General features: G+C 64.5%; 36 protein-coding genes and 2 pseudogenes. 25 read left to right on the top strand and 13 right to left on the bottom strand.

All coding sequences use genetic code 11. The features are described 5' to 3' along the window. From RBR29_RS01260 to RBR29_RS01235, 6 genes are all read left to right on the top strand, one after another. Window positions 1-2086, top strand: a 2086-nt coding sequence (locus RBR29_RS01260) for an efflux RND transporter permease subunit (protein ID WP_320346434.1), incomplete at its 5' end; no start/stop codon positions are given. Then, window positions 2083-3519 (top strand): efflux transporter outer membrane subunit, encoded by a 1437-nt coding sequence (locus tag RBR29_RS01255; protein WP_320346433.1) that lies wholly within the window; start codon window positions 2083-2085, stop codon window positions 3517-3519. The genes RBR29_RS01260 and RBR29_RS01255, both read left to right, overlap by 4 nt. Next, window positions 3516-3641 carry a hypothetical protein gene (locus tag RBR29_RS01250; protein ID WP_320346432.1) on the top strand — a complete coding sequence of 42 codons (126 nt, stop codon included), beginning with the start codon at window positions 3516-3518 and terminating at the stop codon, window positions 3639-3641. Before RBR29_RS01255 ends, RBR29_RS01250 begins: the two co-directional genes overlap by 4 nt. A gap of 45 nt (window positions 3642-3686) precedes the next feature. After that, a complete protein-coding gene (locus RBR29_RS01245; RefSeq protein WP_320346430.1) occupies window positions 3687-4112 on the top strand; it encodes a VOC family protein in 426 nt (141 codons plus the stop codon). A gap of 108 nt (window positions 4113-4220) precedes the next feature. Further along, a complete protein-coding gene (locus RBR29_RS01240; RefSeq protein ID WP_320346428.1) occupies window positions 4221-5348 on the top strand; it encodes a DNA repair exonuclease in 1128 nt (375 codons plus the stop codon). Next, entirely contained in the window at window positions 5345-7993 is a 2649-nt protein-coding gene (locus tag RBR29_RS01235; RefSeq protein ID WP_320346426.1) for an AAA family ATPase, read from the top strand. Before RBR29_RS01240 ends, RBR29_RS01235 begins: the two co-directional genes overlap by 4 nt. A 31-nt stretch (window positions 7994-8024) precedes the next feature. Here RBR29_RS01235 and RBR29_RS01230 read toward each other — a convergent pair whose 3' ends face one another. The 5 genes from RBR29_RS01230 to RBR29_RS01210 form a co-directional block, all read right to left on the bottom strand. Then, on the bottom strand, window positions 8025-8816 hold the full coding sequence (locus RBR29_RS01230; protein ID WP_320346424.1) for an RES family NAD+ phosphorylase: 792 nt from the start codon (window positions 8814-8816) through the stop codon (window positions 8025-8027). A 2-nt stretch (window positions 8817-8818) separates the two neighbouring features. Next, entirely contained in the window at window positions 8819-9190 is a 372-nt protein-coding gene (locus RBR29_RS01225; RefSeq protein WP_320346422.1) for an MbcA/ParS/Xre antitoxin family protein, read from the bottom strand. 100 nt (window positions 9191-9290) lie between these two features. Next, window positions 9291-9773, bottom strand: coding sequence for a YajQ family cyclic di-GMP-binding protein (locus tag RBR29_RS01220; protein ID WP_320346420.1), 483 nt, complete (start codon window positions 9771-9773; stop codon window positions 9291-9293). A gap of 47 nt (window positions 9774-9820) precedes the next feature. Then, a complete protein-coding gene (locus RBR29_RS01215) occupies window positions 9821-10141 on the bottom strand; it encodes an AzlD domain-containing protein (RefSeq protein ID WP_320346417.1) in 321 nt (106 codons plus the stop codon). Further along, window positions 10134-10829 (bottom strand): AzlC family ABC transporter permease, encoded by a 696-nt coding sequence (locus RBR29_RS01210; RefSeq protein ID WP_320346414.1) that lies wholly within the window; start codon window positions 10827-10829, stop codon window positions 10134-10136. Before RBR29_RS01210 ends, RBR29_RS01215 begins: the two co-directional genes overlap by 8 nt. Before the next feature lie 101 nt (window positions 10830-10930). On the opposite strand from RBR29_RS01210, the gene RBR29_RS01205 reads away from it, so the two are divergent. Then, entirely contained in the window at window positions 10931-11863 is a 933-nt protein-coding gene (locus RBR29_RS01205) for a DUF2520 domain-containing protein (RefSeq protein ID WP_320346413.1), read from the top strand. Window positions 11864-11879: 16 nt separating this feature from the next. On the opposite strand, the pseudogene RBR29_RS01200 reads toward RBR29_RS01205, so the two are convergent. Next, window positions 11880-12357: pseudogene (locus RBR29_RS01200) on the bottom strand (YbaK/EbsC family protein). A 105-nt stretch (window positions 12358-12462) separates the two neighbouring features. Here RBR29_RS01200 and RBR29_RS01195 point away from each other — a divergent pair. Continuing rightward, window positions 12463-13677, top strand: a complete 1215-nt coding sequence (locus tag RBR29_RS01195) for a diguanylate cyclase (RefSeq protein WP_320346412.1) — start codon at window positions 12463-12465, stop codon at window positions 13675-13677. On the opposite strand, the gene RBR29_RS01190 is transcribed toward RBR29_RS01195, so the two are convergent. Both RBR29_RS01190 and RBR29_RS01185 read right to left on the bottom strand, forming a co-directional pair. Next, entirely contained in the window at window positions 13618-14400 is a 783-nt protein-coding gene (locus tag RBR29_RS01190) for a uracil-DNA glycosylase (RefSeq protein WP_320346411.1), read from the bottom strand. The two genes, RBR29_RS01195 and RBR29_RS01190, sit on opposite strands and share 60 nt — an antisense overlap. A gap of 29 nt (window positions 14401-14429) precedes the next feature. Continuing rightward, window positions 14430-15833, bottom strand: a complete 1404-nt coding sequence (locus tag RBR29_RS01185) for a PLP-dependent aminotransferase family protein (RefSeq protein ID WP_320346410.1) — start codon at window positions 15831-15833, stop codon at window positions 14430-14432. A 121-nt stretch (window positions 15834-15954) separates the two neighbouring features. Here RBR29_RS01185 and RBR29_RS01180 point away from each other — a divergent pair, with 121 nt between their 5' ends. The 3 genes from RBR29_RS01180 to RBR29_RS01170 all read left to right on the top strand — a co-directional run bounded on the left by RBR29_RS01180 (window position 15955) and on the right by RBR29_RS01170 (window position 19611). Next, window positions 15955-16851 carry a DMT family transporter gene (locus RBR29_RS01180; RefSeq protein ID WP_320346409.1) on the top strand — a complete coding sequence of 299 codons (897 nt, stop codon included), beginning with the start codon at window positions 15955-15957 and terminating at the stop codon, window positions 16849-16851. 108 nt (window positions 16852-16959) lie between these two features. After that, window positions 16960-17373 (top strand): DUF2946 family protein, encoded by a 414-nt coding sequence (locus RBR29_RS01175; RefSeq protein ID WP_320346408.1) that lies wholly within the window; start codon window positions 16960-16962, stop codon window positions 17371-17373. A 216-nt stretch (window positions 17374-17589) separates the two neighbouring features. Then, a complete protein-coding gene (locus RBR29_RS01170; RefSeq protein WP_320346407.1) occupies window positions 17590-19611 on the top strand; it encodes a TonB-dependent copper receptor in 2022 nt (673 codons plus the stop codon). Between the two features lie 39 nt (window positions 19612-19650). Here RBR29_RS01170 and ovoA read toward each other — a convergent pair whose 3' ends face one another. Next, entirely contained in the window at window positions 19651-21816 is a 2166-nt protein-coding gene (gene ovoA / locus RBR29_RS01165; protein WP_320346406.1) for a 5-histidylcysteine sulfoxide synthase, read from the bottom strand. A 277-nt stretch (window positions 21817-22093) separates the two neighbouring features. Between ovoA and RBR29_RS01160 the strand changes: the two genes are divergently transcribed. The 8 genes from RBR29_RS01160 (at window position 22094) to RBR29_RS01125 (ending at window position 34470) form a co-directional block, all read left to right on the top strand. After that, the gene (locus tag RBR29_RS01160) at window positions 22094-23974 is read left to right on the top strand and encodes a diguanylate cyclase (protein WP_320346405.1); all 1881 of its coding nucleotides are present in this window, start codon (window positions 22094-22096) and stop codon (window positions 23972-23974) included. Window positions 23975-24056: 82 nt separating this feature from the next. Next, window positions 24057-25256 (top strand): phosphoglycerate dehydrogenase, encoded by a 1200-nt coding sequence (gene serA, locus RBR29_RS01155; protein ID WP_320346404.1) that lies wholly within the window; start codon window positions 24057-24059, stop codon window positions 25254-25256. A 243-nt stretch (window positions 25257-25499) separates the two neighbouring features. Beyond that, complete coding sequence (locus RBR29_RS01150; RefSeq protein WP_320346403.1) at window positions 25500-26930, top strand: NarK family nitrate/nitrite MFS transporter; 1431 nt, start codon at window positions 25500-25502, stop codon at window positions 26928-26930. Between the two features lie 54 nt (window positions 26931-26984). Further along, the gene (locus tag RBR29_RS01145) at window positions 26985-30740 is read left to right on the top strand and encodes a nitrate reductase subunit alpha (protein WP_320346402.1); all 3756 of its coding nucleotides are present in this window, start codon (window positions 26985-26987) and stop codon (window positions 30738-30740) included. Window positions 30741-30752: 12 nt separating this feature from the next. Beyond that, on the top strand, window positions 30753-32294 hold the full coding sequence (gene narH, locus RBR29_RS01140) for a nitrate reductase subunit beta (RefSeq protein ID WP_320346400.1): 1542 nt from the start codon (window positions 30753-30755) through the stop codon (window positions 32292-32294). 13 nt (window positions 32295-32307) lie between these two features. After that, window positions 32308-33006, top strand: a complete 699-nt coding sequence (gene narJ, locus RBR29_RS01135) for a nitrate reductase molybdenum cofactor assembly chaperone (RefSeq protein WP_320346399.1) — start codon at window positions 32308-32310, stop codon at window positions 33004-33006. A 10-nt stretch (window positions 33007-33016) separates the two neighbouring features. Beyond that, window positions 33017-33703: a respiratory nitrate reductase subunit gamma gene (narI, locus tag RBR29_RS01130; RefSeq protein WP_320346397.1), complete on the top strand. Its 687-nt coding sequence runs from the start codon at window positions 33017-33019 to the stop codon at window positions 33701-33703. 20 nt (window positions 33704-33723) lie between these two features. After that, window positions 33724-34470, top strand: a complete 747-nt coding sequence (locus tag RBR29_RS01125) for a peptidylprolyl isomerase (protein ID WP_320346395.1) — start codon at window positions 33724-33726, stop codon at window positions 34468-34470. A 43-nt stretch (window positions 34471-34513) separates the two neighbouring features. Here RBR29_RS01125 and RBR29_RS01120 read toward each other — a convergent pair whose 3' ends face one another. From RBR29_RS01120 to RBR29_RS01110, 3 genes and pseudogenes are all read right to left on the bottom strand, one after another. Then, complete coding sequence (locus RBR29_RS01120) at window positions 34514-34978, bottom strand: Rrf2 family transcriptional regulator (protein WP_320346393.1); 465 nt, start codon at window positions 34976-34978, stop codon at window positions 34514-34516. A gap of 21 nt (window positions 34979-34999) precedes the next feature. Further along, window positions 35000-36304, bottom strand: a complete 1305-nt coding sequence (locus RBR29_RS01115; RefSeq protein ID WP_320346391.1) for an NnrS family protein — start codon at window positions 36302-36304, stop codon at window positions 35000-35002. Beyond that, window positions 36282-36705 (bottom strand): annotated as a pseudogene (locus RBR29_RS01110) (group III truncated hemoglobin). The gene RBR29_RS01115 and the pseudogene RBR29_RS01110 overlap by 23 nt, the downstream one beginning before the upstream one ends. Before the next feature lie 176 nt (window positions 36706-36881). On the opposite strand from RBR29_RS01110, the gene RBR29_RS01105 reads away from it, so the two are divergent. Both RBR29_RS01105 and RBR29_RS01100 read left to right on the top strand, forming a co-directional pair. After that, entirely contained in the window at window positions 36882-37961 is a 1080-nt protein-coding gene (locus RBR29_RS01105; protein WP_320346389.1) for a glycosyltransferase family 2 protein, read from the top strand. Beyond that, a complete protein-coding gene (locus RBR29_RS01100; protein WP_320346387.1) occupies window positions 37958-39604 on the top strand; it encodes a glycosyltransferase family 39 protein in 1647 nt (548 codons plus the stop codon). The genes RBR29_RS01105 and RBR29_RS01100 overlap by 4 nt, the downstream gene beginning before the upstream one ends. Here RBR29_RS01100 and RBR29_RS01095 read toward each other — a convergent pair. Further along, window positions 39564-39956, bottom strand: coding sequence for a GtrA family protein (locus RBR29_RS01095; RefSeq protein WP_320346385.1), 393 nt, complete (start codon window positions 39954-39956; stop codon window positions 39564-39566). The genes RBR29_RS01100 and RBR29_RS01095 overlap by 41 nt on opposite strands. On the opposite strand from RBR29_RS01095, the gene RBR29_RS01090 reads away from it, so the two are divergent. The 4 genes from RBR29_RS01090 to moaA all read left to right on the top strand — a co-directional run bounded on the left by RBR29_RS01090 (window position 39916) and on the right by moaA (window position 42883). Continuing rightward, entirely contained in the window at window positions 39916-40809 is an 894-nt protein-coding gene (locus RBR29_RS01090; protein ID WP_320346384.1) for a ChbG/HpnK family deacetylase, read from the top strand. The two genes, RBR29_RS01095 and RBR29_RS01090, sit on opposite strands and share 41 nt — an antisense overlap. Before the next feature lie 75 nt (window positions 40810-40884). Then, the gene (locus RBR29_RS01085; RefSeq protein WP_320346383.1) at window positions 40885-41262 is read left to right on the top strand and encodes a TIGR01244 family sulfur transferase; all 378 of its coding nucleotides are present in this window, start codon (window positions 40885-40887) and stop codon (window positions 41260-41262) included. 69 nt (window positions 41263-41331) lie between these two features. Then, window positions 41332-41793, top strand: coding sequence for a universal stress protein (locus tag RBR29_RS01080; protein WP_320346382.1), 462 nt, complete (start codon window positions 41332-41334; stop codon window positions 41791-41793). Between the two features lie 4 nt (window positions 41794-41797). After that, window positions 41798-42883: a GTP 3',8-cyclase MoaA gene (gene moaA / locus RBR29_RS01075; RefSeq protein WP_320346380.1), complete on the top strand. Its 1086-nt coding sequence runs from the start codon at window positions 41798-41800 to the stop codon at window positions 42881-42883. Window positions 42884-43184 lie beyond the last annotated feature (301 nt).

Below are 43184 nucleotides of genomic sequence, written 5' to 3'. Positions count from 1 at the left end.
GGTCGAGGCGGTACTGATCGTGGTGCTGGTGATCTGGCTGTGCCTGGGTTCGCTGCGCAGCGTGGTGATTCCGGTGGTCGCCATTCCGCTGTCGATGCTGGGTGCGGCGGCGCTGATGCTGGCATTCGGCTTCAGCATCAATCTGCTGACGCTGCTGGCGATGGTGCTGGCCATCGGCCTGGTGGTGGATGATGCCATCGTCGTGGTCGAGAACGTGCATCGCCACATCGAGGAAGGCCGGTCGCCGGTGGCGGCGGCGCTGATCGGCGCGCGCGAGATTGCCGGGCCGGTGATTGCCATGACGCTGACTCTGGCGGCAGTGTATGCGCCCATCGGCTTGATGGGCGGGTTGACCGGGGCCTTGTTCCGCGAGTTTGCGTTGACCCTGGCGGGGGCGGTGATCGTTTCGGGGGTGGTGGCTCTGACGCTGTCGCCGGTGATGAGTTCTTTGCTGCTGCAGTCCAGCCAGCAGGGCGGCGGGCATGGCCGCATGGCCCGCCTGGCCGAAGCGGTCTTTGGTGGCCTGGCAGATCGTTATGGCCGGGTGCTGGCCTGGTCGCTGCAGCATCGCTGGCTCAGCGGTGGCTTCGCCCTGCTGGTGGTCCTGAGTCTGCCGTTGCTGTACCAGATGCCGCAGCGCGAGCTGGCACCGCCAGAGGATCAGGCGGCGATCCTGGCGGCGGTGAAATCACCCCAGCACGCCAGCCTGGACTATGCGGAACGTTTCGCCGACGAACTGCACCGCGTCATGTCCAGCCTGCCCGAGACGACGGGCACGTGGATCATTAACGGCACGGACGGCCCGGCGCACAGTTTTGGCGGCCTGATACTGTCCGACTGGGGTGAGCGCGCGCGCAAGGAACCAGAGATCGTGGCTGATTTGCAGGGTGCGGTCGGCGAGATCGCTGGCAGCGATATCTTCGTGTTCCAGGTGGCGCCCTTGCCGGGCGGCAGCGGTGGCCTGCCGGTGCAACTGGTGCTGCGCAGCGCGCAGGACTACCCGGTACTGTACGACGCCATGGAAGAGCTCAAGCAACGTGCCCGCGACAGCGGCCTGTTCGTGGTGGTGGACAGTGACCTGGAATACGACAGCCCGGTGGTGCAGGTGACGATTGATCGTTCCAAGGCCGCCAGCCTGGGCATTGCGCTGCAGGACATCGGTGATTCGTTGGGTGTGCTGGTGGGCGAGAACTACGTCAACCGTTTTGCGCTGTTCGGCCGTTCCTACGACGTGATCCCGCAAAGTGTGGGCGAGCAGCGCCTGACGCCCCAGGCGCTGGCGCGGCAGTACGTCCGTACCGGCGACGGCACCCTGGTGCCGCTGTCCACGGTTGCTCGGCTGGACATGGGTGTGGAGCCCAACCGGCTGAATCAGTTCGACCAGCAGAACGCGGCCACGCTGCAGGCCATCCCGGCACCGGGCGTTTCGCTGGGCCAGGCCGTGGGTTTTCTGGAACAGGCCGTGGCCGAACTGCCACCGGGTTTCAGCCACGACTGGCAGTCCGAATCGCGCCAGTACGTGCAGGAAGGCAATGCGCTGGTGTTTGCCTTTCTGGCCGCCCTGGTCGTGATCTACCTGGTGCTGGCCGCACAGTACGAAAGTCTGGTCGATCCGCTGATCATCCTGATCACCGTGCCCTTGTCCATCTGCGGTGCGCTGCTGCCGCTGGCGCTGGGCTGGGCCACTCTGAACATCTATACCCAGATCGGGCTGGTGACGCTGATCGGGCTGATCAGCAAGCACGGCATTCTGATGGTCGAATTCGCCAACGAACTGCAAGTGCATGAACAGCTGAATCGCCGTGCCGCCATCATCCGCGCCGCGCAGATCCGTCTGCGTCCGGTGTTGATGACCACCGGGGCGATGGCCTTTGGCGTGGTGCCGCTGCTGTTTGCCAGCGGGGCGGGCGCCAACAGCCGTTTCGGTCTGGGCGCCGTGATCGTTTGCGGCATGCTGGTGGGCACGCTGTTCACCCTGTTCGTGCTGCCGACGATCTATACCTGGCTGGCGCGCGACCACCGCAAGCAGAGTGCCCGCAGCCGGCAGCTGGCCGATATCGCACAGGCCGAGGGAGCAGCGACATGAGAATGAATACCAGCGGTTTTCACATTGGGGCGGCCTTGGCGCTGGCGACGGTACTGGCCGGCTGCGCGGTCGGGCCACAGTACCGGCAGCCGCAGGCGCCGGCCATCGTGCTGGCCAGTCCGCAGGCGGCGGAATGGGTTGCGAATGACGCCGCGCCACTGCCTGATGCGTGGTGGCATGTGTTTGGGGATGCCGGCCTGAACCAGTGGATCGAGGCGGCGCTGGCGCACAACCACGATATTCGTCAGGCCCAGGCCAGCCTGCGGGCGGCGCGGGCCGTGTTCGACGAGCGTCGGCTCGACCGCCTGCCAGGTGTGACCAGCAGCGCGGGCTACACCCGGGGCATTCAGCAGCAGGCCAGCAATGGCGGCGCGCGCACCCTGTCCGAATCCTGGCAGGCCGGTTTCGACGTGCACTGGGAGATCGACTTGTTCGGTCGCCTGGACCGGTTGCAGCAGGCGGCGCAGGCACGGACCGAGGCCAGTCAGGCGGAACTGGAGATGGTGCGTCTGAGCATCGCGGCAGAGGTTGCGCGCACTTGGTTCCAGGCCCAGGGCGACCGCCGTCAACTGCAATGGGTCCAGCGCGAAGCCGACAGCTGGCGGGACACCGTGCAGCTGGCCCAGGCGCGCCTGCGTGCCGGCGCCGGTCTGCCTGAAGACGTGGAAAACGCCCAGACCAACCGCTTGCGCAGCGAGGCGGCGATTCCTGGGTTGACGGCATCCTTGCAGCAGGCCCGCCATCGGCTCGCTGTGCTGGCCGGTCAGCGACCCGGCCAGGGCGGCCTACCCGATCCGGGCGCCGTGCAAGCCATGCCGCTGGTGGCGCGGCTGCCGCTGGGTGATGTCAACCAGCGGATTCTGGCACGGCCCGACGTGGTGCGGGCCGAGCGCTTGCTGGCCGCCAGCGTCGAGGACGTAGGCGCGGCCACGGCCGAACTGTACCCGCGCATCGACCTGGGGGGATTCCTGGGTTTCTTTGCGCTGCGGGACGGTGATTTCGGCAGTGCGGCTTCGCGTGCCTTCCAGGTCGCGCCCGCCGTGTCCTGGCCTGCACTGCGTCTGGGTAATGCGCGCGCGCGCCTGCGCGGTGCCGAGGCCTTGTCGGACGGTGCGCTGGCGCGCTACGAACAGGTGCTGCTCACGGCACAGGAAGAAGTCGAGAACGCAGTGACCCGGCTGGCCGAGCAGCAACGCCAATTGGCGGTGCTGCTGCAGGCGGGGCAGCACGCCCAGACTGCCTTTGACATTGCCGATCGGCGCTACCGCGCCGGGGCCGGCAGCTATCAGGCAGTGCTGGAAAACCAGCGCGCCCTGTTCCAGTTGCGCCGGCAGGTGGCGCTGGAGGATACGGTGGCACAGATGCAGATCGTGGCGCTGTGCAAGGCGCTGGGCCTGGATGTGCCGTCGCCGCCTCGTACCGGGGCTTCATGACGCAGCAGGCCCTGCCTGCCGAATTCCCGCATGATGGCCAGCCCGCCGCCGAACATGCCCAGGGCAGTGTCCAGGCGGGGTGGTGGATGGTGCATTCCCCGATCCGCTCCTACAATTATTGAAGCTGCGATCTTTCAAATGGCATTTTTCATCCCCTGGAGCCTTTCATGAGCCTGTCCCCGTTCCACCTGGCCATCCCTGTCTACGATCTGCCGGCTGCCCGCCGTTTCTACGGCGAGGTCTTCGGCCTGGAGGAAGGTCGTTCCAGCACGCAGTGGGTGGACTTCAATTTCTACGGGCATCAGCTGGTGATTCACGAGCATCCCCGGACGGCATCCCAGGAAAGCGCGCACACCAATCCGGTCGATGGGCACGACGTGCCGGTGCCGCACTTCGGTATCGTCCTGGAATGGGATCAATGGGAAGCACTGGCAGAACGCCTGAGGTCCTTTGGCACACAGTTCGTCATCGAGCCCTACGTCCGCTTCAAGGGTCAGGTGGGCGAGCAGGCCACCATGTTCCTGCTCGACCCCTGTGGCAATGCCCTGGAATTCAAGGCGTTCAAGGACCTGGGACAGTTGTTTGCCAAATAGGGGGGGTGGCCTGAACGGTCGTTGCGCCTGCGCGGTCCGGGCAAGCCGGGCGCGTGCGGGCCGTTGGCACTTTGACTCGGGGCCGGAGTCGGTGTCAATATCCCGTCCATGCCCAGATTTCTGCATACTGCCGATTGGCAGATCGGCCGCCAGTACGGTCGTTTCGCTCCCGAGGATGCCACGGTCCTGGCCGAGGCGCGGTACGCTGCGGTCGAGCGCATTGCCGCGCTGGCGGCGCGTGAATCGATCGACGCCGTGCTGGTGGCGGGCGATGTGTTCGATGCCCAGGCCGTGTCGGATCGCACCATCCGGCGCTTGTTCAATGCGCTGCAGGGCTACCAAGGCCCCTGGATCCTGATTCCCGGCAATCACGATGCCGCCCTGGCCGAAAGCGTCTGGACCCGTGCGCAGCGGCTGGGTGCCGTGCCGCCCCACGCGCATCTGCTGTTGGAGCCGGGCGTGCGCACCTTTCCCGATCTGGGCTTCGCGGTGCTGGCGGCGCCCCTGACCCAGCGGCAGACACATGATGATCTGACGGCGTGGTTCGATGCTGCAGAGACCCCCGGGAATCTGGCACGCATTGGTCTGGCGCACGGCAGTGTTCAAGGCCTCCTGGCCGAGGACATCGATTCCCCCAATCCGATTGCCGCTGACCGGGCGGCGCGTGCGCGGCTGGACTACCTGGCATTGGGCGATTGGCACGGTTTCAAGCAGATCGATGAGCGCACCGTGTACAGCGGCACGCCGGAGCCGGAACGTTTCCGGGACAACGCCTCGGGCCGGGTGGTGCGCGTGGACGTACCAGGCCCGGGCCGGGTGCCTGCAGTCGAACCCCTGGAAATCGGCCAATACTGCTGGCTGGCCTGGGATGAGCGCCTGTCGGTTGCATCCGACCTGGACCAGCTCATCGGGCGCCTGGACTGCCTGCCGCCCGAAACCGTGCTGGATCTGACGCTGTCCGGGGCCATCGACCTGGCGGGCGATCGGCGTCTGGATCAGGCCTTGTCCGTGGTGCAGGGCCGTTGCCGCAGCCTTGGAATTCATCGGGCCGGTTTACGGCTGGAACCGACCGACGAGGACATCGCCGCCCTGCGGGCCGATGGCTACGTGGGCGAGGTGCTCGTGCAACTGCGTCAGCGCCAGGGTGCTGACAATGAGGATGCGGAAACCGCGCGCGCGGCGCTGGCGATTCTGGCCGGTTTGCTGGGTGATCTGGCGGCGGGAGATGCGCCATGAGGCTGTTGCGCCTGCGGGTGGACCAGTTGCGGCAATTCCGTGAGCCACTGGAAGTGCGTGATCTGGAGCCTGGGCTGAACCTGTTCGCGGGCCCCAACGAATCCGGCAAGAGTACGCTGGTGCGGGCGATCCGGGCGGCGTTCTTCGAACGGTTCAAATCCAGCGGGGTCGAAGACCTGCAGCCCTGGGGGGATACCTCGGCTGCGCCCAGTGTGGAACTGGAATTCGAATGGCAGGGGGAACGCTGGAAACTCAGCAAGCGATTCCTGAAGAAAAAACGCTGTGATCTGGAGATCGGCGGCCAGCGTTTCAATGGCGACGAGGCCGAGGAAAAACTGGCGGAACTGCTGGGCTACCAGTTCGCCGGCAAGGGCGCCAGCAAGGCCCAGCATTGGGGCGTGCCCGGCCTGCTGTGGATCGAGCAGGGTGAAGGCCAGGAATTGCGTGTGCCGGTGACGCATGCGGGCCGCTATCTGAAATCTGCCCTGGGCGAAAACCTGGGAGATGTTGCCAGCAGCGCGGGGGATGCGCTGATCGTCCGGGTCGAGACCGAGCGCGCGCAGCTGCTGACGGCCACGGGGCGTCCCACTGGTGAATATGCCAAGGTCCTGCAGCTGCACGAAGACGTTCTGAGCCGCCTGGAGGCGCTCGATCGGGATATTGCCGCCTATCGCCAGCAGGTGGATCGATTGGCCGAATTGCGTCGTTTGCAGGCCGAGGACGCGGACCGGCCTTGGGAAGCCTACCGCCGCCAGGCGGCCGAGGCCGAGGCGCGGCTGACCGAGGTCGAGACCTGGCGCCAGGAACGGGGCCGCCTGTCACAGGATCTGGAACATGGCGCCGCCAGCCAACAGCACGTGCGTGACCAGATGGCGATGCATGAGCGCCAGCAGCAGGAACTGGCGCAACGTGCTGGCGAGGTGCGGGAAACCGGGCTGCGCCTGGCCGAACTGCAGGCGGATCAGCCCAGGGTTGATGGGCAGGTAGCGCAGGCCCAAGCGGCCTATCGCAGCGCCGAGACGCGCCTGTCGGCTGCGCGTCGTCGGGCCCGGCGGGCAATCCTGGCAGCGGATCTGGATCGGCTGGAGGCCGAACAGGCGCGGCTGGAGGCCGATCTGGCGCAGGCGCGGGCCCTGCTGGCAGATGTGCAGGCACTGCGCGCCCGGCGCCAGGGCATCCGGCTGGACGAATCTGCGTTGAAGCAGCTGCGGTCCCTGGACCGGGCATTGGCGGAACTCGATGCAGTGCGCCAGGCCGCCGCCACCCGCCTGGCCTACGATCTGCTGCCGCAACAGCAGATCCGTGCGGGCGACGAGACGCTGACCGGCCAGGGCGAACGCTTGCTGTTGGAGCCCATGGATCTGGATGTGCCCGGCATTGGCCGGTTGCGCATCCGGCCCGGGGGCGAGGATGTGGCGGATCTGGCCCGCCGCTGCCAGACAAACCGTCGCCAGATCGATGCCTTGCTGGCCGACCTGGGGGCAGCCGACTTGCGACAGGCCGAAGACCAGGCCGATCAGGCGCGGGCCTTGCAACAGGAGATCGATCTGCACGCGACTCGCCTGGGCGGCCTGGCGCCACAGGGGGTGGAGGCCCTGGAAAGCCGTCTGGCCCTGACCGGGCAAAGGCGTCGGGAGGTATCCGAGGCGCTGTCGGCGCTGGCGTCCGATGCGCCGGATTCAACGCCCGAGATGCCCGACGAGGCAGCGGCGGAACGCGAACTGGAGTCTGCGCGGGCCAGTCTGCAGGCTCAGGAGCGGCACGCGGCGCAGCAGGCCCAGGCACTCGTGCTGGCCGAGCAGGCCAGCCGCACGGCCCAGGCCGAATGGCAGCGTTTGCAACAGGCGCTTCAGGCGCCGGATCGGCAGCGGCAGGCGCAGGATCTGGCGATCCGGCTGCAGCAGTTGCAGGCCCAGGAAGCGGCGTTGCGGCAGGCGCTGGACGCCCTGGATGCGCGGATCGCAGCCGCCCGTCCAGAAGTGCTCAAGCAGGATGCGCAGCGCTTTGCGCTGACGGCTGCGCGACTCGAACAGGACGCCAACGCACGCCGCGAAGAATCCATCCGGATCCAGAGCGGACTCGAAGCCCTGGGTGCCCATGGCCTGGAAGAGCAGCGCGCCGATCTGGCACGAGAGGCTGCATTCGTCGGTCGCCGGCGCGACGAACTGGAACGCCGGGCCGCAGCCCTGGATCTGCTGCTGGATCTGCTGCGTACAGGCCGTCAGGCACTGACTCGCCGCATTCTGGCGCCTTTGCAGCGGTATCTGAATCATTATCTGGAATTGCTGTTCCCTCAGGCGCGATTGGATGTGGACGAGGAACTGCTGCCTGAACGCCTGGTCCGGCAGGGGCCGGGTGGGCTGTTGCATGAATCGGTGGATGCCCTGAGCTTTGGCGCGCGCGAACAAATGGGTCTGATCAGCCGTCTGGCCTATGCCGACTTGCTGCGTGAAGCGGGCCGGCCCACCTTGATCATCCTGGACGACGCGCTGGTGCACAGTGACCGCGATCGCCTGGACGGCATGAAGCGCGTCCTGTTCGATGCCGCGCAGCGTCATCAGGTCCTGCTGTTCACCTGCCATCCCGATCGTTGGCTTGACCTGGGAGCGCGAGTCGTGGAAATGGATGCGCTGCGGATCGCATAAGACGCTTGGGGCTGCGTTGGCTGTTGCGCGGCTATGCGGGCATCGGCAGCCGGCCCTGCACCAGGAATGCGTCAAGTGGGTAGGATTGGACGGCACGGTCGCCGACCGGCTTGAACGCGACTTCCCGGGCGCTCAGCTGGCACAGCCAGGGTCGCATGTCCCGGGGGGATCGGCTCGCCAGGGCTTGTGGTATGAACAGACCGACGCACAAACCCTGCGCGGGATCGCGCGCCGAACGGTATTCAAATGCCTCGACGCCTGCTGTGCGCATGTCGGTTCCCAGCGCTTGTGTGGCTTGGTAGTGCGCGGGATCGGTCAGCGCAGCTCGGTGGGCATCAAAGGGTTGTGCCTGCAGCCGCAGTCCATGTTCCGTGCGATAGCCGATCGAAAACAGGGTGTGCTGGCTCTGGATGCTGTCCCCGGCCGCAGGCGCAGCCATGGAATGCCAGAACACGAAGCGGTAATACGCGGATTCGGCCAGCGTGGCGCCCAGGTCCCGGCCGCCATACAGCAGACTGGGCTCATGAGGCCGTCCGAAACGCGATCCCCAGGGTAGTGGCGGATAGCGGAAGGGGGTGCGCAGCAGGTAATGCAGGCGCTTGCTTTCGACAGGCCAGGGCGGTTTGGCCTGGTCGAGCAGGGCCTCCAGGACCGCCTGTTCCTCCAGCGTGTCCACGTATCCCAGGGTGGCGATGTGCTCCTGGCTTTCGACCAGGCGGTACAGCAGACCCTGGATCGGGCCGATGTGCTGTTCACCCCGGCAGTCCTGCCACAGGTTCCCGGTTCCGGGACAGGTCTGCGGCGCGGTGTCGTGCTGGCGCATGGTCAGATTTTGCCCCGCATGGCGTCCACAAAGCGCAGGACGGTCACCAACCCCTGGATCGTGGTGATCTGTTCGGCCGGAATGCCGCCGGTGACGCGGTTCGGGGCGTGCATGAAGTGCCGGATCCATTCGACATCGCCGCCCGTGAGCGCATAGAGGGCGCGCGCCAGGCGTACCAGCAGCAGGGCCAGTTCGCCTTGTTTGGATGCGGGGTCCAGCGATTGCGCGGTTTTCATCCGGCTGATGGCGGTGCGATGCATGCCCAGGACGTCCGCCAGCCCCGCCTGGCGCAGGCCGAGCTGTTCGGCGGCCCGCAGGACGGCCTTGGCCAGCACGGCGTCCGGCGCAGGCGTGGTATTCGGCAGGGCAGTCATGGCACAGTCCATAAAATGTTCATTCAGCACATATTATGGATTTCATGTGCGAATTGCACAATCTGTGCAGTGCCCTGATCCCGACCGCAAGGCCGTTCGTTCAGTCGCGGAAGTTCTGGAATTGCAGCGGCAGATCGACGTCCGTCTTGCGCAGCAGGGCGATCACCTGCTGCAGATCGTCGCGCTTTTTGCCGGATACGCGCAGCTTGTCGCCGTTGATCTGGGTTTCGACCTTGATTTTGGCCTGTTTCACGGCGGCGATGAGTTTTTTCGCCACGGCCTGCTCGATGCCCTGGCGGATGGTGATTTTCTGGCGCGCGCCGCCCAGGTTTTCCAGGGGTTCGGCCGCGTCCATGCAGCGCACATCGATGCCGCGTGCCGACAGGCGGCCCCGCAGGATGTCGATCATCTGTTTCAGTTGAAAGGCGCTGGGTGCAACCTGGGTGACGACGTAGCCTTCCAGCTCGAAGCTGGCATTCGTGCCCTTGAAATCGAAACGGGTGGCGAGTTCGCGGTTGGCCTGGTCGACGGCGTTGGTCAGTTCGTGCTTGTCGACTTCGGAGACGACGTCAAAGCTGGGCATGGAGCGGACTCCTGAAAGAAGATGGAAACGATCCCCTGATTGTAGGCTTACAGCGCCCGCAGACCCACGTACAGCGCGGTCCCCGCCGCAATGCTCAGCAGTGGCTGGCGCGTGCGCCATTGCAGCAGGATCACCAGGATGACGGCGGCCAGTTCCTGCCAGGGCAGGCCGCCATGGGCGCGCGCCTGGCCGGCGGCGGCATCGATCAGCAGCAGGACCATGATCGACAGGGGCAAGGAAGCCCCCAGCTTGTGGACCATGGGATGACGGCGCAGCCAGTGGCCGGCGATGAAGGGCAGGGCGCGCAGCAGGACTGTCACGAGCGCCATCAGCGCGATGACGGCCAGTACATAGCCGGTGTCAGTCATGTGCGGTCTCCGCGGCTGGCGCGGGCCGGGCCGGCCGCAGGGCGGTGGCCAGCAGGCAGAGCGCAATGGCGATGGCCAGCGCCTGGGATGGCATCAGGGCGTTGCCTGCCGCATAGGCGGCGGCTGCGACCCAGACCGGCACGGCGTCGCGCCGCGCGCGCCACTGCTCGACCGCCAGGACGGCGAACAGGGCCGCCAGCACGAAATCCAGTCCGGTCAGGCCGACCTGGGCCTGGGCGCCCAGCACGGCTCCCAGTGCGGTACCCAGGACCCACCAGCCTTGGTTCAGGGCGCTGAGCAGGGCCATGCGCGGCGCCCGTTCCCGGGCCGGCAATGCGGTCAGGACGGAATAGGTCTCGTCGGTCAGGGCGAAGATGCTGTACCAGCGCAGCCAGCGGTTGGCCGGCAGCGTGTTCAGCAGTGACAGGCCGTAGAACACATGGCGCAGGTTGAGCACCAGGGTGGCCAGGGCGATGGCGCCGATCGGCAGACCGGCAGCCAGCATCGGGACCATCATGAATTGGGCCGCACCGGCATAGATCAGCAGGCTGGATACCAGGGCCAGCCAGCCGGGCCCCCCCGCCTGCACGAACAGGAACCCGAACACTGCGCCCAGCGGGATGTAGCCCATGGCGACCGGTGCGGTCAGGCTGGGGATGGACAGGGTATTCGAGGTGGGCCGGGGCATGGGTAGAAAATGGGTTCGGTGCACCGGGGCTTCACGGCGCAAAAGCCTACAATTGTAAGGATTGTTATAAGGACTGGGCAAGACGGGATCATGGGGGCCGGATGGACGAACCACACGAGTTGCGGGCTGCGGCCCGGACGTTGCCTGAGCCGCAGGATCTGCGGGTCGGCTTTATCGGTGCGGGCCGGTTGGCGCGGGCATTGTCCCTGGCGTTGCAGGTCGCTGGGGTTCCGGTCGTGCGGGTGGCCAGCCGTTCCCAGGCCAGCGCCAGGGCACTGGCGGATGCGCTGCCGGACTGCCGGGTTGGTACGCTGCAGGCCGTGGCGCGGGATTGCGATCTGGTGTTCCTGACTTCGCCTGACGCCCTGATTGCAGAAATCGCGTGTGCCGTGCCCTGGCGGATGGGCCAGTCGGTCGTGCACTGCAGTGGCGCCACGCCGGTCGCTGCATTGCAGCCGGCCGCAGCTGCGGGTGCCTGGATCGGTGGCTTTCATCCTCTGCAGGCCTTTGGCGCGGATCCCAGAGCAGCGTTGGCCAGTCTTCCCGGCTGTACTGTGGCCATCGAGGCGGAGCCGCCGCTGGATGATTTGCTGCATGCATTGACCCGCCGCCTGGGGTGTGTGGGCCTGACCCTGCCACCGGGCGCGCGTGCGCGCTATCACGCCTCGGGGGGCTACGCGTCCCAGCATATCCACGTCTTGCTGGCCGAAGCCGTGCGCCTGTGGCAGTCCTGGGGGGCGACCGAGCAGCAGGCCCTGGATGCGCTGCTGCCGCTCTTGCGGGGCACGCTGGAATCCCTGGCGCACAGCGGGGTGGCAGCCGGCATGCCGGGCCCCGTGTCACGCGGGGATGCAGGGACGGTGCGTCTGCATCGGCAGGCCCTGCAGGCCGTCGATCCGGACATGCGGGATCTGTATGATCGCCTGTGCCGTCGGGGCGTGGACCTGGCGCGCCAGGCGGGGCGTCTGGACGCGGCGGGCGCCGTAGGGGTCGAGCAGGTGCTGGATGCGTCTCCAGAACCTGGGGCGCCTTGATCGGGTGGGGCGGCGTTCAACTGTCCACAGGATTCACGGCCTGGCATACATCCACCCAGGACGCGCCGGTCAAGTGGGCCAGGCGTTCGGGGGTGATGCGCACTGCGCTGCGGATGGAACCCGCTGCCGGCATGACGATGTCGAAATCGCGCAGGCTGATGTCGCAGTAGACCGGTAGGGGCCGAGTCAGGCCAAAGGGACACACCACCGACCGGGTGGCCCGTCAGATCGGCGACTTCGTCGGCAGGCAGCATTTTCGTGCGGCCACCGAAGGCTTGCCGAAGCTTGCGGTTGTCCAGCCGCGCATCGCCGCGCGCCACGACCAGAACGACGGTTCCGCCGGCACGCAGAGACAGAGTCTTGGCGATCTGGCCAGGGGCAACGCCATGGGCCTCGGCGGCCAGCGCGACAGTGGCCGTGCTTTGTTCCAGTTCGATGATATCCAGGTCAGGTGCATGTTCGGCGAAAAAGCGCCGGACGGATTCGATCGTCATGTCAGCCCCCAGGGTTTTTCCTGGCTATCATCATAGGCATTTCAGGTATGAAATGCTTTGACACATTCCGGACTGTCCGGACTGCAACGAGAAGGCACTGCTCCAATGCTGAATCTGGACGCGCGCACGCTGCTGATTGCTGAGATCCCGGTTTTGCTGTTGGTCGGGGGGCTGATCCTGACGGCGACCCTGCTGGGCCGCCGTGACCGGGCCCTGTGCTGGGTCGCTGGCGCGCTGTTGCTGATCGGTGTGGGCTTTCTGGTCAGTGTGATCGATCCGATCGATACCTGGGCGCGGTCGGTGACCAGCTTCGGCGCCTTGCTGATCCTGGCGCATGCCTGCATCTGGACCGGCTTGCGCGCGTTTTCGGGGAAGCCTGCACGATGGTTGTGGATTCTGGTGGGTACGCTGCTCTGGGGGCTGGCATGCCTGTGGCCCGGATTCGTGTCTTCCCCGGTGTGGCGTGGGGCGGCGTACAGTGTGCTGACCTTGGCCTATGTCGGGTTGGCGGTGCGGGAAATCTGGCCTGAATGGCGCAGCAAGACCAGCCTGGCGGTCTTGCCGTTCTGCATCCTGGCTGTGCATGGCATGTTGACCGCCGTGCGCATGGTGACGGTCTTTCTGACCGCACCCGGGCCGGGGCTGCTGCGAGCGGATTTTCCGCTTGCCGTGTTCGAAGGCATGCTGTTTTTCATCGGCATGGCCTTTGCCGTCCTGATGATGGTGGGGGCGCGTTCGGAACGCCGGTACCGGCATGCGGCCTTGCATGATGCCTTGACCGATCTGGCTAATCGGCGCGCGTTGTACGAACAGGGGGGCGAACAGTTGCAGAACGCGCTGTCCCGGGGCCTGGGCGTTGCCTTGCTGATGTGCGATCTGGATCATTTCAAGCGGATCAACGACGGTTGCGGGCATGAGACCGGTGACCGGGTACTGGCGGCGTTTGCGGGTGTGCTTCGGCAGGCTGTGCGCAAGGAGGATCTGTGTGCGCGTATCGGTGGCGAGGAATTCGTCGTTCTGGCGCCCGATATCGATGTTCCGGGGGCTCTGGCTCTGGCTGAACGGATCCGGGACGGCCTGCAGCATTGCCGTTGTGATCTGTGCGCGCCTTTGAGCGTCAGCATCGGCATCGCCTGCGCGCCGCTCGATGGCCGCGAATTGGGGCAGTTGCTGGCCTGCGCGGATCAGGCCCTGTATCGGGCCAAGAACGCAGGCCGTGACTGCGCCCGCCTGTGGACGGAAGAACCGGAAGACGGCGACTCAGCCGCCGTAGCCGGGGGCGGCGAGGGGCGTGCGCGCCAGCATCCAGTCAATGCCTGATTCGCCGTGGGCCTGCAGCCAGTCGTTGGCCTGGCGAAAATGGCCACAGCCGATGAAAGGGCGTGGCGGGCGCAAGGCGGACAGGGGCGAAGGATGATTGGCCGTCAGGACTTCGATCGGGCCGGCCGGGGGCTGCATGTCCAGCAACGTGCGCCGTGCCTGGGCATGCGATCCCCAGAGCAGCAGGACTTTGGGCCGGGGTTCGCGCAGGACCCGCATGATCAGGGCGTCCGTGATGTGTTCCCAGCCCTTGCGGGCATGCGAGGCTGGCTGGTGGGCTTCCACCGTCAGCGAGGTGTTCAGCAGCAGCACACCCTGGCGCGCCCAGCGCACCAGACTGTTGCGTGGTGGCTGGTCGGGGTTGCCGTATTCCCGGGCGAGTTCCTTGAACATATTGCGCAGGCTGGGTGGCGTGGGGCAGAAGTCGGGCACTGAAAATGCCAGGCCCTGGGCCTGGTTGGGGCCATGGTAGGGGTCCTGCCCGACGATCACGACCTGGACTGCGTCGGGCGGGGTCTCGATCAAGGCCCGGAAGGGCCGCAGGGGAAAGATGCATGCTCCGGCGGCCAGCCGTTCGGTCAGCATCGCGTCGAGCCGTTCCAGGATGCCCTGCAGATGGGGGGCCTGGAGCGTGGACTTCCAGGCGGCTGGCAGGGTGTCGATCTGGGAATTCAGGGATCCCTGGAACGCGTTGAGCACTTCGGTGTCGGATGGTTGCGGCATGGTCGTGTATTGGGATGAGGGAGAGGGGATCAGTGCAGGCAGGTCCGGATCAGGCCCGCCAGTCGATCCAGCAGGCGGGGATCATCCATTTGCGAGACATTGAAACGCATCATGTCGCCCGCAGTCTGCGCATGGCTGAAGACGTTGCCGGGCGCCAGCACCAGGCCCTGCTGCAATCCTGCCTGGGCCAGGCGGGCGCTGTCGATGCCGTCTGGCAGGCGACACCACAGGAACATGCCGTCTTCAGGGTCATGCCAGGGCTGCAGGCCCAGCGAGCGCAATTGGTGGCTGACGCGAGGCAATGCCTGTGCCAGCCGCTGGCGCAGCCGCCGCGTATGCTGCTGCCAGGCCTCGTCGCCCAGCAACCGGGCAATGACGGCCTGGGTCAGGCCGGCGCCGGAAAACGTCGTCGCCGTGCGCAGGTCGGCCAGTGCGTCCAGCCAGTCTTCGCGCGCGATCAGGTAGCCGCAGCGCAAGCTGGCGGACAGGGTCTTGGAAAAACTGCCGACCAGGGCAACCCGGTCACGGCTGTCCTCGACCGCCAGCCGGGCCGCAGGCCGGGATTCCAGATCGCCAAAGATGTCATCCTCGATCAGGATCAGATCGTGCGCATGCGCCAGGGCCCGGATATGCCGTGCCTTGTCGTCCGACAATCGGGCGCCCGTGGGATTGTGTGGCCCCGCGTTGCTGAGGTAGAGGCGAGGGCGGTGGGTCCGCACGGCGGTCTCGAAACAGTCCATGTCGGGGCCATCCGGGGTGTAGGACACACTGACGATGCGGGCGCGGTGCGCGCGCAGCAGCGCCAGAAAGTTGAAATAGCAGGGGTCGTCGACCAGGACCGTGTCACCGGGTTCGATCAGGAAACGGCACAACAGGTCCACGGCCTGGGTCCCGGAATCCGTCAGCAGGATCTGTTGTGGATCGATTGCCAGGCCACGTGCGCGCAGGTGCTGGGCGATCTGGCTGCGCAGCGCCGGCAGGCCCAGGGCGGGGGCGTAGTCCGTCAGCGGGGCGCCGGGATCACGGGCGACCTGGCGCAGGGCGCGACGGATGGCGTCTTGTGGCATCCAGCTGTACGGAAGCCAGCCGCAGCCGGGCTTCATGGCCTGGGCGCCCAGGTCCAGTGATTGGCGCGATACCCACAAAGGATCGATCTGGCGGTCCAGGCGCGGGCCGATTTCAGCCAGTGCCAGCGGGGCCAGGGGCCCGGCGACGTAGAAGCCGGCGCCCGCGCGAGCGCGGATGAGGCCTTCGGCCGCCAGCCGGTCGTAGGCTTCGACGATGGTGGATTTGGATACGCCCTGTTGCTGCGCCATGCCCCGCAGGGAGGGCAGACGCGTTCCGGGCGGCCATTCACGGGCGGCGATGCGTTGGCGCACGACCTGCATGATGCCGGCAGTACGGCCCAATGGTGAAACGGTTGGCGTATCCATGAGGAGACAGAAAACCAGTACAGTTTATTGATACTGTACTGCACTGTATCTGGATTCGGCCCGGAGGGCAAGGCATGCTGGTGCCCCTGTCATCTTCCGTACGGGACTAAAGAATATGCGGATGAGTACCTCCACGCGCGGCTGGATCAACGGCCTGATCGGGGTCGTGATCTTCAGCGGGTCGCTGCCAGCCACGCGGCTGGCCGTCCTGGGCCTTGATCCGCTGTTCGTCACGACGGCGCGCGCCGCCTTGGCCGGCCTGCTGGCCCTGGCGGCGCTGGCCTGTACGCGCAGCCCCCGACCCGCACGGGCCGATTTGCGCACTCTGCTGCTGGTGGCCTTTGGGGTGGTGGTTGGCTTTCCTCTGTTTTCCGCCCTGGCCCTGCGGACCATCACCTCGGCGCATTCTCTGGTGTTTGTGGGCCTGCTGCCATTGGCGACCGCGATCTTTGGCACTTGGCTGGGCGGTGAACGGCCTGCGCGCGCGTTCTGGGGCTTTGCCGTGCTGGGCGCGGCTTCGGTGGTCGGATTCGCGCTCAGCCAGGATGGTTCAGGTTCACTGGGCGCCGATGCGCTGATGATGCTGGCCATCATCACCTGCGGCTATGGCTATGCCGAAGGCGCACGCCTGTCGCGCCGGTTGGGCGGCTGGCAGGTCATTTGCTGGGTGCTGGTGCTGTCGCTGCCGGTTGGCCTGCCACTGGCGGTGCTTCTGTGCCCGACAGCCTGGTCGGATGTGGCGGCATCTGCCTGGGGCGGTCTGGCCTATGTGGCGGTCTTCAGCATGTTGGTGGGCTTTGTGTTCTGGTATCGGGGGCTGGCCCAGGGTGGCATCGCCGCAGTCGGCCAGTTGCAGCTGCTGCAGCCTTTCCTGGGCTTGCTGCTGGCCGCCTGGCTGCTGGAAGAACCCGTGACACGCATGATGCTGGCGGTCACGGCCTTTGTCCTGGCATGTGTGGCCGGCGCGAAATATACGGCAGGGCATTCAGTGACACGGCAGTGTCGGCCCGCAGCGTGACCACGAAACGCTGGGTGCGCGCATCCTGGGAATGATGAAACAGGGCGGCAGACGGCTTGATCAACAGCCATCCAAAGAGTTGATTTTATTGTTATAGAATGTTTCCCCATGCACAATGCGGGCAAACGGACACGCGGATGGTTCCTCATCCACTGGCTACTGGTCCTGGGGCTGTGGCTCCAGGTCGTGGGGCCCGTGTTCGCCGGCTCGGGGTCGTCCGACCCCTTGCGGGGCCTGCAGATCGTGGCCTGCACGCCAGCCGGCATGGTATTCATGGATCTGTCGTCCGACCCGGACGATCCGGATGGCCCGCCAGGTTCGTCGCGCACGTTCCGGACCGGCCATTGTCCGCTGTGCGCCACCACACCCGTTCCTCCGATGGCTGCCACGGCCGGCACGGCCGTGCCGGTCGCGCCTTGGGTCCAGCCTGTGGCAGGGTTCGACGAAACTCCCTGTGCTGTCCGGCTCTCGGACTCCTGGGCATGGCCGCCTGTGCGTTGTCCTCCGTCTCGTTCGTGCTGAAACGCTGATTTTTTGTCGCCGGGCCGTCCCAAGACAAAAAGCGCCCCTTCTGGGGGCAGCAAGCAGGCAAAGCCTGCGCAGCGTGGGGGCCATGTATTGGCGCCGGGCCGCTCCACAAGACACACACCAAGACAAAAAGCGCCCCTGAAGGGGTCGCTGCTGTCGCCTGTGGGCAGGACCTGGCCGTCTTCCAGCTTTTTTCCTGACGAGATTTCAATGAAAAAGGAAACCTTTTGGGTGGCCGCAATCCCGGCTGCTCTGATGGCATACGGCCTGCCGCAGGCTGTGCTGTCCCAGCCCGTGCGGGCCCTGTCTCCCGTCGTCGTGACCGCGCCGGCAGCGGACGAGCCCCTGGTCGTGCGCACGGATCCGAAAGCCCCGCGCCAGCCTGTGCCTGCGCACGATGGCGCGGATTTTCTCAAGAGCATTCCCGGGTTTTCCGTGATCCGCAAGGGCGGCACGGATGGCGATCCGGTGCTGCGCGGTTTTTCCGGTTCGCGGCTGGGCATTTTGCTGGATGGCCAGGAAATCTACGGGGGCTGTGGCGGGCGCATGGACCCGCCCACGGCCTACGTGTACCCTGAATCCTATGATCGCGTCACGGTGCTCAAGGGGCCGCAGAGCGTGCGCTACGGGGCCGGGCAGTCGGCCGGCGTGGCGCTGTTCGAACGCGATGTCAAGCGCATGGAATCCTTTGGCTGGAAGGCCAATGGCAGCCTGACGGTGGGCAGTTTTGGGCGCAATGACCAGATGGCTGATGTGCTGATCGGCGGTCCGCTCGGGTACGTGCGTGCCGGTGGCACGCGGGCCCAGGCCGATGATTACGAGGATGGCGATGGCAACAGCGTTCATTCCGAATATCTGCGCTGGAGCAGCCATGCGGCCATTGGCTGGACGCCCGATGACAAGACGCGCGTCGAACTGTCCGGCGGGGTCAGCGATGGCGAAGCCGCCTATGCCGATCGTGGCATGGACGGGAAGAAGTTCAAGCGGGAACACGTCTCCCTGATGTTCGAGCGCAAGCGCATGGGCGGACTGGTCGACGAGATCGAAGGACGGGTCTACTACAACTATATTGACCACGTCATGGACAACTACTCGCTGCGGGATGTGCCGGCGGGCAAGAAATACATGGTCAGCAACCCCGATCGCTACACCATGGGCGCGCGGCTCAGCGCCACGCTGCGCCTGGCCCCGGACTGGAAGCTGGTCTTCGGCGGCGATGCCAAGGACGACCGGCATCGTTCGCGCATGAGCGGACCCCGCAACAGTGCCGGTGAAGCCAGCGCGGCCTATCGCTCGATGGATCGGTCGGACAATATGCACTTCGAGCAGCGTGGCCTGTTCGCCGAGAGCACCTGGTCGCCCACCGAGGTGGACCGTGTGGTCGGCGGCTTGCGGGTCGATTGGCACGAGGTCAAGGACAAGCGCGCCGCGAGCAAATCTTCCACGGCGGGCCAGACTGACCGGCGCACGTTGACCAGCGGTTTCCTGCGCTATGAGCGTGATTTCGGCACCGGCAGCACGTGGTATGCGGGACTCGGACATTCCGAGCGCTTCCCCGATTTCTGGGAACGGATGAAGGGCAGCCCCAGCGGGGGCAACAGCGCTTTCCTCAGCACCAAACCCGAAAAACTCAATCAGCTGGATATCGGCACGTCCTGGCGCAGCGGGGATTTTGCGCTGTCGGCCTCGGCTTTCTACAGCCGGGTGGATGACTACATCCTGATCGACTGGAACCGCAATCGCACCCGGAATGTCGATGCCGCAGTCATGGGTGGCGAACTGGACGCTTCCTGGCAGTTCCATCCTGCCTGGCAGGGTGTGGCCAGCCTGGCCTACGTGTATGGCAAGAACCGCACGGATGGCACGCCGCTGGCGCAGCAGCCGCCTCTGGAAGCCCGCCTGGGTCTCAACTACGCCCAGGGACCGTATTCCGCCGGCGTCCTCTGGCGCCTGGTGGCTTCCCAGAATCGCTATGACGAAGGCATGGGCGGCATCGCGGGCAAGGATCTCGGCTCCACAGGCGGTTTCGGCGTGCTGTCGCTCAATGCCGGCTGGCGGCCGAACAAGACCGTGCTGCTGACTGCCGGCGTGGACAACGTCCTGAACAAGACCTACGCCGAACACCTGTCGAAGGCGGGCGTGGATATCCCGGGCAATGTGTCTTTCGTGAATCAGCGGATCAACGAACCGGGCCGGGTCTTCTGGCTGAAGGCGCAGATCGCGCTGGATTGATAGACGGACGGCATCCGGCGTCGCGGCGCGGGCCGGGCCTCAGGCCTGGTCTGCGCGCCGTTCCCAGATCGTCAGTTCGGACAGGGTGTGTTGGAACTTGCGCCGTGTTTCGCGGATGACGAAAGGCACGTCCACCGGATCGCCCAGCAGCCGGAAATGCGGCTCAAGGTGTTCTTTCAGGCCATCCAGCGTGGTGTAGTTCTCGGCATCCCGCTTGAAACCGCCCAGCCACGAAGCGCGTGGCGTGTGTTCTTCCAGCCAGGTGTAGGGCGATGCGATCAGCAGCAGGCCGCCCGGGACGATGCGTTCGTGGATCTGGTCCAGGAACCGCGCAGGATCGTACAGGCGGTCGATCAGATTGGCGGCCAGCACCAGATCGTAGCCGGTGAACTGGGGTTTCAGGTTGCAGGCGTCGCCCTGGAAGAACTCGACCCGTTCCATGGTGTCGTCCAGACCCAGTTCGGCCAGCGTGCGGGTCTTGTATGACACCAGTTCACCCTCGTCGGCCAGGGTGTAGCGCAGCTGGCCCGCCTGGATCAGCTGCACGCCCTGGTTGATGAAGCGGGCCGAGAAATCCACCCCAGTGACTTGCTCAAAGACCCAGGCCAGTTCGAAGGTGGCTCGCCCGGAAGCACAACCCAGGTCCAGCGCGCGGCGGCGCGGACGGTTGCCCAGGGCCTCGATGGCCCGCTGTGCCAGGGCCTGCGGGAAGTTGGGGACGCCGAAATACGAATCGCCGTAGTGGAATTCGGCGTATTCGGACATCAGCTTGTCGGTTTCATAGTAGGCGGCAGGTGCCTCGGCGGGCGCATGGGACACGACGTAGCGGAACCCTGCGTGTTGAAAAAAGTGTCGCCGGAAAGCGTAACGCGAGGCGCGCACGGCCTCGTTGCCGCAGGAAATCCAGGATCCGCCCTTGATCAGATTGTGCCGCCCGTCGAAAGTCGGCGTCGTGAAATCGTCGTAGATCGGATGGACGTCGAAACCGTCGAAGGGGTAGGTCGGCGTCTCGGTCCATTGCCAGACGTTGCCCACGACATCGTGCCAGTCGCCATGGCGCCAGGTGTCCACAGGGCATGATGAGGCGCCGTGGTCCAGATGCAGGTTGGCGGCGCAAGGCGAGTCGTCGGGATCATGCAGGCCGGCGGCATCGTACAGCCGGTACCACTCGTCTTCGGTGGGCAGGCGTACGGGCTGGCCGGTCTCGGCGGCTTTCCAGTTGCAGAAGGCCTTGGCTTCCAGGTAGTTGACCTCGACTGGCCAGGACCAGGGCATGGGGATTTCCTCGGTCATCAGGCGCAGGGACCAGCCCTGGGTCTTCTTTACCCAGAAAGTGGGATGTTCCGCCTGGCTGTAGGCCAGCCACTGGCGGCCTTCTTCGGTCCAGTCGCGGTGGTTGCGATAGCCTCCCGCCTCGACGAAGGCCAGGAATTCCCGATTGCTCACCAGATAGCGGCTGGCCTCGAAGGGTTCGATCGCGGCAGTGTGGGTGCCGTATTCGTTGTCCCAGCCGTATTGCGGGTCATCGAAGGATTTGCCCACGTGCACCGTGCCGGCCGGCACGCGCGCCAGACTGTTTTCCGGTGGTTCGCTGCCGCTGTCGGAGATCGGTGCCCAGTCCGGCACGGCGCGCACGTATTTCAGCGCGTGCTGGCGGATCAGGACCGAAGACGTTTCCAGGTGGATGCGTTCGTGCTCGATGCCCATGACGATGGCCCACCAGGGATTCTGCCAATCGATCGGAGATTGCAGCGGGGCATGGTCGATCAGGTCCAGGACCAGGGCGCGCACGCGCTTGCGGTAGGCGCGGACCTCGGCCACGGAGGGCCAGTCATAATGGGCATCGTCCAGATCGTCCCAGCTCATCTCGTCCACGCCGACGGCAAAGATCGATTCCAGCCGCTGATCCAGCCGTTGGTCGATCAGGCGCGTGAGCAGCAGTTTGTTCACGAAGAACGTCGCGGTGTGGCCGAAGTAGAAGATCAGCGGGTGGCGCAGGGGGATCGGCTTGACCACATAGGCCTCGTCGCTGGCCAGGCACTGGAACAGGGATTCGTAGCGCTCGAAGGTGTCCAGGAAATAGCGCCGGATCGAGGCGCGCAGGCGATCAATGTCCGGTTCGGCGAGCTGGGGCGTGCGCGCGAACAAGGAATCGGGTGCGGTCCGGAGTGCAGAAGACAGTGGCGTGGCGGAGGAAGACATCATCGGATTCCTGCGGATTCGGCCTTGCGGCAGATGCGCGAGGCGGTGGATCAATCAAGGCGGTGGATCAATCATTCAGACTACCACGGCCCCCAGTACGCTCGACCAGCAGTGTCCTGGACCAAGTGGCCATCTGATTCTCCCGGAATTGCCCCTTGATGACATATTTTGATTCATAATTCTCTTGGATGCATAAAAACGATAAACCGTTTCACATTGGTCTGTCACAGGGGAGGACGATCTGTCGGCTCGCGACTGGATTGCTGGGACATGGTGCGGCATGACGACGCCTGAGGGCGATCATGCCCGGTGGTGGGGGTGGGTCGTCGTGGCGATCGGCCTGGCGCTGTGCCTGCCTGCTGCGGCATGGGCCGCTGCGGGGACGGCTCAAACCGCTTGCCCGGTGTTCGAATTGTCCTCTGACCAGGAAGAAGTCCCTTCCTTGCCGCAAGTGTGTTTCCTGCGGGACGAGATGCATGCCTTCGGTCCGGGCGACATACTCGGTGGCGGGCTGCCGATGGAACGCCTGGATGCGGATCAGCTGGTGTTCCAGCACAATCGGTCCGCTTATTGGGTCTACGTGCCATTGCGCAACCAGGAACGCCTGGGCCGCGTCTGGTATCTGCAACTGGACTATCCCCTGCTAGACGAGGTCGATGCCTGGGTCTACGATCTCGGGGCCGCTGACGATCCTGCGGCTTTGCCTGTGCTCCTGGATTCCAGGCGCATGGGGGACGCCCGGGTCTTTGATGCGCGGCCGGTGCGTCACCGACTGTTCCTGCTGCCGCTGGAATTCGGCCCCAGGCAGTCGCTTGCCGTCGTGCTCCGGGTACACAGCAGCGGGGCGATCAATATCCCCCTGTCGCTGCACTCGGGGGCTTCGGCCATCGGCTGGGCCCAGGACCACGGCCTGAGCCAGGGCATGTTCCTGGGTGCCCTGGCCATGCTGGCGTTGTTCAACGCCGCCCTCTATCTGCGGCTGCGGGTTCGCCAATCGCTCTACAACACCGCCTATATCGTCTGCGCCGGATTGTTTCTGACGTCCATGTCCGGCCTGTCGTTCCAGTATCTGTGGCCGAACTGGCCCTGGCTGGCGAACCGCTCGGTTCCCTTGACCGAGGTCCTGGCCATCCTCAGCCTGCTCTGGTTCACCCGCCATTTCCTGGGTATCGAGCCCGCACGATGGCCGCGCCAGTCCCGCTTGATCCGCATTCTGGCCGGGGTCGGCGTAGTGCTGTTCGTGGCCAGCCTGATCGTGCCTTATGCGATCATCATCAAGGTCGACACGGTCTATGCCCTGGCCTGCATGGTGGCCATGTTCGGTCTGGGCCTGCGCCATCTGCGGCAGGGGGAACGCGCCGCGCGCTGGTATGGGATGTCCTGGTTGGTGTTTTTTGCCGGTTACCTGCTCTATGGGCTGGCGGCCTTTGGCTATATCCCCGGATTCATGGCCCAGGAACGCTGGATGCAGATTGCGCTGGGCAGCCAGATGTTCCTGCTGACCTACGCCGAGGTCATGCAACTGCATGACCTGATGCGCCGGGCGCTGGAAATCGAGGCGGGCGCCCGCAGCTCGTTGCAGCACGAGGTCCAGGCGCGCACGGCAGACCTGCGTGCCACCATGGGGGCGCTGGAACAGGCCAATCGGCAGTTGCGCGCACTGACCCTGCACGATCCGTTGACCGGGTTGCTCAATCGCCGTGGTCTGGACGAGGCGATGGCCAAGCTGGCCGACACCGAAGGCGCAGCCGTGCGCGGGACACTGATCGTCTTCGATCTCGACCACTTCAAACGGGTCAACGATATCCATGGGCATGACGCGGGAGATGTCGCGCTGCGCTGGGTTGCCGAGGTGTTGCTGAACCTGCTGCGGCGCCGTTCCGACGTGCTGGCGCGATTTGGCGGCGAGGAATTCGTCGCGCTGCTGCCGGCCACTGCGCTGGATGATGCGATCATCCTGGCCAATGGTGTGCTCGATCATGTGCGCCGGCATCCCATCGACCTGGGCGGTGGTGTCACCATTGACCTGACTTTGAGTGCGGGTGCTGCCCAGTGGCGGGCCGGAGAATCCCCGCAGTCCCTGTTCCGCCGCGCGGACGAAAACCTGTATCGCGCCAAGGCCGAGGGCCGGGACCGGCTGGTGGCCGATGAAGGCGCTTGACCCTGTTCCCATCAGGGATGACCCTGACGAGATACTTGAAATATCGCACAATGGGTGTTTTCATTTGCCGGAAAGGGTCGAGATGCCACGCATAGTCCTGTTCGAAAACATACACGCCAGCGCCCGAGAAGTCTTCGTCGCGGCGGGGTTCGACGATGTCGTCACGCATGCGGGGGCGCTGGCGGGCGCTGCGCTGCGCGAGGCGCTGCAGGGGGCGCAGGTGGTCGGCATTCGTTCCCGGACCCAGCTCGACCAGGCCGTGCTGAATGCGCTGCCGGATCTGCGGGCCATCGGCTGCTTTTGCATCGGCACCAATCAGGTGGACCTGGAGGCCGCCGCCTTGCGGGGGATTCCAGTGTTCAATGCGCCATTCTCGAACACCCGTTCTGTGGCGGAACTGGTACTGGGCGAGGCCATCCTGCTGCTGCGCCGCATTCCCGAAAAGAACGCCCGCGTCCACGCAGGCTTCTGGGACAAGACCGCCGATGGCGCCTACGAGGCGCGCGGCAAGACACTGGGCATCGTCGGCTATGGCAATATCGGTTCCCAGGTCGGTATCCTGGCCGAATCCTTCGGCATGCGCGTGATCTACCACGACATCGAGGCCAAGCTGCCCCTGGGCAATGCCCACGCCACGTCCTCGCTGAAAAAATTCCTGGCCCAGGCCGACGTGGTCACCCTGCACGTGCCTGGCGGCAAGGACACGGCCAATCTGCTGGACGCCGAAGCGATTGCCGCGATGCGTCCGGGCAGCATCCTGATCAACGCCTCGCGCGGCACGGTGGTGGACATTCCCGCCTTGCAGCGCGCGCTGAAATCCGGTCACCTGTCGGGGGCCGCCATCGACGTGTTTCCCATCGAACCCAAGAGCCGCGACGAGGCGCTGGACAGCCCGCTGCGTGGCATGCACAACGTGATCCTGACGCCACACATCGGGGGCAGTACCCAGGAATCCCAAGAAAACATCGGCCGGGAAGTCGCGGAAAAACTCAAGCGCTTCATCAGCAGCGGCACGACCAAGGGTGCCGTCAACTTCCCGGAAATCCCCTACCACGAGCAGGCGGGTGCGGCGCGCATCATCCACATCCATCAGAACGTGCCGGGCGCCATGGGCGCGCTCAGCAATCTGATGGGCGAATATGGCCTGAACATCGTCAGCCAGCAGTTGCAGACGCGCGGCAAGATCGGCTATGCCATTACCGATGTCGATGGCGAAGCCACGGATCAGCTCATCGAGGGGTTGCGGCGGCATCCCATCACGATCCGCTGCGACCGGGTCTGAGGCCAGCGCCCGCCCGGGAAACCATGCTTGGAATAGGGGTTTTCCGGGTGGGCAGCGGGTCAGTGTCTTTCGGCTTTCGGGGCAAGCCTCTATACTGGGCGCAGGTGCCTTGATGATCCGTTGACAGGGGCTGTTGCGCAGGTCCGTTGTCCGGTACGGAGCTTGACTCACGTTGATTCAAATCATCGCCTTTTCCGCGTGTGGGGATTATGGTTAGTGATCTTCAATCACAGGAGCCCTGGCATGAGCCTCTCTTCCCCTGACGCTTTACCCAAGGCCCGCCGTGGTCGCCTGCTTACCGTCTGGACGCCCGAAGACAAGGCCTTCTGGGTCCGCGAAGGCAGCGCCATTGCCAACGTCAATCTCTGGATCTCGATTCCGGCCCTGTTCCTGGCCTTTGCCGTCTGGCAAATGTGGAGCGTGGTGGCGGTCAACCTGCCCAACCTGGGCTTTCACTACACCGAAAACGAACTCTTCTGGCTGGCCGCGCTACCGGCCCTGTCCGGTGCCACGCTGCGCATTTTCTATTCGTTCATGGTGCCCGTGTTCGGTGGGCGGCGCTGGACGGCGCTGACCACGGCCAGCTTGCTGCTGCCCACCATCGGGGTGGGGCTGGCGGTCCAGGATCCCAGCACGCCGTATTCCACCATGCTGATTCTGGCCCTGTTGTGTGGGCTGGGCGGCGGGAATTTTTCCTCGTCCATGTCCAATATCAGTTTCTTCTTTCCCAAGGAACGCAAAGGTTCCGCTCTGGGCCTGAACGCCGGCCTGGGCAATCTGGGGGTGTCCTCGGTGCAGTTCCTGGCGCCGCTGGTCATCTCCCTGGGCATTCTCGGCCCCTGGGCAGGGGGGCCGCAGATGGCGCAACTGTCCGGCTCCCAGGGCGGCCCAGTCGAAATCTGGGCGCAGAACGCCGCCTTTATCTGGGTGCCGTTCATCATCATCGCGTCAATGCTGGCCTGGGTCGGCATGCATGACATTGCCGATGCCAAGGCGTCCTTCCGCGATCAGGCGGTGATCTTCAAGCGCAAGCACAACTGGATCATGTGCTTCCTCTACCTGGGGACTTTCGGCTCTTTCATCGGGTTTTCTGCTGGGTTTCCGCTGTTGATCAAATACCTCTATCCGGATATCCGTCCCTTGCAGTATGCCTGGCTTGGCCCCCTGGTGGGCGCCATGTCGCGGCCTTTCGGTGGCTGGCTGTCCGATCGCCTGGGCGGTGCGCGGGTCACTTTCTGGACTTTCCTGCTGATGGTGCTGGGCGTGCTCGGGGCCATGGCTTCGCTGCCTTCTGAACAAGCCCAGGGCAGTTTCTACGGCTTCCTGCTGTCTTTCCTGTTCCTGTTCTTCCTCACGGGGATCGGCAACGGTTCCACTTTTGCCATGATCCCGGCCATCTTCAATACGCTGGCGCAGCGCCGCCATGCCGCAGATGGTGCTGCCGGGCAGGAACTCGCCAGCACCGAAGGCGCCAAGGAATCCGCTGCCGTGCTGGGCTTCAGCGGGGCCATGGGGGCCTATGGTGGATTCTTCATCCCCAAAAGCTTCGGCACCTCCTTTGCCCTGACCGGCACGCCCTATGCCGCCTTGCTGTTTTTCGTGGTGTTCTACGCGGTCTCGCTGGCCGTGACCTGGTGGTATTACTCGCGGCGCCGTGCCGAAATCCCATGCTGATGCGCCATTGCGCCGCCTGCCTGCGGCCGAACTTTTTCTAACGGAGCCTCTACCGTGAGCCATTTCATCGACCGCCTGAAGTATTTCTCCCGTTCAAAGGAAACCTTCTCCGACGGACACGGCGCCGTGGTCCGCGAAGATCGCACCTGGGAAGACGCCTACCGCAACCGTTGGCAGCACGACAAGATCGTCCGCTCCACGCATGGGGTGAACTGTACCGGGTCGTGCTCCTGGAAAATCTACGTCAAGGGCGGTCTGGTCACCTGGGAAACCCAGCAGACCGACTACCCGCGTACCCGCCCCGACATGCCCAACCACGAACCGCGCGGCTGTCCACGCGGGGCCACGTTCTCGTGGTATCTGTACAGTGCCAACCGGGTCAAATACCCGATGCTGCGCGGTCGCCTGGCCCGTTTGTGGCGCGAACAGCGCAAGACCATGGGCGCGGTCCAGGCCTGGGAAGCCATCATGTCCGATCCGGACAAGGCCGCCAGCTACAAGAACGCGCGTGGGCTGGGGGGATTCGTCCGTTCCAACTGGGACGAGGTCAACGAACTCATCGCGGCGGCCAACATCCATACCATCAAACACCATGGCCCGGACCGCATCATCGGCTTTTCGCCGATTCCGGCCATGTCCATGGTGTCCTATGCCGCCGGGGCCCGGTATCTGTCCCTGCTGGGTGGCTGTCTGCTCAGCTTCTATGACTGGTACTGCGACCTGCCGCCTTCCAGCCCGCAGACCTGGGGCGAACAGACCGATGTCAGCGAATCGGCCGATTGGTACAACTCGACCTTCATCATGCTGTGGGGCTCGAACGTGCCCCAGACCCGCACGCCCGATGCCCATTTCATGGTCGAGGCCCGCTATCGGGGCGCCAAGGTCGTGTCCGTGTTCCCGGACTACGCCGAAGGCGCCAAGTTCGGCGACATCTGGCTGCACCCCAAACAGGGCACTGATGCCGCCCTGGCGCTGGCCATGGGGCACGTCATCCTCAAGGAATTCCACCTGGCCGGCAAGAGCGCCTATTTCGAACGCTATTGCCGCCAGTACACCGACATGCCCTTCCTGGTGCGCCTGGTGCGCCAGGGCGACCGCTATGTGCCTGACCGCAAGCTGCGGGCCGACGACTTCGCTGACCGCCTGGGGCAGGACAACAATCCCGAATGGAAAACGGTCGCTTACGACGAGCACACGGGGGAACTGGTCGTGCCGCGTGGTTCCATCGGTTTCCGCTGGGGACAGCAGGAAGGCGGGGACGCGGGCAAATGGAACCTCGAACTCAAGGACGCCCAGGGGCGTGACGTGCATCCGCGCCTGTCGCTGATCGATGACCATGATGAAGTCGCGCCGGTGGCCTTTCCCTATTTCGGCGGCATTCACCACGATTATTTCCAGGGCACGGATCACGACGAAGTGCTGGTGCGCAACCTGCCCGTCAAGCGTGTCCAGACGGCCGAAGGCGAAGTCCTTGTCGCCACGGTGTTCGACCTGTTCGTGGCGAACTATGGCATCGACCGGGGCCTGGGCGGTGACAACGTGGCCTCGTCCTATGACGAGGACGTACCCTACACCCCGGCCTGGCAGGAACGCATCACGGGTGTGGACCGCGAAAAAGTCATCACCGTGGCACGCCAGTTCGCCGACAATGCCGACAAGACCGAAGGCAAATCCATGGTCATCCTGGGTGCCGGCCTGAACCACTGGTACCACATGGACATGGCGTACCGGGGCATCATCAATCTGGTGTCCATGTGCGGCTGCGTCGGGAAATCCGGCGGTGGCTGGTGCCACTATGTGGGCCAGGAAAAGCTGCGGCCGCAAACCGGCTGGACCATGCTGACCTTCGCGCTGGACTGGCTGCGCCCGCCACGCCACATGAACGGCACATCGTTCTTCTATGCGCATACGGACCAGTGGCGCTATGAAAAGCTCCAGGTGCCGGAACTGCTCTCGCCCCTGGCAGACGCCTCGAAATACCAGGGCAGCCTGATCGACATGAACGTGCGGGCCGAACGCATGGGCTGGCTGCCCTCTGCGCCGCAATTGCAGACCAATCCGCTCCAGATCGTGCAGGCGGCCCGGGCGGCCGGGCAGGACCCCAAGGAATACGCGGTCAATGCCCTGCGCGATGGTTCGCTGCGGTTCTCTTGCGAAGACCCCGATCATCCGGATAATTTCCCGCGCAACATGTTCGTCTGGCGCTCCAACCTGCTGGGCTCATCGGGCAAGGGGCACGAATACTTCCTGAAGCACCTGCTGGGCACGCAGCATGGCGTGCAGGGCAAGGATCTGGGCGAAGCCGGCGAGGCCCGGCCCCTGGAAGTCACCTGGCACGACCAGGCGCCCCAGGGCAAGCTCGACCTGCTGGTGACGCTCGATTTCCGCATGTCCACCACCTGTGTCTATTCCGACGTAGTGCTGCCCACGGCCACCTGGTACGAAAAGAACGACCTGAACACATCCGACATGCACCCGTTCATCCACCCGCTGTCGGCGGCCGTGGATCCGGTCTGGGAATCCCGCAGCGATTGGGAAATCTATCGTGGGCTGGCGAAGAAATTCACTGAATTGGTGGCAGACCAGAATCTGCCCAACGAAGATCTGGTCCTGCAGCCCTTGCAGCATGATTCCCCGGGCGAACTCAGCGACCCCTACGATGTGCGTGAATGGCGCAAGGGCGAGTGCGATCTGGTGCCGGGCAAGACCCTACCCAATATGATGGTCGTGGATCGTGACTACACACGGGTCTACGAACGTTTCACCACCCTGGGCCCGCTGGCCGAAAAACTGGGCAATGGCGGCAAGGGCATTGCCTGGGACACCAAGGAAGAAGTCGAATTCCTGCGGCAGCTCAATGGCCGCGAGCGTGATCCGGGGGTCGGTCAGGGGCAGCCGCGCATCGTCACCGATATCGACGCTTGCGAAACCGTGCTTACGCTTGCCCCCGAGACCAACGGCCATGTGGCGCTCAAGGCCTGGGATGCACTGTCGAAATTCACCGGACGGGATCATTCCCACCTGGTCAAATCCAGCGAACACGAAAAGATCCGCTTCCGCGACATCCAGGCCCAGCCGCGCAAGATCCTGACTTCGCCGACCTGGTCGGGGATCGAATCCGACAAGGTCAGCTACAGTGCGGGCTATACCAACGTGCATGAACTCATTCCCTGGCGCACGTTGACCGGCCGCCAGGAACTCTACCAGGATCACCCCTGGATGCGTGATTTCGGTGAAGCCCTGTGTGTGTACCGGCCACCGGTGGACACCAAGACCATCCAGCCCATGCTGGACAAGCGGTTCAGCAATGGCGAACCGCATGTGGTGCTGAATTTCATCACGCCGCACCAGAAATGGGGGATCCACTCCACCTATTCCGACAACCTGATCATGCTGACGCTCTCGCGCGGTGGCCCGATCGTCTGGATGTCGGAAATCGACGCAGCCAAGGCCGGCATCGAGGACAACGACTGGATCGAGGTCTTCAACGTCAATGGGGCCATCGTGGCCCGTGCGGTGGTCAGCCAGCGTGTGCCCGAGGGCATGACCATGATGTATCACGCCCAGGAAAAGATCGTGAACGTGCCGGGCTCCGAAATCACCGGACAGCGTGGCGGGATCCACAATTCCGTGACGCGGGCGGTGCTCAAGCCCACGCACATGATCGGCGGCTACGCCCAGCTGTCCTACGGCTTCAACTACTACGGCACGGTCGGTTCGAACCGCGATGAATTCGTGGTCGTCCGAAAAATGAAGAACATCGACTGGATGGATGAAACCCACGAGGTTCCCGCCCAGACGCAGGCCTGAGGAGTCCGCCCCATGAAAATCCGCGCGCAAGTCGCCATGGTCCTGAATCTGGACAAATGCATTGGCTGCCACACGTGTTCGATCACCTGCAAGAACGTCTGGACGTCTCGCGAGGGCATGGAATATGCCTGGTTCAACAACGTCGAGACCAAGCCTGGCGTGGGCTACCCCAAGGACTGGGAAAACCAGGACCGCTGGAATGGGGGCTGGCGCCGCCGCGACAACGGCCGCATCGAGCCGCGCCAGGGCGGCAAGCTGCGCCTGCTGTCGCGCATCTTCTCGAACCCGAACCTGCCCGAGATCGACGATTACTACGAGCCGTTCACCTACGACTACGACTATCTGCAAAAGGCCCCGGAACGCACCACGCCCCCTGTGGCACGGCCGCGTTCCCTGATCACCGGCCAGCGCATGGAAAAGATCGAATGGGGCCCCAACTGGGAAGAAATCCTGGGGGGCGAATTTTCCAAGCGTTCGCAGGACTACAACTTCGAAGAGGTACAGAAGGACATCTACGGTCAGTTCGAGAACACCTTCATGATGTACCTGCCGCGCCTGTGCGAGCACTGCCTGAATCCCACGTGCGTGGCCAGCTGTCCTTCGGGTTCGATCTACAAGCGCGCCGAGGACGGCATCGTGCTGATTGATCAGGACAAATGCCGCGGTTGGCGCATGTGCATTTCCGGTTGCCCCTTCAAAAAAATCTACTACAACTGGAAATCCGGCAAGGCAGAAAAATGCATCTTCTGCTATCCGCGCATCGAAGCCGGCATGCCCACGGTCTGTTCCGAGACCTGCGTGGGCCGCATCCGCTACCTGGGCGTGCTGCTCTATGATGCCGACCGCATCGAAGCGGCTGCCAGTACACCGAACGAAAGGGATCTCTATCAGGCGCAGCTGGACCTGTTCCTGGACCCGGATGACCCCGAAATCCGCCGCCAGGCCCTGGCCGACGGCATTCCGGAAAACTGGCTGGATGCCGCCCGCAATTCGCCGGTCTACAAAATGGCCGTCGAATGGAAAATCGCCTTCCCGCTGCATCCGGAATACCGCACTCTGCCCATGGTCTGGTATGTGCCGCCTCTCTCGCCGATCCAGTCTGCGGCCAACAGCGGGCAGCTTGGTGCGTTTGGAGAAATCCCTGACGTGCAGTCGCTGCGCATCCCCCTGCGCTACCTGGCCAATCTGCTGACGGCGGGTGATGAAGCGCCGATCGCCACGGCGCTGGAGCGCCTGCTGGGTATGCGTGCGTTCATGCGGGCGCGTTCGGTGGATCGCCAGGAACGTCTCGATATTCTGGAGCAGGTCGGCCTGACTCTGCATCAGGTCGAGGACATGCATCGTTACCTGGCCATCGCCAACTACGAAGACCGCTTCGTCGTGCCCACCGCCCACCGGGAAAGCGCCGAGAACGCCTTCGATATCCGGGGCGGATGCGGCTTCACCTTCGGCAATGGCTGTTCGGGTGGCACATCCGAAGGCTCTCTGTTCGGCAAGCCGCGCAACAAGCGCAAGCCGACCGTGGTGTTTCTTGACCCGGCCCGGACGGCCTGAAAGGAGGCATGACATGGGTTCTGTCACAACATCCCGCCATGCGCCGGTGTTCTCCGTACTGTCGGTCCTGCTCGGCTATCCCGAGCGGGACTGGCTGGATGCGTTGCCGGAACTGCACGCGGCGCTGCCGGCCGACGTCCGCACCCGGCTGGCGCCCCTGTTCGATTTCCTGGACCGGAACGATGACCTGATCGACCTCCAGGAACAGTACGTCGCCACGTTCGACCGCCGCGCCGCCCATTCCCTGCATCTGTTCGAGCACGTGCATGGCGAATCCCGCGACCGTGGCCAGGCCATGGTGGATCTGCGTAACGAATACCTGAAACATGGCCTGGAACCCGCCTCCAGCGAACTGCCGGACTATGTGCCGCTGTTCCTGGAATTCCTGGGTCAGATCCCGGCTGAGGCCGCCGAGGACCTGCTGGGCGACGCCATCCATGTGTTGGCCCGGCTGGGCGGCAAGCTGGCGGAATCCGGCAGCCCCTACGCCTGCCTGTTCGATCAGCTGCAGACCATGACCGACGTTCAGCCCGAAGTCCTGCCCGATCCCCCGGAAGGGGACATGGAAGAACGGCTGATCACCTTCGGCCCCGAGGCCGATGGCACCGAACCCCTGTTCATGCCGCGCCAGGCCAGCGGGGGCAATGTCCAGCCGATCGTGTTCCATCCGCCCCGTTCCCGCAAGGCGGGCCCGGCCACTGGCCAGGCCTGAGGAGATTCCGATGAAAGCCACACTCGACCTGTTCTTCTTTGGGGTGTATCCCTATATCGCCCTGACCGTGTTCTTCACGGGCAGTCTGCTGCGCTTCGAGCGCGAGCAGTACACCTGGAAAAGCGATTCCAGCCAGTTGCTGCGCCAGGGCTCGTTGCGCTGGGGCAGCAATCTGTTCCACATCGGGATCATCTCGCTGTTCTTCACTCATCTGGTGGGCTTGCTCACGCCACCGGCCGTCTATCACGCCTTTGGCGTGACGACGCAGTTCAAACAATTGATGGCCATCGTAGTGGGCGCGATTCTGGGGGTGGTGTGCCTGATCGGCCTGCTGCTGCTCATTCATCGCCGGTGGTCGGAGATCCGTCTGGCACACAACTCCAACCTGTCGGACTGGGTCACGCTGCTGTGGATCCTGCTGGTGCTGGTGGTCGGCATTGCCTCGATCTTCACGTCTGTACACCATACCGATGGCGCGGTGATGGTCCAGCTGGGCGAATGGGCGCAACGCATCGTGACCTTCCGCAGCGGCGCAGTGGGCGCCCTGGAAGGCGTGCCCGTTGTCTACCGCCTGCACATGGTGCTGGGCATGACCCTGTTCGTGATCTTTCCCTTCACCCGTCTGGTGCACGTGTGGTCGGGCTTTGCTTCGGTCTCCTATCTGGTCCGGGCCTGGCAACTCGTGCGGCCGCGCTGAATCCGTCCGGAAACCACAGGATGATCACCGTCAACGACACGCACATCACCGAAGCCGAGATCCTGGCCGAGGTCCCGCGCCATCAGCACGAGGCCAACCCGCGCCTGGCCGCAGGCCAGGAACTGGTCCTGCGGGCACTGTGTCGCCAGCGCGCGGCTGAACTGGATCTGACGGCCGAAGACGACGAAGCCCTGTTGCAGGCTGTGCTGGCCCACGACGTGCGCACGCCCGAGGCGGATGAGGCCAGCTGCCGACGCTATTACGAGCAGCATCCCGACGAATTTCGCGAAGGCGATCGCATCGAGGCCTGGCACATTCTGTTCCAGGCCACCTCGGGGCTGGACGTGCAGAAACTGCGCGCCCGGGCCAATGGCATCCTGGCCGAACTGCACCGTGAAGGCCTGGGATCGTTTGCGACCTTTGCACGGAACTATTCCAACTGTCCCTCGGGCGCCAAGGGCGGCGCTCTGGGCGAACTGAGCCGGGGCGAAATGGTGCCCGAATTCGAACGGGCGATCTTCGCCCTGCCGGAATATACCCTGGGCAGTGAGTTAGTCGAGACCCGGTTCGGGTTCCACATCGTGCGTACCGGACTCAAGGTCGAAGGCCGTGCCCTGCCGTTCGAGGACGTGCACGAACGGCTGGCAGACTGGCTTGAAGCATCCAGCCAGCGGCGTGCCGTACACCAGTACCTGCAGCAGCTGGTCGGGGGGGCCCGCATCGAAGGCATCCCCATGCAGGGAGCGGATTCTCCGCTGGTGCAATAGCAGGATTGCTGCTGTTCCCCCCTTTGAAAGCTGTTGATGCCGCCTACGCGGTTGCCGGCAAGCCGTCTGCCGCCACGCGTTCAGGCGCGATGGGGATCGCGGCTGAAGGGGTCGAGGGAATCACATCGGCCAGCGTGTGAGCGTCCAGATGATCCATGAAGGCCTGCATCGCGCCTGCAATGATGGGTTTCAGGCCGCAGTGGCCGTTCAGGATGCAGTGGTTGTCAGTCCCCATGCATTCGACCAGTGCCAGATCGTTTTCCATGTCACGGATCAGCGCCCCCAGGCGGATCTCGCCAGGCTCGTGGGCCAGTTCCATGCCACCGTTCTTGCCGCGTACCGTGCGGATCCAGCCGCGCTGGGCCAGCCGGTGCGTGATTTTCATCAGGTGTGGTTCTGAAATCCGGTAGGCCTGGGCGATTTCGGCAATCGTGCAGAGCCGGTCACGGTGGCTGCCCAGGTAAATCAGCAGCCGCACCGCGTAGTCGCTCATGTTGGTCAGGCGCATGATGGGAAATCCTGGTAGGGGTCAGCGCGCCTGGGCGGGCTGTGGGGCCGCCCGGGACGGGGCCGCAGCAGAGACTGGCCGGTCGGGCCGGGGGCGGATCAGCATGGGGATGAAGCGCCACAGATACAGCGCCATGCACAGGATCCAGGCGCAGGCAGCCAGATGCAGCAGGGGTTGGCTGGCGGCCGAAGGCCATAATGCGGCCAGACGGAAGACAGCCGCAGCGATCATCAGCCAGTAGCTGGCCAGCATGCTGCGGTCCAGGGCCAGCGGGCGCCCCAGATGGCCCAGGGCCGTGCGGGTCAGCATGCCGATGATGAGGATGCAGAAACCGGCCATGCCGATCAGGTGGACGTGCGTGGCGCTGCGCGCCAGCAGGCCGCGCATCAGTGCTGGGTCGAGCAGGCCGCTGATGTGGATTGCTGCGACCAGCAGGCCGACGCCGATGAAGGCGTAGCCCAGGTACAGGATCCACAGCATGGGTTTGCGCAGCACCGCAAGCGGTTGCCAGGCCAGCAGCTGGCCCAGGCTGATCAGGCCGGTCAGTGCCAGGCTGCCAGCCATGATCCACGACAGAAAAGCCGGACCACTGCCGGCAGGCGGCATGACTTGCAGCAGCACACCGGCGGCCAGGGCCAGCATGCTGAAGACCATCTGCACATGGCCGGAACGCGTCAGCATGGGAATCTGCAGGCCCGGGACCATGCGCATGGAGAAAAAGGGAATGACGCGCCGCGCGATCAGCAAGGCGACCACGGCCATGCCGATCAGGCCCAGATCGAAGCGTCTCATCAGCAGGAGGTAATCGCCGTTGAGGGCTGCCAGCAGGTACAGCAGGTCAGCTGCGCCCAGTGCCAGCATGACCGCCGGCAGACCGTAGTTGCGGCGGCTGCGGCCCTTGATCATGACGCGCATCAGGCAGGCCGCAGCGACCAGGAAGAACAGCAGTTCGGCTGCCGTGGCGATCCAGAAACCCGTCAGCCCGCCTGTCAGAAAGCCGATGCGGGCCACGAGCCACAGCAGGCACAACAGGCCCAGGGGGCGGCCTGAAAGCGGATTGAAGCCGGTCCAGGTTGCGCTGGCGGTCAGCAGGAAGCCGACCGCGATGGTGATGATGAAGCCCCACAGCATTTCGTGGGCATGCCAGTAGACCTGGGGCAGGGGCCCATTGAGCACCTGCGGGGTGAAGATCCACAGGGCGATGGAGATCAGCGCCCAGGCCGCACCCGCCAGGTACAGCGGCCGGAATCCCAAGGCCAGGAAGGCTGTCATGGATGGCCGGGATGCGGCAGCGGCCGGTTCCTCAATACTGAGCAGGTGGGACATGGGCGTCGAACTCCGTGACGGGTTGGTCGGGGTGGTGGCTGATCTGGTAGCCATACCACAGGCTGCGGGCGATGCGGTGGGCGAAATCTGCCGCCTGCGCCGTGAAGGCCGGGTTGTCGAATTCCCCCAGTGTGTCGTGGAACAGGTCGAGCCAGCGCACGAACATCGGGCCTTCCAGGCCGGGCAGGGCGATGTGGCGTGGCATGGGCGTACCACTGTAGGCGCCGGTACGCCGCAATAACGACGACCAGAAGCGCACCATGCGTTCCAGGTGTTCGTCCCAGTCTTCGATATGGGTATCGAATATCGGACCCAGGACCGGATCCTGGCGGACACGGCGGTAGAAAATGGTGGACGAGGGTCGTGATCTCGGCCTCGGTGCAGACTGGGGCGTCTTCCATGGTCGCGGGGCGGGGATTCAAAGGTTCATATTATAGTTATCTTAATGGGGAAGCGCAAAATTTCATGCCGCCGTAGGCGGTTGTCCGGCCTGGTGTTCAGTTATGATTCAAGTCTTCACCTGTCTTTTCTTTTTTCCAGATCGTGCCCCGCGCCGTGTCGCCAGGGCGTTGTCATCATGTCCAGACCCGTCACCCTGTCCTGCGTCATCCCCTGCTTGAACGAACAGGCCAACCTGAGCGTATTGCTGCCAGAGTTGCTGTCCATGCTGTCGCGCCAGGATTGCGTGCCGGAAATCGTCGTGGTCGATGATGGCAGCACCGACGGCACGCCTGATCTGATGCGTCATTGGACTCGCCTGCATCCGGAAATCGTTTATTTGCGCCTGTCGCGCAATTTCGGCAAAGAGGCCGCCCTGACGGCTGGACTGGATGTTGCGCGTGGCGATGTGGTGGTCTGTCTGGATGCCGACATGCAGCATCCCCCCGAGATGATCCCCGCCATGTTGGCGCGCTGGCGCGCCGGGGTACACATGGTTTACGCAGTACGCGCCACGCGTGATGACGAAACCTGGTTCAAGCGGGTCGGCTCCCGGCTGTTCTATGCCTTGATGCGCACATCCGATGGCCAGAGCGTGCCGCCCAATGCCGGGGACTTCCGTTTGATGGATCGGGCCGTGGTCGATGCCCTGAAACAGTTGCCCGAACGCGACCGTTTCATGAAAGGCCTGTTTGCCTGGGTCGGTTTCCGGTCCGAGGCCATGGCCTACACGCCGCCCCAGCGATTGCATGGCACCAGCCGGTTCCGGCCCCTGAAATTGCTGCGTTTCGCCGTGGACGGGCTGACGGCCTTTACCACTTGGCCGTTGCGATTGCTCAGTCTACTGGGGGCTTGCGTGGCGTTGCTGGCCTTTCTGTATGGCCTGTTCATCATCGTGACGCACTTGCTCTATGGCGATGCAGTGCGCGGCTGGGCCACTCTGATCACAGTGATCCTGTTCTTTGCGGGGGTCAATCTGATGTCATTGGGCGTGGTGGGCGAATACATCGCCCGTATCTTCACCGAAGTCAAGGGCCGGCCCGTCTATCTGTTGCAGGAACGTGCAGGCACGGGATTGGGCGATGCAGGCCCCGGTGACTGTGGGCCTGGGCCTATCCCTGGGCCGGGCCTGGATGTGCCGCCACCACGCTATGCGCGGGCCTCCATCGACGAGGACACGACTGGCGATCCACTGTCTTCAGGAGGACACCAGGCATGAGATTCCCGGCCTTTGGCTCCCGGCTGGTGGATGCTGGCGAATCTGCCTGGCAGCGCCTGCGGGTCCGGCGCGCCTGGCCCTGGGTGGCGCTGTCCACTTTCCTCTGGCTGGCGGCCACGACCTGGATGTATCCGCTGCTGCTGCCTGACGAGGGGCGCTACGTGGGGGTGGCCTGGCATATGCTGGTCTCGGGGGATTACCTGACGCCGCGCCTGGATGGCATGCCCTTTTTCCACAAGCCGCCGCTGTTCTATTGGCTGACGGCAGCATCCTTGGCGGTATTCGGCGACAACGCCTGGGCCGGGCGGCTGTGCTCGGTACTGGCGGCCACGGCGCTGGTGACGATCACGTATGTTTTTCTGCGCCGGTATGCCAGTGGCCGCGCCGCGAGCCGCACGGCCCTGATCCTGGCGGTGCAGCCATTTCTGTTCGGTGCGGCGCATTATGCCAATCTGGACATGCTGGTGGCGATGCTGATGAGCCTGACCGTGATGGCCGGTGCCGATGCCGTATTCCGTCGCGAGCAGCTGCGTCCGGATACCTGGGCGCTGACGACCATGTACATCGCCGCAGCGGCCGGATTTCTGGCCAAGGGCCTGATTGGCGTCGTGCTGCCGGGCGGGGTCTTGTGCTTCTGGCTGCTGGGCCGGCGCCGATACCGCGCCCTGGGGCGCTTGTTCTGGTGGCCGGGCATGTTGCTGTTCCTGGCCTTGGCCTTGCCCTGGATGGTGGCAATGGAACTGCGCCATCCGGGCTTTTTCGACTATTACATTGTCTACCAGCATTTCCAGCGTTTTCTCGAATCTGGTTTCAACAATCCGCATCCCTTCTGGTTCTATGTGCCGGTCGTGCTGGGCCTGACGCTGCCCTGGTCGATCCAGTTGTGGCGCTGGACCCTGCCCAGGGGGCCATTGCAGACGGCGTTCGTGCCGCCCGCCCATCGGGTGGAGCAAGTCGACCGCCGGGTGCTGCGTGGCCTGATGTTGTCCTGGCTGGCCGTGGTGCTGGTGTTTTTCTCGATTCCCGCCTCGAAATTGGTGGGTTACGTGATTGCCGCGCTGCCGCCGCTGGCCTGGTTCATCCAGGAAACCTTCGAACAACGCGAGGAATCCACTGCGCCTGGCGCAGTCCGCAGCCTGGTGCGCCATGCGTTGGTGGCGGGCGCATTGTGCCTGCTGGCCGTGGTGGCAATGGTGCTGTTTCCGCAACGCAGCACAAAAAGCCTGGCCCAGGCGCTGGCGGTTTCAGCGGCGCCTGGCGACCAGTTGGTGATGCTCGACCAGTACGCCTATGACGTACCCCTGTATGCCGGCTGGCGCGGCCCGGTCATTGCCGTGGCGAACTGGAACGATCCGGACGTCATGCGAAGCGATGACTGGCGCAAGGAACTGGCTGATGCGGCCACGTTCATGCCGGACCGGGGTGCGGACAGGCTGTGGCTTGCATCGCAGTTGCAGGCGTATTTGTGTGATCCGGGCCATGCGACGACCTGGCTGCTGGCTTGGCTGGATGAAGCCGACCGCTACCCGGCGCTGGCGGGCCTCGAACCCCTGGCGCGGACATCCAGGATGGGCCTGTGGCGCGTGCCAGCGGCCGAAACCGTCAATGGCTGCGGCGAAACGCCCAGTAGCGCCCCAGAATGAAGGTCATCCCGGCAATGCCGATCAGCACCAGGGCCAGCAGGACATCGTAGCGGATCGTCGTCAGGCGCAGCAGTGTGGCGTAAGCGGCCTCGTTGGCCGCGAAGCCCAGGGCCGACACCAGAAAAAAACGTACCGCTGCGCGCTGCAGCGGTGCGTGTTGGTGGCGGAAGGTCAGGCGGTAATGGCCTGCAAAGGACACCCAGAATGCCACCAGCCAGCCGACGATGTTGGCGCCCAGCGGTGCCAGCCCCCCCAGGGCGACGCAGGACACGGCGACTGCCCAGTGGGTGGCTGCCGCTGCGCAGCCTACAATGACGAACCAGCCGACCTGGGTAGCGAGTTTCTTGAGCATGGATCCGGATTTGCGAGCAGCAGGGCATCAATACCGGCGCATTGTATTGTGTGCCGACGATTTCGGGATGAACCCGGCAGTGAATGCCGGCATTCTGGCGCTGGCTGCGTGCGGCCGCCTGTCGGCCACCAGCCTGCTGGTCGATGGTCCGGCAGCGCGCCAGGACACGGCGGCGCTGCTGGCATCGGGGCTGCAGGTGGGGCTGCATCTGAATTGCACCGAATCCTTCGGTCAGCCTGGGCTGTGCCTGCCCCTGGGAAGACTGATCCGGGCGGCCTGGCTGGGGCGCTTGCCCAGCGCTGCGGTGCGCGCTGCGGTGCAGCGGCAGCTGGCGCTGTTCCGGGACATCACGGGCCGTGAACCGGATTACATCGACGGTCACCAGCATGTGCATCAATTGCCGGGCATCCGCGATGCTTTGTTGGAATCGTTGCCGGCGCCCCACTGCGGTGCGCCCTGGATCCGTGATGTCGGGCGGCCGCGCATGGCGGGCCTGCCGCTGCGCCTGCGTTTCAAGGCAGCCGTGATCGCCGGGCTGGGCGCTTCGGGCCTGCGTCATCGTGCACAGGCGCGTGGCCATGCGCTTAACCCGGGGTTCCTGGGGGTGTATGATTTTCAGGGTGGGGTTCCGGCCTACGAAAACTGGCTGCGCCGCTGGCTGGCTGCGTGCCAGGATGGCGATGTGCTGATGTGCCACCCTGCACTGGGCGCGGATGACGCCGACAGTCTGTCGGCGCAGCGTCAGGCCGAATATGCGGTGCTGGCAGGCCCTTTGATGGGGCGGCTGCTGGCAGAATATCATTTGACGATCGAAGGATCTGGGTCGGGGCATCGACCCGTTCTTGCGAACTGATCGATGCTTGATGCCATCGGGCGGCCTGTTGACCGTGCGGTGGATCGTGAACTGTACCGAGGAAACAATATCAATATGGCCCTGACTCACCAGACTTTGACGTATCAGACCCTGACTCCGGATTTTGCCGTCGCGCCCCAGCTGGGACCCGATGATATGCAAGCCTTGGCAGACGCAGGGTTCAAGTCCGTCATCATCAATCGTCCGGATGGCGAGGCCGGTCCCGATCAGCCCCGGTCCGATGATGTGTTGCGGGCGGCCCAGGCAGTTGGTTTGCAGGCGCGCTACCAGCCCGTTGTCAGCGGCGCGATCACGCTGGCGGATGTGGCCGAGTTCGCGGCGTTGTTGCGGATTCTGCCCAAGCCCGTGCTGGCCTACTGCCGCTCGGGTGCGCGGTGCACCAATCTGTTTCTGGCGGCGCGCGAACATGGCGCAGATCAAATCCAGGGCTGATCCGACTGTCCTTTCAAGGGGCCAGCGGTTATGCTGATGTCTCCCGCTAGCGTTTTGGATGAGCTGCGTATGTTCAAGAAAATTCTGATCCCCACGGATGGTTCCAAGCTTTCCGCCCAGGCCGCCAACAAGGGCGTCTGTTTTGCCCGTACCATTGGCGCCGAAGTCGTCGCGTTGCACGTGTCCCAGCCGTTTGCGGCGACGGTCGGTTTCGATGGTATGGCCGCCGCTTATGCCATCACGGACGAAGACTACGACCGCACCGCAGCCGAGCAGGCCAAGAAATACCTGCAGGCGGTGCTCGACCGGGCCGAAACGGCCGGTGTCAAGGCCACGCCCCTGGCAGTATCCAATTTCAATGTCGCCGACGGCATCGTGCAGGCCGCCCAGTCCGAAGGCTGCGACCTGATCTTCATCGGCAGCCATGGCCGCAGCGGCCTGTCCCGCCTGCTGCTGGGCAGCGTCACGGTCAAGGTCCTGGGCCTGGCCAAGGTCGCCACCCTGGTCTATCGGGTCAAGGAAAACGATTGACTCCATGCCCAGTGTGATTCACCACCGGCCGATCCCGGCGCAGGGGGGCCGTGACACGGTCCAGGCGCCGGGCGGGGTGGTGCGTGACGCATATGGGCGTCCATTGCGTGATCTGCGGATTTCCGTCACGGATCGGTGCAATTTTCGTTGTACCTACTGCATGCCGCGCGAACTGTTCGACGCGGATCACGAATTCCTGCCCCATGGGGCCCTGCTGACTTTCGAGGAAATCACTCGAATCGCCCGGATCGCCCTGGCCGGTGGCGTGCGCAAGATCCGGTTGACTGGCGGTGAACCACTGCTGCGCAAACAGGTCGAGACCCTGATCGGCATGCTGGCCGATTTGCGCACTCCGGAAGGCGATCCGCCGGAACTGACCCTGACGACCAATGGCACGTTGCTGGCCCGCAAGGCGCGTGCGCTGGCTGATGCCGGCTTGGCGCGTGTCACGGTCAGCCTGGATGCGTTGGATGATGCCTTGTTCGAACGCATGAGCGACAGCGGCGTGTCAGTGGCCACGGTGCTCGACGGCATCGAAGCTGCCGCCGCTGCCGGATTGACCCCCGTCAAGGTCAACATGGTCGTGCGCCGGGGGATGAACGATGGCCAGATCCTGCCGATGGCGCGTCGATTCCGGGGTTCCGGCCATACGTTGCGTTTCATTGAATACATGGATGTCGGCAATACCAACGGCTGGCGCATGGACGAAGTCATCACGGGGGCGGAAATCGTGCAGATCGTCGATAGCGAGTTTCCGCTGCGGCCGCTGCAGGCGCGTTACCGGGGCGAGGTCGCCGCACGGTGGGCGTATGCAGATGGTGCTGGCGAAATCGGCTTGATCACCAGCGTGTCCCAGCCGTTCTGCGGGGACTGCACGCGGCTGCGTCTGTCGCCCGAAGGCAAGCTGTTCACCTGCCTGTTCGCCGAACAGGGGCATGATTTGCGCGGCCTGTTGCGCAGCGGTGCCGATGACACGGCTCTGGCCCGACGCCTGTCGGGTGTCTGGCGATCGCGTGACGACCGCTATTCCGAAATCCGCAGCGAAGCCCATCGCACCCAAAAAATAGAAATGAGTTATATAGGGGGATGAGACAGGACACGAAAGAGTCCCTGCGGACTCTTTCGTGCCTGTCGAATCCGAGCCGCTTGCAAGCGGCGAGGTGGAGGGATGCAACGGGTGAAGATACTTCGTGCCTGTCGAATCCGAGCCGCTTGCAAGCGGCGAGGTGGAGGGATGCAACGGGTGAAGATACTTCGTGCCTGTCGAATCCGAGCCGCTTGCAAGCGGCGAGGTGGAGGGATGCAACGGGTGAAGATACTTCGTGCCTGTTGAATCCGAGCCGCTTGCAAGCGGCGAGGTGGAGGGATGCAACGGCTTGAGGTTGCCACGG

The organism is Castellaniella sp. (genome assembly GCF_034007085.1).
Taxonomy (GTDB): Bacteria; Pseudomonadota; Gammaproteobacteria; order Burkholderiales; family Burkholderiaceae_B; genus Castellaniella.
The sequence above is the reverse complement of the archived record's forward strand: the minus strand, read 5'-3'. Positions and strand labels throughout refer to the sequence as shown.

Excerpts from the sequence above, each read along its gene's own strand:
- narH (WP_320346400.1), top strand. The coding sequence starts at position 30,753 with ATGAAAATCCGCGCGCAAGTCGCCATGGTCCTGAATCTGGACAAATGC.
- RBR29_RS01105 (WP_320346389.1), top strand. The coding sequence starts at position 36,882 with ATGTCCAGACCCGTCACCCTGTCCTGCGTCATCCCCTGCTTGAACGAA.
- RBR29_RS01185 (WP_320346410.1), bottom strand. The coding sequence starts at position 15,833 with ATGGATACGCCAACCGTTTCACCATTGGGCCGTACTGCCGGCATCATG.
- RBR29_RS01090 (WP_320346384.1), top strand. The coding sequence starts at position 39,916 with ATGACGAACCAGCCGACCTGGGTAGCGAGTTTCTTGAGCATGGATCCG.
- narJ (WP_320346399.1), top strand. The coding sequence starts at position 32,308 with ATGGGTTCTGTCACAACATCCCGCCATGCGCCGGTGTTCTCCGTACTG.
- serA (WP_320346404.1), top strand. The coding sequence starts at position 24,057 with ATGCCACGCATAGTCCTGTTCGAAAACATACACGCCAGCGCCCGAGAA.
- RBR29_RS01235 (WP_320346426.1), top strand. The coding sequence starts at position 5,345 with ATGAGGCTGTTGCGCCTGCGGGTGGACCAGTTGCGGCAATTCCGTGAG.
- RBR29_RS01245 (WP_320346430.1), top strand. The coding sequence starts at position 3,687 with ATGAGCCTGTCCCCGTTCCACCTGGCCATCCCTGTCTACGATCTGCCG.
- RBR29_RS01230 (WP_320346424.1), bottom strand. The coding sequence starts at position 8,816 with ATGCGCCAGCACGACACCGCGCCGCAGACCTGTCCCGGAACCGGGAAC.
- RBR29_RS01240 (WP_320346428.1), top strand. The coding sequence starts at position 4,221 with ATGCCCAGATTTCTGCATACTGCCGATTGGCAGATCGGCCGCCAGTAC.
- ovoA (WP_320346406.1), bottom strand. The coding sequence starts at position 21,816 with ATGATGTCTTCCTCCGCCACGCCACTGTCTTCTGCACTCCGGACCGCA.
- RBR29_RS01255 (WP_320346433.1), top strand. The coding sequence starts at position 2,083 with ATGAGAATGAATACCAGCGGTTTTCACATTGGGGCGGCCTTGGCGCTG.
- RBR29_RS01125 (WP_320346395.1), top strand. The coding sequence starts at position 33,724 with ATGATCACCGTCAACGACACGCACATCACCGAAGCCGAGATCCTGGCC.
- RBR29_RS01160 (WP_320346405.1), top strand. The coding sequence starts at position 22,094 with ATGACGACGCCTGAGGGCGATCATGCCCGGTGGTGGGGGTGGGTCGTC.
- RBR29_RS01215 (WP_320346417.1), bottom strand. The coding sequence starts at position 10,141 with ATGACTGACACCGGCTATGTACTGGCCGTCATCGCGCTGATGGCGCTC.
- RBR29_RS01190 (WP_320346411.1), bottom strand. The coding sequence starts at position 14,400 with ATGCCGCAACCATCCGACACCGAAGTGCTCAACGCGTTCCAGGGATCC.
- RBR29_RS01115 (WP_320346391.1), bottom strand. The coding sequence starts at position 36,304 with ATGTCCCACCTGCTCAGTATTGAGGAACCGGCCGCTGCCGCATCCCGG.
- moaA (WP_320346380.1), top strand. The coding sequence starts at position 41,798 with ATGCCCAGTGTGATTCACCACCGGCCGATCCCGGCGCAGGGGGGCCGT.
- RBR29_RS01195 (WP_320346412.1), top strand. The coding sequence starts at position 12,463 with ATGCTGAATCTGGACGCGCGCACGCTGCTGATTGCTGAGATCCCGGTT.
- RBR29_RS01220 (WP_320346420.1), bottom strand. The coding sequence starts at position 9,773 with ATGCCCAGCTTTGACGTCGTCTCCGAAGTCGACAAGCACGAACTGACC.
- RBR29_RS01210 (WP_320346414.1), bottom strand. The coding sequence starts at position 10,829 with ATGCCCCGGCCCACCTCGAATACCCTGTCCATCCCCAGCCTGACCGCA.
- RBR29_RS01080 (WP_320346382.1), top strand. The coding sequence starts at position 41,332 with ATGTTCAAGAAAATTCTGATCCCCACGGATGGTTCCAAGCTTTCCGCC.
- RBR29_RS01175 (WP_320346408.1), top strand. The coding sequence starts at position 16,960 with ATGCACAATGCGGGCAAACGGACACGCGGATGGTTCCTCATCCACTGG.
- RBR29_RS01085 (WP_320346383.1), top strand. The coding sequence starts at position 40,885 with ATGGCCCTGACTCACCAGACTTTGACGTATCAGACCCTGACTCCGGAT.
- RBR29_RS01150 (WP_320346403.1), top strand. The coding sequence starts at position 25,500 with ATGAGCCTCTCTTCCCCTGACGCTTTACCCAAGGCCCGCCGTGGTCGC.
- RBR29_RS01100 (WP_320346387.1), top strand. The coding sequence starts at position 37,958 with ATGAGATTCCCGGCCTTTGGCTCCCGGCTGGTGGATGCTGGCGAATCT.
- RBR29_RS01180 (WP_320346409.1), top strand. The coding sequence starts at position 15,955 with ATGAGTACCTCCACGCGCGGCTGGATCAACGGCCTGATCGGGGTCGTG.
- RBR29_RS01170 (WP_320346407.1), top strand. The coding sequence starts at position 17,590 with ATGAAAAAGGAAACCTTTTGGGTGGCCGCAATCCCGGCTGCTCTGATG.
- RBR29_RS01120 (WP_320346393.1), bottom strand. The coding sequence starts at position 34,978 with ATGCGCCTGACCAACATGAGCGACTACGCGGTGCGGCTGCTGATTTAC.
- RBR29_RS01225 (WP_320346422.1), bottom strand. The coding sequence starts at position 9,190 with ATGACTGCCCTGCCGAATACCACGCCTGCGCCGGACGCCGTGCTGGCC.
- narI (WP_320346397.1), top strand. The coding sequence starts at position 33,017 with ATGAAAGCCACACTCGACCTGTTCTTCTTTGGGGTGTATCCCTATATC.
- RBR29_RS01205 (WP_320346413.1), top strand. The coding sequence starts at position 10,931 with ATGGACGAACCACACGAGTTGCGGGCTGCGGCCCGGACGTTGCCTGAG.
- RBR29_RS01250 (WP_320346432.1), top strand. The coding sequence starts at position 3,516 with ATGACGCAGCAGGCCCTGCCTGCCGAATTCCCGCATGATGGCCAGCCC.
- RBR29_RS01095 (WP_320346385.1), bottom strand. The coding sequence starts at position 39,956 with ATGCTCAAGAAACTCGCTACCCAGGTCGGCTGGTTCGTCATTGTAGGC.